The sequence below is a fragment of the Pseudomonas sp. GV071 genome (genome assembly GCF_003050835.1).
Lineage (GTDB): Bacteria > Pseudomonadota > Gammaproteobacteria > Pseudomonadales > Pseudomonadaceae > Aquipseudomonas.
In genome coordinates this window covers 226,932-282,427 of sequence record NZ_QAOJ01000005.1, presented here as the reverse complement: position 1 = coordinate 282,427, position 55,496 = coordinate 226,932, and the positions used below count along the sequence as shown (strand labels likewise).

The 55,496-nt window shown below is 61.8% G+C and carries 52 protein-coding genes, 2 tRNA genes and 1 pseudogene (2 of these 55 cut by a window edge); 25 read left to right on the top strand and 30 right to left on the bottom strand.

Features of this window, described 5'->3' with window-relative positions:
- Positions 1 to 1,037 carry the 5' portion of a hypothetical protein gene (locus tag C8K61_RS11795; protein ID WP_108096452.1) on the bottom strand. Its footprint begins 10 nt before the window's first position, so 1,037 of the gene's 1,047 nt are visible here — the first part of the coding sequence; it begins with the start codon at positions 1,035 to 1,037; its stop codon lies off the left edge, out of view.
- A gap of 176 nt (positions 1,038 to 1,213) precedes the next feature.
- On the opposite strand from C8K61_RS11795, the gene C8K61_RS11790 reads away from it, so the two are divergent.
- Positions 1,214 to 2,200 (top strand): AraC family transcriptional regulator, encoded by a 987-nt coding sequence (locus C8K61_RS11790; RefSeq protein WP_108096451.1) that lies wholly within the window; start codon positions 1,214 to 1,216, stop codon positions 2,198 to 2,200.
- Between the two features lie 98 nt (positions 2,201 to 2,298).
- Positions 2,299 to 2,667, top strand: coding sequence for a hypothetical protein (locus C8K61_RS11785; protein ID WP_108096450.1), 369 nt, complete (start codon positions 2,299 to 2,301; stop codon positions 2,665 to 2,667).
- A 5-nt stretch (positions 2,668 to 2,672) separates the two neighbouring features.
- Here C8K61_RS11785 and C8K61_RS11780 read toward each other — a convergent pair whose 3' ends face one another.
- From C8K61_RS11780 to C8K61_RS11750, 7 genes are all read right to left on the bottom strand, one after another.
- Positions 2,673 to 3,800, bottom strand: coding sequence for a Fic family protein (locus C8K61_RS11780; protein ID WP_108096449.1), 1,128 nt, complete (start codon positions 3,798 to 3,800; stop codon positions 2,673 to 2,675).
- A gap of 141 nt (positions 3,801 to 3,941) precedes the next feature.
- A tRNA-Thr gene (locus C8K61_RS11775) sits at positions 3,942 to 4,017 on the bottom strand.
- A gap of 293 nt (positions 4,018 to 4,310) precedes the next feature.
- Positions 4,311 to 5,528, bottom strand: a complete 1,218-nt coding sequence (locus C8K61_RS11770) for a methyltransferase (RefSeq protein WP_108096559.1) — start codon at positions 5,526 to 5,528, stop codon at positions 4,311 to 4,313.
- Positions 5,529 to 5,585: 57 nt separating this feature from the next.
- The gene (locus tag C8K61_RS11765; protein WP_108096448.1) at positions 5,586 to 6,275 is read right to left on the bottom strand and encodes an ABC transporter permease; all 690 of its coding nucleotides are present in this window, start codon (positions 6,273 to 6,275) and stop codon (positions 5,586 to 5,588) included.
- Positions 6,275 to 6,967, bottom strand: a complete 693-nt coding sequence (locus C8K61_RS11760) for an ABC transporter permease (RefSeq protein ID WP_108096558.1) — start codon at positions 6,965 to 6,967, stop codon at positions 6,275 to 6,277. The genes C8K61_RS11765 and C8K61_RS11760 overlap by 1 nt, the downstream gene beginning before the upstream one ends.
- Positions 6,968 to 7,143: 176 nt before the next feature.
- Positions 7,144 to 7,896 carry an ABC transporter substrate-binding protein gene (locus C8K61_RS11755; RefSeq protein WP_108096447.1) on the bottom strand — a complete coding sequence of 251 codons (753 nt, stop codon included), beginning with the start codon at positions 7,894 to 7,896 and terminating at the stop codon, positions 7,144 to 7,146.
- 16 nt (positions 7,897 to 7,912) lie between these two features.
- Positions 7,913 to 8,686, bottom strand: a complete 774-nt coding sequence (locus tag C8K61_RS11750; RefSeq protein WP_108096446.1) for an ABC transporter ATP-binding protein — start codon at positions 8,684 to 8,686, stop codon at positions 7,913 to 7,915.
- 620 nt (positions 8,687 to 9,306) lie between these two features.
- On the opposite strand from C8K61_RS11750, the gene C8K61_RS11740 reads away from it, so the two are divergent.
- Complete coding sequence (locus C8K61_RS11740) at positions 9,307 to 10,176, top strand: YafY family protein (protein ID WP_108096445.1); 870 nt, start codon at positions 9,307 to 9,309, stop codon at positions 10,174 to 10,176.
- A 358-nt stretch (positions 10,177 to 10,534) separates the two neighbouring features.
- Here the strand turns inward: C8K61_RS11740 and C8K61_RS11735 are convergent, their stop codons facing one another.
- The 8 genes from C8K61_RS11735 to C8K61_RS11700 all read right to left on the bottom strand — a co-directional run bounded on the left by C8K61_RS11735 (position 10,535) and on the right by C8K61_RS11700 (position 19,862).
- Entirely contained in the window at positions 10,535 to 12,268 is a 1,734-nt protein-coding gene (locus tag C8K61_RS11735) for an ABC transporter ATP-binding protein (RefSeq protein WP_108096444.1), read from the bottom strand.
- Positions 12,265 to 13,212 (bottom strand): acetamidase/formamidase family protein, encoded by a 948-nt coding sequence (locus tag C8K61_RS11730; RefSeq protein WP_108096443.1) that lies wholly within the window; start codon positions 13,210 to 13,212, stop codon positions 12,265 to 12,267. The genes C8K61_RS11735 and C8K61_RS11730 overlap by 4 nt, the downstream gene beginning before the upstream one ends.
- 58 nt (positions 13,213 to 13,270) lie before the next feature.
- Positions 13,271 to 14,893: an ABC transporter substrate-binding protein gene (locus C8K61_RS11725; protein WP_108096442.1), complete on the bottom strand. Its 1,623-nt coding sequence runs from the start codon at positions 14,891 to 14,893 to the stop codon at positions 13,271 to 13,273.
- 39 nt (positions 14,894 to 14,932) lie between these two features.
- On the bottom strand, positions 14,933 to 15,859 hold the full coding sequence (locus tag C8K61_RS11720) for an ABC transporter permease (RefSeq protein ID WP_108096441.1): 927 nt from the start codon (positions 15,857 to 15,859) through the stop codon (positions 14,933 to 14,935).
- Entirely contained in the window at positions 15,860 to 16,708 is an 849-nt protein-coding gene (locus tag C8K61_RS11715; protein WP_108096440.1) for an ABC transporter permease, read from the bottom strand.
- Complete coding sequence (locus tag C8K61_RS11710; protein WP_108096439.1) at positions 16,705 to 17,298, bottom strand: ANTAR domain-containing response regulator; 594 nt, start codon at positions 17,296 to 17,298, stop codon at positions 16,705 to 16,707. The genes C8K61_RS11715 and C8K61_RS11710 overlap by 4 nt, the downstream gene beginning before the upstream one ends.
- A complete protein-coding gene (locus C8K61_RS11705; RefSeq protein WP_108096438.1) occupies positions 17,295 to 18,428 on the bottom strand; it encodes a transporter substrate-binding protein in 1,134 nt (377 codons plus the stop codon). The genes C8K61_RS11710 and C8K61_RS11705 overlap by 4 nt, the downstream gene beginning before the upstream one ends.
- Positions 18,429 to 18,839: 411 nt before the next feature.
- A complete protein-coding gene (locus C8K61_RS11700; protein ID WP_108096437.1) occupies positions 18,840 to 19,862 on the bottom strand; it encodes a Fic family protein in 1,023 nt (340 codons plus the stop codon).
- Positions 19,863 to 20,090: 228 nt separating this feature from the next.
- On the opposite strand from C8K61_RS11700, the gene C8K61_RS11695 reads away from it, so the two are divergent.
- Positions 20,091 to 21,074 carry an HNH endonuclease gene (locus tag C8K61_RS11695; RefSeq protein WP_108096436.1) on the top strand — a complete coding sequence of 328 codons (984 nt, stop codon included), beginning with the start codon at positions 20,091 to 20,093 and terminating at the stop codon, positions 21,072 to 21,074.
- A 145-nt stretch (positions 21,075 to 21,219) separates the two neighbouring features.
- Here the strand turns inward: C8K61_RS11695 and C8K61_RS11690 are convergent.
- The 5 genes from C8K61_RS11690 to C8K61_RS11670 all read right to left on the bottom strand — a co-directional run bounded on the left by C8K61_RS11690 (position 21,220) and on the right by C8K61_RS11670 (position 25,504).
- Positions 21,220 to 21,295 (bottom strand) — tRNA-Phe (locus C8K61_RS11690).
- Positions 21,296 to 21,372: 77 nt separating this feature from the next.
- On the bottom strand, positions 21,373 to 21,660 hold the full coding sequence (locus C8K61_RS11685) for an oxidative damage protection protein (protein ID WP_108096435.1): 288 nt from the start codon (positions 21,658 to 21,660) through the stop codon (positions 21,373 to 21,375).
- Complete coding sequence (gene mutY, locus C8K61_RS11680; RefSeq protein WP_108096434.1) at positions 21,657 to 22,724, bottom strand: A/G-specific adenine glycosylase; 1,068 nt, start codon at positions 22,722 to 22,724, stop codon at positions 21,657 to 21,659. Before mutY ends, C8K61_RS11685 begins: the two co-directional genes overlap by 4 nt.
- Positions 22,721 to 24,949 carry an AsmA family protein gene (locus C8K61_RS11675; RefSeq protein WP_108096433.1) on the bottom strand — a complete coding sequence of 743 codons (2,229 nt, stop codon included), beginning with the start codon at positions 24,947 to 24,949 and terminating at the stop codon, positions 22,721 to 22,723. Before C8K61_RS11675 ends, mutY begins: the two co-directional genes overlap by 4 nt.
- A 156-nt stretch (positions 24,950 to 25,105) precedes the next feature.
- The gene (locus C8K61_RS11670) at positions 25,106 to 25,504 is read right to left on the bottom strand and encodes an acetyl-CoA sensor PanZ family protein (protein WP_108096432.1); all 399 of its coding nucleotides are present in this window, start codon (positions 25,502 to 25,504) and stop codon (positions 25,106 to 25,108) included.
- Between the two features lie 165 nt (positions 25,505 to 25,669).
- Between C8K61_RS11670 and C8K61_RS11665 the strand changes: the two genes are divergently transcribed.
- The 9 genes from C8K61_RS11665 (at position 25,670) to C8K61_RS11625 (ending at position 33,463) form a co-directional block, all read left to right on the top strand.
- A complete protein-coding gene (locus C8K61_RS11665; protein WP_108096431.1) occupies positions 25,670 to 27,328 on the top strand; it encodes an OFA family MFS transporter in 1,659 nt (552 codons plus the stop codon).
- 179 nt (positions 27,329 to 27,507) lie between these two features.
- Positions 27,508 to 28,101, top strand: a complete 594-nt coding sequence (gene hisB, locus C8K61_RS11660) for an imidazoleglycerol-phosphate dehydratase HisB (RefSeq protein WP_108096430.1) — start codon at positions 27,508 to 27,510, stop codon at positions 28,099 to 28,101.
- Positions 28,101 to 28,739, top strand: a complete 639-nt coding sequence (hisH, locus tag C8K61_RS11655; protein ID WP_108096429.1) for an imidazole glycerol phosphate synthase subunit HisH — start codon at positions 28,101 to 28,103, stop codon at positions 28,737 to 28,739. Before hisB ends, hisH begins: the two co-directional genes overlap by 1 nt.
- The gene (locus C8K61_RS11650) at positions 28,739 to 28,999 is read left to right on the top strand and encodes a DUF2164 domain-containing protein (protein WP_108096428.1); all 261 of its coding nucleotides are present in this window, start codon (positions 28,739 to 28,741) and stop codon (positions 28,997 to 28,999) included. The genes hisH and C8K61_RS11650 overlap by 1 nt, the downstream gene beginning before the upstream one ends.
- A gap of 39 nt (positions 29,000 to 29,038) precedes the next feature.
- Entirely contained in the window at positions 29,039 to 29,776 is a 738-nt protein-coding gene (gene hisA / locus C8K61_RS11645) for a 1-(5-phosphoribosyl)-5-[(5-phosphoribosylamino)methylideneamino]imidazole-4-carboxamide isomerase (RefSeq protein WP_108096427.1), read from the top strand.
- Between the two features lie 10 nt (positions 29,777 to 29,786).
- The gene (gene hisF, locus C8K61_RS11640; protein WP_108096426.1) at positions 29,787 to 30,557 is read left to right on the top strand and encodes an imidazole glycerol phosphate synthase subunit HisF; all 771 of its coding nucleotides are present in this window, start codon (positions 29,787 to 29,789) and stop codon (positions 30,555 to 30,557) included.
- A gap of 181 nt (positions 30,558 to 30,738) precedes the next feature.
- Positions 30,739 to 31,494: an ABC transporter substrate-binding protein gene (locus C8K61_RS11635; RefSeq protein ID WP_108096425.1), complete on the top strand. Its 756-nt coding sequence runs from the start codon at positions 30,739 to 30,741 to the stop codon at positions 31,492 to 31,494.
- A gap of 211 nt (positions 31,495 to 31,705) precedes the next feature.
- Positions 31,706 to 32,464, top strand: coding sequence for an ABC transporter substrate-binding protein (locus tag C8K61_RS11630; protein WP_108096424.1), 759 nt, complete (start codon positions 31,706 to 31,708; stop codon positions 32,462 to 32,464).
- Between the two features lie 243 nt (positions 32,465 to 32,707).
- A complete protein-coding gene (locus C8K61_RS11625; RefSeq protein WP_108096423.1) occupies positions 32,708 to 33,463 on the top strand; it encodes an ABC transporter substrate-binding protein in 756 nt (251 codons plus the stop codon).
- Between the two features lie 91 nt (positions 33,464 to 33,554).
- Here the strand turns inward: C8K61_RS11625 and C8K61_RS11620 are convergent, their stop codons facing one another.
- The 3 genes from C8K61_RS11620 to C8K61_RS11610 all read right to left on the bottom strand — a co-directional run bounded on the left by C8K61_RS11620 (position 33,555) and on the right by C8K61_RS11610 (position 37,745).
- Positions 33,555 to 34,883 (bottom strand): S41 family peptidase, encoded by a 1,329-nt coding sequence (locus C8K61_RS11620; RefSeq protein ID WP_108096422.1) that lies wholly within the window; start codon positions 34,881 to 34,883, stop codon positions 33,555 to 33,557.
- Between the two features lie 34 nt (positions 34,884 to 34,917).
- Positions 34,918 to 36,192, bottom strand: coding sequence for a murein hydrolase activator EnvC (locus tag C8K61_RS11615; RefSeq protein WP_108096421.1), 1,275 nt, complete (start codon positions 36,190 to 36,192; stop codon positions 34,918 to 34,920).
- Between the two features lie 188 nt (positions 36,193 to 36,380).
- Entirely contained in the window at positions 36,381 to 37,745 is a 1,365-nt protein-coding gene (locus C8K61_RS11610; protein ID WP_108096420.1) for a formimidoylglutamate deiminase, read from the bottom strand.
- 135 nt (positions 37,746 to 37,880) lie between these two features.
- Between C8K61_RS11610 and hutC the strand changes: the two genes are divergently transcribed.
- On the top strand, positions 37,881 to 38,612 hold the full coding sequence (gene hutC / locus C8K61_RS11605) for a histidine utilization repressor (RefSeq protein ID WP_108096419.1): 732 nt from the start codon (positions 37,881 to 37,883) through the stop codon (positions 38,610 to 38,612).
- Entirely contained in the window at positions 38,609 to 39,163 is a 555-nt protein-coding gene (locus tag C8K61_RS11600; protein WP_108096418.1) for a HutD family protein, read from the top strand. The genes hutC and C8K61_RS11600 overlap by 4 nt, the downstream gene beginning before the upstream one ends.
- 77 nt (positions 39,164 to 39,240) lie before the next feature.
- Here C8K61_RS11600 and hutH read toward each other — a convergent pair whose 3' ends face one another.
- The 4 genes from hutH to C8K61_RS11580 form a co-directional block, all read right to left on the bottom strand.
- Positions 39,241 to 40,770, bottom strand: a complete 1,530-nt coding sequence (hutH, locus tag C8K61_RS11595) for a histidine ammonia-lyase (protein WP_108096417.1) — start codon at positions 40,768 to 40,770, stop codon at positions 39,241 to 39,243.
- A gap of 114 nt (positions 40,771 to 40,884) precedes the next feature.
- Positions 40,885 to 41,337 (bottom strand): DUF2214 family protein, encoded by a 453-nt coding sequence (locus tag C8K61_RS11590; protein WP_108096416.1) that lies wholly within the window; start codon positions 41,335 to 41,337, stop codon positions 40,885 to 40,887.
- Positions 41,338 to 41,398: 61 nt separating this feature from the next.
- Positions 41,399 to 42,460 (bottom strand): sensor domain-containing diguanylate cyclase, encoded by a 1,062-nt coding sequence (locus tag C8K61_RS11585; RefSeq protein ID WP_108096415.1) that lies wholly within the window; start codon positions 42,458 to 42,460, stop codon positions 41,399 to 41,401.
- Positions 42,435 to 43,814: an MATE family efflux transporter gene (locus C8K61_RS11580; protein ID WP_108096414.1), complete on the bottom strand. Its 1,380-nt coding sequence runs from the start codon at positions 43,812 to 43,814 to the stop codon at positions 42,435 to 42,437. The genes C8K61_RS11585 and C8K61_RS11580 overlap by 26 nt, the downstream gene beginning before the upstream one ends.
- Before the next feature lie 122 nt (positions 43,815 to 43,936).
- On the opposite strand from C8K61_RS11580, the gene C8K61_RS11575 reads away from it, so the two are divergent.
- The 4 genes from C8K61_RS11575 to C8K61_RS26830 all read left to right on the top strand — a co-directional run bounded on the left by C8K61_RS11575 (position 43,937) and on the right by C8K61_RS26830 (position 48,222).
- Positions 43,937 to 44,452 (top strand): sigma-70 family RNA polymerase sigma factor, encoded by a 516-nt coding sequence (locus tag C8K61_RS11575; RefSeq protein WP_108096413.1) that lies wholly within the window; start codon positions 43,937 to 43,939, stop codon positions 44,450 to 44,452.
- On the top strand, positions 44,449 to 45,399 hold the full coding sequence (locus C8K61_RS11570; RefSeq protein WP_108096412.1) for a FecR domain-containing protein: 951 nt from the start codon (positions 44,449 to 44,451) through the stop codon (positions 45,397 to 45,399). The genes C8K61_RS11575 and C8K61_RS11570 overlap by 4 nt, the downstream gene beginning before the upstream one ends.
- A gap of 97 nt (positions 45,400 to 45,496) precedes the next feature.
- A complete protein-coding gene (locus tag C8K61_RS11565) occupies positions 45,497 to 47,935 on the top strand; it encodes a TonB-dependent receptor (protein ID WP_108096411.1) in 2,439 nt (812 codons plus the stop codon).
- Between the two features lie 110 nt (positions 47,936 to 48,045).
- Positions 48,046 to 48,222 carry a hypothetical protein gene (locus tag C8K61_RS26830; protein WP_178086448.1) on the top strand — a complete coding sequence of 59 codons (177 nt, stop codon included), beginning with the start codon at positions 48,046 to 48,048 and terminating at the stop codon, positions 48,220 to 48,222.
- A 21-nt stretch (positions 48,223 to 48,243) separates the two neighbouring features.
- On the opposite strand, the gene C8K61_RS11555 is transcribed toward C8K61_RS26830, so the two are convergent.
- Both C8K61_RS11555 and C8K61_RS11550 read right to left on the bottom strand, forming a co-directional pair.
- The gene (locus tag C8K61_RS11555) at positions 48,244 to 49,374 is read right to left on the bottom strand and encodes a M14-type cytosolic carboxypeptidase (RefSeq protein ID WP_108096409.1); all 1,131 of its coding nucleotides are present in this window, start codon (positions 49,372 to 49,374) and stop codon (positions 48,244 to 48,246) included.
- A 117-nt stretch (positions 49,375 to 49,491) separates the two neighbouring features.
- Positions 49,492 to 49,785 carry a hypothetical protein gene (locus tag C8K61_RS11550; protein WP_108096557.1) on the bottom strand — a complete coding sequence of 98 codons (294 nt, stop codon included), beginning with the start codon at positions 49,783 to 49,785 and terminating at the stop codon, positions 49,492 to 49,494.
- 179 nt (positions 49,786 to 49,964) lie between these two features.
- Here C8K61_RS11550 and C8K61_RS11545 point away from each other — a divergent pair, with 179 nt between their 5' ends.
- From C8K61_RS11545 to C8K61_RS27220, 6 genes and pseudogenes are all read left to right on the top strand, one after another.
- Complete coding sequence (locus C8K61_RS11545) at positions 49,965 to 51,095, top strand: ABC transporter permease (RefSeq protein WP_108096408.1); 1,131 nt, start codon at positions 49,965 to 49,967, stop codon at positions 51,093 to 51,095.
- The gene (locus tag C8K61_RS11540; RefSeq protein WP_256589414.1) at positions 51,089 to 51,877 is read left to right on the top strand and encodes an ABC transporter ATP-binding protein; all 789 of its coding nucleotides are present in this window, start codon (positions 51,089 to 51,091) and stop codon (positions 51,875 to 51,877) included. The genes C8K61_RS11545 and C8K61_RS11540 overlap by 7 nt, the downstream gene beginning before the upstream one ends.
- A gap of 1 nt (position 51,878) precedes the next feature.
- Positions 51,879 to 52,817, top strand: a complete 939-nt coding sequence (locus C8K61_RS11535; protein ID WP_108096406.1) for an MlaD family protein — start codon at positions 51,879 to 51,881, stop codon at positions 52,815 to 52,817.
- A complete protein-coding gene (locus C8K61_RS11530) occupies positions 52,814 to 53,437 on the top strand; it encodes an ABC-type transport auxiliary lipoprotein family protein (protein ID WP_108096405.1) in 624 nt (207 codons plus the stop codon). Before C8K61_RS11535 ends, C8K61_RS11530 begins: the two co-directional genes overlap by 4 nt.
- A gap of 170 nt (positions 53,438 to 53,607) precedes the next feature.
- Positions 53,608 to 54,675 (top strand): annotated as a pseudogene (locus C8K61_RS27225) (cache domain-containing protein); the annotation flags it as partial.
- Positions 54,676 to 54,801: 126 nt separating this feature from the next.
- Positions 54,802 to 55,496, top strand: the 5' portion of a protein-coding gene (locus tag C8K61_RS27220) for a methyl-accepting chemotaxis protein (RefSeq protein ID WP_371919990.1). It continues 43 nt past the right edge of the window; only the first 695 of its 738 coding nucleotides appear in the window; it begins with the start codon at positions 54,802 to 54,804; its stop codon lies off the right edge, out of view.

Here is a 55,496-nt window from a genome sequence, read left to right as displayed (position 1 = left end):
TGTTTGAGGTCGTGTTTGACCACCGCGTCGACCACCAGGGTAGTGGCCTTGCCGAGCAGGCCTGTGCCATTCATATGCTCGGCGAGCATCTTCGGAAATGAGGCGATGGCGCCGTCCTCCAGGTGCGTTTGCGCCTGCCACAGCCCGGCCTCCACCAGTTCCGGGCAGTGCTGTAATTGCCACTGCGCGACCTCCAGCACAATCGCCAACGCCGGCACTTTGCCGTTGATGGCCAAGGGGTGCAGATGGTCAGGGTCGGCCGTCAACCAGGCCTGGCCGCTGATCGTCAGCGCGGTGCTGGCGCCGGGAATCAGCAGGGACAGGCTGACCTCGCTGACCGCGAGAATATTCAGCAGGCTGCACGCCACTTTGTTGCCGGGGCGCTCTGGAATCAGCAGGGTGCGCCGGTCTGCGGCGAGGACAAAACCGTCGGGGTCGCCACGGGGCGAGAGTTCGGTGCTGCCGTCTGGGTTGCGGGTCAGCATCAGCAGGTACGAGGCGCGGCGAACAAAATCTAACGCGGCGTCGCTCAACTCAGCCTGGCCACGGGCACCGGGCGCCGCCACCGGGTCCGGGCGCGGCGCCCAGAACTGCGCGCGCACCTTGGCCCGCGAACAGTGCAGAAACAGCGTCTGGGCGGTGAACTGCAGCTGTATGCCGTGCGGCGTGAGTTCGATGACGCAACGACCGTTGGCGCGCAGCGCAAAACCGATGCCCGGCATGATGAAAAACAGGCTGCAGGCATGTGCCTCATCCGTGCTCAGCGCACTCGGCCGTGCCTTGCCAGCGGGCCAGGTCAGCACGATGTCAGTGCCCTGCGCGTTCACCACCGGGTAGTGACGGACGTTCAGGTAGTGAATGCCGATCGACGCCTCGGCAAAGCCCACGGCACACACCGAGGCGAGCTCGATGATGGTTTTGCAGTGTGCATCGATCTGCGTCTGCAGGCGTTTTTTCATCAGCGCCGGCGGCTCGGCAATCAGTTGGCGCAGGCGGGCGGCGGTCTCAATTCGGCAGGCGGTGGAAAGGCTCGGCATTACAGGTTCCTGAGCAACGGGTGTTATGCCGATGCTAAGGCCCTCAGGCCGCCACCGAGAGGGCGTTGGGGATCAACTTCAGGGCGTTTGGTTGCAACCTGAACGCGGTGGTCTGGTCAGGCGTGCTCGGGCTACAGTGGCAGCCCCGATGACGGCACAGGGAGTGTCGGGCCGTGATGAAAGACCGCAGCGTATCGGCGATGGCCGTGCTCGACCTGTATGACCAATTGCTGCACTTAGGGGTGGCCACGCCCGCCCAATTGAACGCCGCCGGCCTGTACCGCGAACGGCTAGTGGACTCCAGCAGCGCGGCGCCACCAGTGCAGGAACAACGGATCGCCGAGACGCGTCTGTTGGCGTTGTGGCAGGTGGCAGTGAGCAGCGCCAGCCTGCCGCATATCGGCCTGCTGCTTGGCCAGCATATCGACCCGGATGCCCGCGGCGTGCTGGCCAGCTGGCTGCTGCAATGCGCGCGGGTGGACGAAGCCTTCGCCATTTTCGTCCAGCACATCGCCCTGATGAATCCGTCGGAGCGCTGGCAGGCCAGCGAAGCCAACGGCCGCCTCGAGCTGCGCTTCTCCTTCGCCCCCGGCAACCGTTATCCACAAGCGGCCAGTGAGCGCAGCATGAGCGCCTTGCTGCACTGGCACCGCGCCGCCACTGGCGTGCAGGTGCTGCCACTAGCGTGTGATTTCACCTTTCCGGAGCCTGCCTATGCCGAACGCTTCGTCGAAGTGTTTGGCCGCAACCTGCGATTTTCCCGAGCAGAAAACTGCCTGCAACTGCCGAACAGTTTTCTCCAGCATCCCATTCAGGGGGCCAACCCTTACCTGAAACGACTGCTGCAAGAGCGGGCGTTGCACACTTACGCGCAACTGCAGCGCGACACGCTGTTGGTAAGCCGGGTGCGCAGCCTTATCCACGCCAACCTGGCCAGCGGCGCGAGCATTCAAGCGGTGTGCGCCGCGCTGCACCTTAGCCGTCCCACCCTGTATCGGCGCCTCAAGCAGGACGGCACCAGCTACAGCGAACTGCTCGAAAACATCCGCAAAGACCTGGCCCGCCAGCACCTGCAACAAGGCCTGGCGCCTGCCGCGATCAGCGAGGCGCTGGGCTTCAAAGACATCAGCACCCTGCATCGGGCATTCAAACGCTGGTTCTGATTAAGTTCGCCGTGAATCCGGTCGCCTTAAGCCAGGGAATGCCGGCGCTTATTCACTCTCACGTGCTGGCACCCCCTGTCCAACCGGGAAGCGCCGTCATGCGATGGGTCTCCGCCTTTATTCTGTTTGCCCTGGTGTGCGCCGTGAGCAGCGGCATCACCGTCTTGGCCATGCGCCAGGATGAACTGCCGAAAACGGCCAACGCCGAAGCCGAAGTGCTGTCGGCGCCGCCGGGCTTTGTCGCCACTCGCACCTCTGGCGGCGGTGGCATTTTCTACCAGCGCCAGGACATCGCCGAGTTGCCCGCTCAGCCTGGCAAAGCCGCTTTCCCCAAAGCCATGACCCTCAGCGAACAAGCCAAGTGCCGGCTGAGCCTGGCGCAGGACCGTTCCAGCCATGACCCGGCGCGGGTGAAGGTGACGGATGAGTACTGCAATCAGTTGTTGGGCGACAACAAGGGCGGCTGAAACCTTCAATGCTCGGTGAGTTGATAGCGGGTGCTGCGCCCACCACCTGCTAGCTGCATCAGCAGACCTTTGGCCACCAGATCGGTCAGGTGCCGGGTCGCAGTGGCCTTGCTCACCCCGGTTACCGCCTGATACTGGGCCGCGCTGATTCCGCCTTCAAAGCCTTTTGCGCCGCCATCCAGTAAACGGTTGATCACCTTCAGTTGCTCCGTCGACAGCGGCACGTTGCGGTGCAACTGCCAGAAGCGGGATTTGCTGAGGATGCTGTCGATGCTGGCCAGCGCCTGATTGATCGAGGCGAGCAAAATACGCAGAAACCAGATCAGCCAGAGGGTGATGTCCAGCCCGCTTTTCTGGGTTTGCTCCAGCAGGCGGTAGTAGTCCTTGCGGTGATCGAGGATGCTCGCCGACAGGGCGTAGAAACGGATGGTCTGGTGTTCGCCTTGTGCCAGCGCCAGGTCGGTCAGGGCTCGGGTCAGTCGGCCGTTACCGTCGTCGAACGGATGCAGGGTGACGAACCACAGATGGGCGATGCCGGCGCGCAGCAACGGATCGATGCCGCGCGAGTCGTCGTTGAACCAGACGACGAACGCCTCCAGCTGCTGCTCAAGGCCCGCTCGTGGCGGCGCTTCGAAGTGCACGAACGGGTAGTCCAAACGACCGGAAACCACCTGCATCGGCTCATCGCCACGCAGCGCGCCTACGCGAATTGCGCTGCCTAGAAGTTGGCCGTCGCCAGCCGGGAACAGGTGAGCATGCCAGTCCATCAGCCGCGACACGCTCAGGGGTTGCCGGTATTGCTGAGTCGCATCCAGCATCAGCTCCGCCAACCCGTCACTGCGCGCCGTGCGGCGGCCACCTTCCGGTTCATCCACCCCCAGCCGACGCGCCAGCGACGAGCGTACCGAGCCGACATTCAGCTCTTCGCCCTCGATCGCCGAGGAGGTGATGATGTTTTGCAGCAAGGTATCGAGCATGCGCCGCTGACTGAGCTCATCGCCCACCGCCCCCAGCTTGCCCAGCAGTTGCCCCTGGCTATGGGTGCATTGCCGCAACAACTCGGCAAGCGGCGCCTCGCGCCAGGTGAAGGCGGGCCAACCCGGTTGCTGCCAAATCCATTGCAGATCGTTCATGGTCACTCCGCGCCTGAGCCGAATAGAAGGCGTATTCGGCTCACAAGATGAGCCGAATACCGAGCTTATTCGGCTCACCACAAATTACAAGCACGCAGAAACAACAAAGCCCCAGCATTTCTGCAGGGGCTTTGTTTTATATGGTGCCGGCACCAGGAATCGAACCCGGGACCTACTGATTACAAGTCAGTTGCTCTACCAGCTGAGCTATACCGGCATTTCAGGGCCGCCATTATATCCATTAGAAGCGTTGAGTAAAGGCCTGATCTGCGGTCGTTTTTTGCTCCCTGACACACTTGCAGGAATAGGCTTATGCACAATTGCGAGGCGCGGTGGCTGGTGCTGGTCAAATTTTGTGCAGTACTTGACAGAAGTCAGTAACTTGCTGGTTTTGTTGAGTTTTTCTTTGTGATTAAAAAATAAACAGAAGTCTGGAAGCCTTGCTGCGCATGCGTTTGCCAAGGTTGCCCAGAAACTATCAACAAAGTTATCCACAGATTGTGTGGGCAACTATTGGCGTTCTGCGAGAAGCATCAGGTTGCGCGGGCTGACATGGCTTACGCAGAAATGGCCAAGGCGTACGGCGTAGCCCTGTTGTTGCAAAAACAGCGCGCGATCCAGCAGCAACCATAGCTCCAAGGGGCGGCGAAACAGGTTGCGCAACAGTTCGAGGTTGCGCACGTGCGCCAAGCGCTGCCAGCCACGCTGCTCCAGTGCATCCCAATCGCGCGGGGTGGGTGTCGGTAGGCCTTTGAGTTGCGCCAGTTCGCGGCAGTAGTCGGCGAAGTCTTTGTGCAGCCAGGCCACCGGCAGCGATGGCGTTGACAGGTATTCATCGCTGCCGCGCAGTTCTCGCTGCAATAAGTCGAAGGCCAGGCGCCGCGCCATCGAGCTGTCACGTTGGCGGCGGATGCGGGCGCCGGCGGTGACAGTTTCGCTCAATGGCAGGCCTAGGTCGTCCACTGACAGGCGCAGATCCGAGGCCTGGGCGGCTGTGGATAACGCTTGATAGTGGCTGGCGGCGATGCGGTTGTAGCAGCACGGCGCCACGGCCAGTTGTCCACAGCCGGCAGCGCTGGCCAGTTGCAGCAGGCGCACGTGCAGGTCGCCACAGGCATGCAGGGCCACCGGTGTGTGTTCGGGGTGAAGTTGCGATGCGGCACTGGCGGCCAACACGTCTTGTTCGATGTGTTGGCTGTGCAGGCCACGGCGGGCGCTCAGTTGTGCGCCGGCGGCGACTAGGGCGGGGTCGTGTTCCAGGCAGGTGAGGGCCTGGCCGTCCTGGGCGAGCAACTGGCCGAGGTGGCCCTTGCCCGAGCACCAGTCGAGCCAGTGCTGCGGGCGTTGGTTGAAGCTCAGGCAGGCGGCGAAGGCTTGGATCTGCTGCCATTTGCGCCCGGGAATATCTACCGCAAAGTTGGCCGGTAGCGGCGCGCGCTCATGGGTCGGCAAGTCGCCTAATGCACTGAGTGCCAGGGACTCTTGCGCCAGCCCAGTAAACGGCTCAGGTGCCAGCAGGAGTTCTGGTTGGTTGTGCGCCGCTTCGGCGTCGGCCAGTGAACGGCTGCGCAGCCACGCGGCCAGCTCGGGATGCTGGGTTTCCCACGGCAATTGCAGATGGGTGAACGGCCGTGGCCGCCACAGGTGCTGATGGCGCAGCAGAAAGCGGTCCAGCGCCTGGAAGCGTGGCAGCAGGGCGGAGCCAGTCAGCACGGTGGGATCGGTCATGGTCAGAAGATTCGGCAAGCTGCCCATGGCCGGTTGGTCCATGGGCGGGTGCCTATTCTAGCGAGCTTGGGTGGCGTCGACGCGCAGCCAACGTTCCAACAGTTTGAAGCCCTTCACCAGGACAAAGGCGATGACCAGATAGAACATGCCGGCGGCGAAGAAAATCTCTACCGGCAAATAGGTGCGGGCGATGATGGTGCGCGCCATGCCGGTGAGTTCCAGCAGGGTGATGGTGCTGGCCAGGGCGCTGGCCTTGAGCATCAGGATCACTTCGTTGCTGTAGGCCGGCAGGCCGATGCGCGCTGCACGCGGCAGGATGATGTGCAACATCGCCTGCGCGCGCGACATGCCCAGTGCCCGTGCCGCCTCCACTTCACCGTTGGGCACGGCCTGAATCGCACCGCGCAGAATCTCGGCGATATAGGCCGCGGTGTGCAGGGTCATGGTCAGCACCGCACACCAGTACGGATCGCGCAGGTACGGCCACAACGGGCCTTGGCGCACCGCGTCGAACTGCGCCGCACCGTAGTACACCAGAAACAGCTGCACCAGCAGCGGCGTGCCACGGAAGAAGAATATGTAGCCATAGGGCAGGGCGCGCACATACCAGTGGCGCGAGGCGCGGGCGACGCCCATTGGCAGCGCCAGGATCAGCCCGGCGATGACCGCAAAAGCCACCAGTTCGAGGGTCAGGATCGCGCCGTCGAACAGACGCGGCAGGTATTTGATAATGACGTCCCAGTTCATCACGCGCTCCTGACGAAGCCGCGGCTGGCGCGTCGTTCAATGAAATACATGCCTGTCATGGCAATCACGGTCAGGCCCAGGTACATAAGTGCGGCCACCAGGTAAAAGGTGAATGGTTCCTTGCTGGCGGTAACCGCGATCTGCGAGCGACGCATCAGCTCTTCCAGGCCGATCACCGACACCAGCGCGGTATCCTTCATCAAAATCATGAACAGGTTGCCCAGGCCCGGCAGGGCGATGCGCCACATCTGCGGCAGGATGATCCGCCAGAACGTGCGGCCCTTCGACAGCCCAAGCGCCTGCCCCGCTTCGCGGTGACCACGGGGAATCGCCAAAATCGCGCCGCGAAATACCTCGGTGGCGTAGGAGCCAAAGCACAAGCCCAGGGCGATGGTGCCGGCGGCGAAGGCATTGAGCTCGAGACCGGGAATGCCAAGGGCTTCGCCGAGGCTGCGCATCAAATTGACCGTGCCGAAGTAGATCAGCAACACCCACAGCAGCTCGGGAATCCCGCGCACCAGGGTCGAATAAGTACCGCCCAGCCATTGCAACGGCTTGTGCGGAGAAGTCTTGGCCAATGCGCCGAGCAGGCCAAGCACCAGACCCAAACACAGCGCGCTAAGCGCCAGCTTGATGGTCATCAAGGTGCCCGCCAATAGAGCGGGGCCGAATCCGTGAAGATCAAAGATCATATGTTCGCCTGCGATCATCTGGTCGTCGGCCATGCGACGTTGAAACTGCGACTCACATGCTCACGTACTACAGTACGCTGCGCTGTTCGCCGCGGTTTCGCCTTGCCTGGCTCTAGCCCAGAAGATCTTGAGTTGCGTATCTGGAACAAGCCGCCCAGAAGGGCGGCTTGTGCAGATCAATAGATGCTAAAGGGGAAGTACTTGTCGTTGATTTTCTTGTACGTGCCGTCGGCGATGATTTCTTTCAACGCCGCATTCAACTTCTCACGCAGCGGATCGTTCTTGCGCACGGCAATGGCGATCTTGTCGTTATCGAACACAGGCTCGCCTTTGAATTCGAAGCCTTTGCCGGTTTCGCTCTTCAGCCATTCCCAGTTCACGAACTTGTCGGCCAGCACGCCATCAACGCGGCCGGAAGCCAGGTCGAGGTAGGCGTTTTCCTGGGTGTCGTACAGCTTGATATCAACGACATCAGCCATGTTGTCTTCCAGCCAGGTGCCGGCGATGGTGGCGCGCTGGGCACCGATGACCTTGCCTTTGAGGCTGGCTTTATCGGTTTTGAAGGCTTTGTCTTTGCCGGCGATGAACTGCAGCTTGTTGGTGTAGTAGGGGTCGGTGAAGTCGACTGCGTTTTTACGCTCTTCGGTGATCGACATCGAGGCGGCCAGGAAGTCGAACTTCTTGGCGTTGAGGGCGGGGATGATGCCGTCCCAGTCGGACGTCACCACGTCGCACTCGGCCTTCATCTTGGCGCACAGGGCCTGGGCGATTTCCACGTCGAAGCCGCCGACCTGGCCGCTGGCGTCGATCAGGTTGAACGGTGGGTAGGCGCCTTCGGTGCCGATCTTCAGTTTGTCAGCGGCGACGGCACCAGTGCCGAAAGCCAGGGTAGCGGCCGCGGCCAGCAGGATCTTCTTGTAGTTCTGCATGGGTTATTGCTCCGTGTTAGCGATTGCTGGACATGAATTGCTTGCAGCGCGCCGAGTTCGGGTTGCTGAACACTTGCTCGGGCGAACCTTGTTCCTCCACCAGGCCCTGGTGCAAAAACACCACTTCACTGGACACCTGGCGGGCGAAATTCATTTCGTGGGTGACCAGCAGCATGGTGCGGCCTTCTTCGGCAAGCGCACGAATCACGTTCAGCACTTCCTGGACCATTTCAGGGTCGAGTGCCGAGGTGGGCTCGTCGAACAGAATCACTTTAGGTTGCATGGCCAGCGTGCGCGCGATGGCTGCACGCTGTTGTTGGCCGCCGGACAGTTGCGCCGGGTACACATGGCGTTTGTCGCCAATGCCGACCTTGGCCAACAGCGCCTCAGCGCGTTCGGTGGCCTCGGCCTTGCTCAAGCCCAGCACCCGGCGTGGCGCCTCGATGATGTTGTCGAGCACGGTCATGTGCGGCCACAGATTGAAGTTCTGGAATACAAAACCGATCTCGCTGCGCAGGCGATTGATCTGTTTGTTGTCGGCCGCCACCAGCTCGCCGTTCTTCGCGGCCTTGAGCTTGAGCTCTTCGCCAGCCACCAGAATCTGGCCCTGATGCGGGTTTTCCAACAGGTTGATGCAACGCAAAAACGTGGATTTGCCAGAACCGGAAGAACCGAGGATCGAAATCACATCGCCGTCGCGGGCAGTGAGCGAGATGCCCTTGAGCACTTCAAGGTCGCCGTAGCGTTTGTGCAAATTGCGAATCTCAAGCGCGGGCGTAGCCTCGGCCATGGGGTGTCCTCTTGTTCTTCGGGTGCGCTGAATGCGGCGACTTTCCTGGCGAGGCTGCAACCTAGCATAGCGTCGGAACAGCAGCCAAGACTGGCCGGAGAGCTATTTAGTCGCAGGCTAATGCGGTGTCGCTTCAGCGCAAGTGGCTGGCGCGAAGATGCAAAAGGGGGGATTTCGAGTGGTTTGTGGGGGAAGAAGGCAACTCAGCCTGCGGGTTTGATGCGCGGCGCAGGTTTTGGGCAAGTCGAACGCAGCCCGTCGATATGCTCCATTAGGCTTTCCGGAATGCTCTGCTACATAGGGCAAGGATGAAATCAATCAGGATTGCTGTAGTCATTCCTTAACTCCAGAAAGCAAAACGCCCAAGGGGTCGGCGCGTCCTGAATAGGTTGGACGGCTTACTGCCATGGGCGGGATGTGCGCAGGTTAGGTTTGGTCTCCAATATGGTCAACTCATACGGAGATGGCTGGCAGGTGCGAAATTTCCAGGCCGGAGGTGTAGCCAAAATGGCTACGATCGTAGCCATTTTGGCTACATGCCTGCAGCGATATGTACATCCACAAGACATATCCACGATAGTTACCCGCATAGGTAAACAATTGCAGCAGGTGGGCCAGGGATGAAACGCAAACAATCCATCGAACACGTGCGCTGGGACCTTGCCTTGCGCTACCGCCTGATCGAAACCGTGGCCTGGTGGGAAGGGCGGCTGACCACGGGACACCTGATGCAGAGTTTTGGCATCAGCCGTCAGCAGGCGTCGAAAGACATCAACAGCTACCTCAGCGAATACGCGCCGAAGAATCTCGATTACGACAAACACCTGAAAGGCTACGTGCCGAGCAAAACCTTCGCCCCGCTGTTTATCGATGACAGTGCCAGCGCCTACCTGCACTTGCTCAACCAGAACCACGAGCGCTCCCCGCACATCGACGGGCTGGCGCTGGCCTATGCCCATACCGAAGTGCTCAAGGTGCCCGACCGCTCGGTGCGCCCGGAAGTGCTGCGCCCGCTGCTGCGCGCCTGCCGTGAAGGGCTGCGGCTGGAGTGCGAGTATGTGTCGCTGGCCAATCCGGTGGCCGAAACGCGCCTGATCGCGCCGCACACGCTGGTTTACACCGGCATGCGCTGGCACGTACGCGCCTATTGCGAAAAGAACCGCGACTACCGCGACTTTGTTCTCAGCCGCCTGCGCGGCGAGCCGGACGTGCTGGACGTCTCCGAGCACGGCATCGACGGTGATGTCGGTTGGGCTACCGAGGTGGACGTGATCATCGTCCCCGACTCACGCCTGAGCGCCGGGCAGCAAGCAATCATTGAAATCGACTACGGCATGCACGCCGGCCAGCTGCGCGTCGCCAGCCGCGGCGCGCTGGTGCAATACGTGCTGCAGCGCTACCAGATCGACGCCAGCAAAGTGCAAAGCAAAGCCAGCGCGCAGCAGATCGTCGTCGCTAACATCGACGCGTTGCAGCCTTGGCTGTATTGAGTCACTCGGCCGGGCCGTAGGCCAGGTGTGCCATCAGCCAGAGGAACGCGGCGATGGCGAACAGGATATGGGCGTTGTTGAGGGTTGCGTTGATCAGCCACATGGCGCAGGTCTCCGTCCGATTGGGGGTGAAGAGACCGTAAGGGCGGCGGAGCGGGGCGTCGATCTGTCTACTTTTCGTGCGTAAGGTTTTGGTACGGGTTGGGCCTCACCTACCTTGAGGTCAAGCGTGTGATTACCTTTTTCAGGAATCGCGGCTGAAGCCCCTCCCACAATGACCTCATCCCCTTGGCCAACCTCATTCTCACAAGAGGCTTCAATTCCTTGTGGGAGGGGCTTTAGCCGCGATGCTTTTGATCTAGGTCGCCGCCACCGCATGTTCTTCGCTGACCTGCACAAACTGCTGCACCGGTGCGACAAACCCCAGCTCCTTGATCGGGCTCGGTGTGCGGAATTCCTGCAGCAGGCTTTTGAAGTCGCGTTTGCGCTCCACGTCCGGCAGCGGCACGGCGCTGAGCAGGCGTTTGGTGTAGGGGTGCTGTGGGTTGTGTAGCACCTGGTCGCGCCGACCGATCTCGACGATCTGCCCGCCAACCATCACCGCCACGCGGTGGCAGATGCGTTCCACCACGGCCATATCGTGGGAGATAAACAGGTAGCTCAAACCCTGTTCTTCGCGCAGTTGTTCCAGCAGCTCCAGCACCTGAGCTTGCACCGACACATCCAGGGCCGAAACCGATTCGTCGGCAATGATCACTTTCGGGTTCAACGCCAGCGCCCGAGCGATGCAAATGCGCTGCCGCTGGCCGCCCGAAAACTGGTGCGGATAACGCGCCATGGCCTCTCCCGGCAAGCCAACCTGCTGAAGCAATTGCGCCACGCGTTCGCGGCGTTGGCCAGTGGGCAAGCGGTCGTGAATCAGCAGCGGCTCACCCACCAATTCGAAAATTGTTTTGCGTGGGTTGAGGGCGGCATAGGGGTCTTGAAACACCATCTGCACGTCACGACGCACACGTTGCAGGGCCTCGCCTTGCAGGCCATTCAACTCCTGGCCAAGCAGCTTCACGCTGCCTTCATAGGCGAGCATGTTCATCAGCGCCTTGCCGGTGGTGGACTTGCCGCAGCCGCTCTCGCCGACCAGCCCCAGGGTTTCGCCGGCACGCAGATCGAAGTTGAGGTTTTCCACGGCGTGCACATTCTTGCCGGCCTCGAACCAGCCGTTGCGCAGCGGGAACCGCACGCTCAGGTTGCGCACTTCAAGCAGCGCCGGTTGCAGGCTCAGGTCTTCGGGAATACCGGCGCTGCCCAGCACCGGCACGGCTGCCAGAAGCTTCTGTGTATAGGCGGCTTGCGGCGCGGCGAACAGTTGACGAACCGGCGCCTGTTCCTCCACGCGGCCCTGGTTCATCACCACCACCTGATCGGCCATTTCCGCCACCACGCCCATGTCGTGGGTGATCAGCAGCAGGCTGGTGCCGTATTGCTGCTGCAACTCGCGCATCAGCTCGAGGATCTGCGCCTGAATGGTCACGTCCAGCGCCGTGGTCGGTTCGTCGGCAATCAGAATCTTGGGCCGACAGAGCATGGCCATGGCGATCATCACTCGCTGACGCATGCCGCCGGAGAGTTCATGGGGATACTGGGTCAGGCGTTTTTCCACCTGCGGCATGCGCACCGCTTCGAGCATTTCCCGACAACGCTGGGCGATCGCCTGGCGTGACAGCGGCTCATGGCGGCGCAAGGTTTCCGCCAACTGCTGGCCGACGGTCATCAGCGGGTTCAGCGAGGTCATCGGCTCCTGAAAAATCATCCCGATATCTTTGCCGCGCAGTTGCTGCCGTTCGCGTTCGCCGAGGCTGAGCAGGTCGCGGTTCTCGAACAGAATCGCGCCGCTGGGTGTGCGTGCAGGTTTCGGCAGCAGGCCCATGATCGCCAGCGAGGTCAGCGATTTACCGCTGCCGGACTCGCCAGCGATGCACAGCGTCTGTTTCGGATACAGGGTAAAGCTCAGGTCATCGACCACCCGCTTGGCGCCGAACTCGATGGACAGCCGCTCCACCGAGAGAATCGCCTGACTGTCGTTCTGGCTCACGCAAACACCACTTTCGGGAAGTAGAACGACACCACCCAGTTCGGCAGGTCGACGATTTCGCTGATGCGCAAATCACCGCACACCGAGCAGAGCATGTAGGCCTGTTCGGCCGGCATTTTGTGCTCGCGGCACAGCCAGTCGATGGTGTTGCTCACGGCCTGGCGCGCCGCTTCCATCAGGTCCGGGCCGATGCCGGTAAAGGCTTCGTAGCCGGCGCTGTCCAGGTGGCGGGTCACGGGGCCGGGGGTGCTGAAGCGCGGGGTGGCCAGTGGCGTGTCTTTGATCAGGTCGACCTGCACCACCACGTCCATGGCGCTTTCGATGGCGGTGCCGCCGACTTCGCCATCGCCTTGCGCGGCGTGGGTGTCGCCAATCGACAGCAGCGCACCGGCCACTTCAACCGGCAGGTACAACGTGGTGCCGGCGGCCAGGTCGCGGATATCCAGGTTGCCGCCCACGCGCCGTGGAGGCACCACCGAGTGCAAGCCGGCTTCGGCCGGAGCCAGCCCGATGGTGCCGGCGAACGGCTTGAGCGGCACCTTGGCGAACTGGCCGAAGGCGGCGGGTGCCAGGCTGGCTTTGTCGTAGTGCCACAGCGCCAGGGCCGGGTCTTTGAACTGGTCGGCGAGCAGGCCGAAACCAGGAATATTTGCCGTCCAGCCAAAGCCGCTGGGCTTGAAGCTGTCGATGGTGATTTTGAGGATGTCGCCGGGCTCGGCGCCCTCGACAAAGATCGGCCCGGTCACCGGGTTGATCTGGTCAAACGACATGGTCGCCACGTCGCCGACCACCGACTGCGGGGTGAAGTAGCCGTTGGAGGAATCCAGGCACTGAAACTCCAGCATCTGCCCCGGCGCCACGCGCAGGACGGGCTCGATGCTGCGGTCCCAACCGAAGTGGTTGTGCACGCTGTGAATGGTTTTAACCAGGCAGTTCTGACACATAAAAACGCTCCCTTCGAACGGCGGCTTTTCAATCTGCCGCCGTTACGCAGTCAGTTAATTACTTCAGCGAGATATGGTCGTAGTTCACCGGAACGTGGACCGGATCTACGTAGAGGTCGTTACCCCCAGCCATCCGTTCGGAGCGCACGGTAAAGCGCTGCTCGTTGAAGATCGGCACCCACGGCGCATCGGCCATCACGTCGGTGAAAATCTTGCTCCACAGCGCAATGCGTTCAGCCGACTGCTCGGGCTTGGCCATGGCATCGGCTTTGGCCGCGTCGGCGTCCAGTTTCTTGTTGCAGTACAGCGACCAGTTCCAGCCGCCATCCACCGCACCGCTGCAACCCAGAATCGGGCCGTAGAAGTTGGACGGATCGGGGAAGTCGGCGATCCAGCCCATGCCGCCAGACCACACCATCGGCGCCTGGTCTTTGGCACTGCCGGCGGCGATCACGTTGGCCTGGGCCAGGGATTTGATCTGCGCGCGAATGCCGACCTTGGCCAGGTCTTGCTGAATGGACTGAGCGATGCGCGGCTGCGGCTCGGTGTTCATCACAAACAGTTCGGTATCAAAACCCTTGGCAAAACCGGCTTCAGCCAACAGCTTCTTCGCGCCTTCCACGTCGTAGGCGTAGCCCTTGTATGCCTTGTCGTAGCCCGGCATCGCCGGCGGCAGCGGCTGGTTGGCCGGGGTGGCGCGGCCGTTGATGATGCGCACGATGCGGTCTTTGCTGATGGCCATGTTCACGGCCTGGCGCACCTTCAGGTTATCGAAGGGCGGCAGGGTGGTTTTCAGGGTCAGGTAGCCGGTGTGCAATTGCTCGCCCACCACCATGCGGTCCTTGAATTTCGGGTCGTTCTTGAACTGCAGGAATTTGGCCGGTGGCACGCCGTCGCCAGCGATATCCACTTCGCCTTTTTCCAGGCGCAGCAGGGCGACCATCGGGTCCTGGCCCACTTCAAAGGTAATGGCATCGAGGTGCGGCAGGCCGGCGCGGAAATAGGCTGGGTTCTTCTTGAACACGATCTGCTGGCCCAGCTTCCATTCACCGAGGCTGTAGGCGCCGGTGCCGACCGGATGCTTGCCGAAGTCGGCGCCCCACTTCTCCACTTCTTCCTTCGGCACCACCGAGGCGAAGTTGATCGCCATGATGTGCAAGAAGGTGGCGTTCGGCGCACTCAGAGTGATTTTTACGTGGTAATCGTCGGTGGCTTCCACGCCGCTGAGGGTTTCGCTTTTGCCGCCGGTGACGTCTTCATAGCCGGCAATCGAACTGAAGAAACCAGCGCCTGGGCTCTGGGTTTTCGGGTTGACGGTGCGCTCCAGCGAGTACTTCACGTCGCTCGCTTTCATCTCGCGGCCGTTGTGGAACTTCACGCCTTTTTTCAGGGTGAAGCTGTACACCAGACCGTCGGCGGAAATGCTGTAGTCCTCGGCCAGATCCTTCACCAATTCGGTGGTGCCGGGTTTGTAGTCCATCAGGCCGTCGAACAGGCTTTTGATCATCGACCAGTTCTGCCAGTCGTAGCCAATGGCCGGGTCCAGGGTGGCGACGTCGTTCTGGTAGGTGACGATAATGCTGCCGCCGTTCTTGGCGTTGGCGTCCACCAGCTCATCGGCCATTAACGGGCCTGTAAACAGCGTGGCGGCGATAACCAGGGATAGTGCTGTGCGCTTCATGCTCCTGCCTCTTTGCTGGGGATTGTTGTGTGTTGGAAGTCAGTGTTTTTTGATGTCGATACGCGGGTCGATCAACGGAATAACCAGGTCGGCAATCAGGTTGCCGAGCACGATGGCCACGGCGCAGATGGTGGTCACACCGACGATCACCGGAATGTCCACTTGCTGGATGGCCTGCCAGGCGAGCTGGCCAATACCCGGCCAGCCAAACACCGACTCGACCACCACCAGCCCGCCCATGAACACGCCGATGTCGATGCCGATCATGGGGATGATCGGCACGATGGCGTTTGGCAGCACATGGCGCAGCACCACACGGGCGCGGCTCAGGCCCTTGGCGCGGGCGGTGCGGATAAAGTCCTGGTGCAGCACCTCGATCATCGACGAGCGCACCATGCGCGAGTACCAGCCGCTGCCGAGCAAACCCAGTGTCAGGGCCGGCAGCATCAGGTGCTTGAGCCCGCCATAGCCGCCCATGGGGAACCACTCCAGCTGCACGGCGAAGAAGTACAAAAACAGCATGGCGGCGATAAATTGCGGGGCTGACACACCGATAAACGACAGCGCCGTCAGCAGCCGATCGGCAATGCCGCCACGACGCAGCGCGGCGATAACGCCCAGGCTGATACCGATCAGCAACTCGAAACCGATACCGGCGGCCATCAATTCCAGCGACGGCTGCAAGCGCGAGCCAAGCAGCTCGGTCACCTGGCTGCGCTGGATATAGGAGCGGCCCAGATCGCCCTGCAACAGGTTGCCCAGGTAGTGGGCGTACTGCTGATAGAAGGGCAGGTCCAGGCCCAGCTGCGCGCGAATACCTGCCACCACTTCCGGCGTGGCGCTACGCCCGGCAATCTGCCGCGCCGGGTCGGCCGGTAGCATGAATAACAGCAGGTAGGTGATCAGGCTGACGCCCAGCAGAATCAGCAGTGAGTAGCCGATACGCCGGCCAATAAAGGTCAGCATTCAGCTTCTCCCTTGCAGCGTAGGGTCGAGCTCGTCGCGCAGCGCGTCGCCCAGCAGATTGAAGGCTAGCGACAGCAGAATGATTGCCGCGCCCGGAATAAACACCAGCCAGGGCGCCGAGGTGAAATAAGTCTGGCTTTCGAAAATGATATTGCCCCAGCTCGGCGTGGGCGGCTGCACGCCAACGCCCAGGTACGACAGGGTGGCCTCCAGCAACACAGTGGTGGAGATGCCCAGGGTGGCCCAGACCAGAATGGTCGGCAGCAAATGCGGCAGCAGGTGCGAGAACAGAATGCGCAGCGAACTGGCGCCAAGGGTGCGCTCCACCGCGACAAAATCGCGGGCGCTCAGGGCGATGGTTTCCGAATAGATCACCCGCGCCACCTGCACCCAGTTGACCATGGCGATCACCAAGGCAACGATCCACACACTCGGCTGAAAAATCGCCGACAGCGCAATCGCCAACAGCAGCGCCGGGAAGGCCATCATCAAGTCGGTAAAGCGCATCAACGCACTGCCCAGCCAGCCGCGTAAAAAGCCCGCCGTTAGGCCCACCAAGGTACCGATCAACACCGCCATGCCATTAGCCACCAGGCCGATAAACAGCGAAGTGCGCGCGCCGTAAATCAGCCGCGAGAGCAGGTCACGGCCGAGCAGGTCGGTGCCCAGCCAATAGGTGTCGCCAGGCGCCAGCGGCGCGCCCTCCATCGACAGCCCTTCGATAAATTGCTCAGACGGATCGAACGGGCTCAGCCACGGCGCGAGCGCCGCCAGTACCACCACCAGCACGATATACAGCAACGACACGGCCACCGTGGGCCGGCGCAACAGGGCCAGCGCCGTACTCATACAAGACCGCCGCGTTGTTGCCCGCGGTCAGCCGCCAGCTCCGCGCACAGCTCATCGATGCTGCGGTTAAGGCGCATCGACAGCTCACGCAGGCGCTCGTAGGCGGCGCTTTCATCCAGCCCGTGCTCCACCATCAGACGCGCCAGGGCCATGGCCAACTGCGGACGATTGGCCAGGCGCTGCTGCAGGTTGTCGATAGTTTGCGCATCGTGGTCCAGGCGCTCACGCAGCCCGATCGCCATCATCAGCGTGGTGTACACCGAGCCCTGGGTGATGGGGCGGTTGAGCATGGCCGTGGCACCCAACTCAATGGCGCGCTGGATCTGCGACAGGGTTTCATGGGGCGTCAGCGCCACCACCGGCACATTGGCCTGGTTGAGTTTGAGCAGCGTCTGCGGACTGGCGAAATGCTCCAGCTCGACGATGGCGGCAAAGCAGCCCTGCAGATTCTGCGGTGCATCGTCGCGCAATGGCTGCGCCTTGATACCGAGACGCTGCAGGCTCTTTTCCAGGCTGTTCAGGGTGCGCTCTTCGCAGTCCACCAGCAGCAAGGTGCCGTTTTCGAAATCGGGGCGGTTGAACGGGCTCATTTGACGATCCTCAAGCGCGGCACAGGCGCACTTAACTGACGAAATTCGGTGAGATCGGTGGCGGTCATATAAGGGTCGGCGGGCACCGCCTGCGGCTCGCTGTGCACAATCACAAAGCGCCCGCTCTGCAGCTCGGCGATATGGCAGGCCAGGCTGCTGTGGTTGTTGCGCGGCGACACCCGTAACTCGCCCAGCACACTCGGTTGCGGATGCTGGTGCAGGTAGGCGCAGATGGCCGCCGAGTCATCGTCCCCGCAGTGCTGCAACGCGCGCGCAAACAAATGCACGGCACTGTAGGACCCGGCATAGAGATGGGAGTAAACATGCGGCCCATGGCGCTCGGTTTGCCGTTGGCAAAACACCGGGTCCGCCGCCTCAAAAAACGGCCCGCAAGCCAGCATGCGCAGATTCTGCAGCGCACCAAGCTCGGTCAGCTCCGCCTCCGCCAGGTTGCTACTCAACACCGGCAACTGCAGCCCGGCGACCTGGCACGCCGCATCCAGCTGATGCAAAAACGCATACGAGGAATCGCCCACCAGGTTGTTCAACACAAACGCCGGCGGCTCACTGACCACCGCCGGCACCAGCTCGGCCACCTGGGTGGCGCCCAGGTGCATGTACTTCTCCTTCAGCACCTCGCCACCGGCCAGGGTGATCACCTCACGGGCGATGCGATTACTCTCCCACCCCCACACGTAATTCGACCCCACCAACAGCGCGCGTTTGCCGAACGTCGCCAAGGCAAAACGCAGCAGCGGGATCAACGTCTGGTTCGGGCAGCCACCGAAATACAGCACGTTCTCGCTGCTCTCATAGCCCTCATACGGGCAGGCATACCACAGCGTGCTGGCGTGCTGCTCAAGGTCGGGAATGATCTCCTTGCGGCTCGCCGAGGTGGTGGTGCCGAAGATATGCCGCACGCCCTTGTCGATGAGCTGAGCTGCCCCCTCGCCATAGCCCTGCAACACGCCTTGCGGATTCACATGGGTGGCGCGCAGGGTGAAGTCGAAAGCCTCGCCGGCATTCACCTCCGCCAACGCATGCTGCGCCCCGAGCAAGCCATTACGGCCCATATGGCGGTAAGTGCCGTCAGTGGAAAACAGAAAGCCGATATCAACCGTGCGGCGCATTTATTCATTCCAAAAAAAAACCTGATCAACCAGCGAACTGGTGGATCAGGCTTCATTACCTGGCGCTAGGCGCGTGTTTGGTGTGCACAAGGCTTAATGGGCGTGGCCCGGCTTGTGGGAGTTGGGGATTAGGTATGGAAGAAGTGTGCCAGGTGGGGAACAGGGCGCTGGTGCGGGGAGTTAGCCAGATGGGGCAAGGTTGGGCTGCACTGTGGTGAGGCGTGAGCCAGATGATGGCCTCGTTTTTGGGCGTGACGGGTGTAACGGTCGTACTCAGATGATGGGGGATTTGGGGCGTTATTCGCGAGAGAAGGCATGGCGAAGAGAAAGTCTCACCACTGGCGCGACAATTTCTAAGTCTGGAAAAGTGGTGTCAGCACTGCTGACACAAATACGCCTGGGCGCTTTGAATTAGTCCCCGCCTAAAACCCTGATAACTGCATTGCCTCGTGCAGTTAGTCGGTACTTTTGTGCTGGATTCTTAGGTGAAGACGGAATGGTCATTTCAATGAGGCCGGCGGCGAGAGCCGGATCCAGATAATTGGCGCGGAACGAGTGCCTGTGGCTCAGGCCCAGATGCGTCCTAAGCTCGACTGGCTTTAAGGGCGAGTGCTTTTCTAGCAACAGTAGCAGCCGTTTTACTGGGTCGCTTACTGGGTCGCTTACTGGGTCGGTGGCTTCGGTCTGAATGAGCGCCCGCTTGATCGCTCCGAGCATGAATTCTACAAATGGAGTCGCCTGCGCCGCGTGGTCTGCGGCCGAGAGTGCGGCGTAGTAAGCATCCTGCTTCTCGCGAATCACAGTCTCGACAGGCAGATATGCCAGCACTGTTCGCCACTGACTGAGTATCAGCGTCTGCCACAGACGCCCCATGCGCCCGTTGCCATCGGCGAAGGGGTGAATAAATTCGAATTCGTAGTGAAAGACACAGCTGGCAATCAGCGGATGCAGATCCGTTTTCGCCAGCCAGGCCAGCAGCTGATCCACCAGTTCGGCAACACGGTTAGCCGGCGGAGCCATATGCAGCAGCCGGTCTTCGCGATAAATACCGACTCCGCCCTGACGCAGATGACCCGAATCGTCGATAAGTCCGTGCATCAAAAGCTCGTGAGCTTTCAGCAGGTCGGCTCGTGATTCCGGCCGCCAGTGAGGCATGGCCTCGTAAGTGGCGAAGGCGTTCCGGACCTCCTGGATTTCACGCGGTAAACCAAGCACACGTTTGCCGTCCAGCACAGCAGTCACTTGTTCAACGCTCAGCGTGTTGTTCTCGATGGCGAGCGAAGCTTGGATGGTGCGAATGCGATTGCCCCGGCGCAGCTGGGGCGTCATCTGCGTTTCATGCACAGCGCTGAGGCGTCCCACTTGCTCACTGATATCCGCAACCAGGTCGAACATGGTTGGGGTTAGGGTGAGTGGTGGGGCGTATTGGCGCATGGGGTGAAGATCCTTGAAGTGCAACTTCCGGCAGCAAACTTACCACTAGAAGCAAGGGGGGCGGCATACCTCAATCATTTCGGGGAGGGGGCTCCGATCATGATCGGGCCAGACCGCGTTTCGGCGCATTTAAGTTGCTTTAGAGTTTGTAGGCAAAATCCTAAGTTAGATGGCCTCTTGATATGATTCGGCGGAAGTATTTCTTCCAATCAGTCAACGGGGACAGGGATGGCGATTGACGGCGACTCTCAATTTCACGCTGCACGCGCGAATGCCAACCAGGCCCAGTATTGGTGGGTCAACCACAAGCAGACATATAAGGCCGAACTCGAAGGTGGGTACATCTGGTCTCCCATGGAGAACCAGGGTGGCGCGCGGAATCAGACTTACCTCAATCTCAAGCTGGTTAGCCCTGGCGACATAATCGTTTCCTATGCCGGAGCGGAGATTCGTGCAATTGGTGTGGCGAAGGTTCTTTATCAAGAGAAACCAAAGCCTGAGGCGTTTGGTCGCAATGGCCAGAACTGGTCTGAGAGTGGATGGCTTGTTCCGGTCGAATGGACCGTTCTTAGTAAGCCCGTCTCTCCAAAGCAAAACCTTGCCGATATCGTGGATTATTTGCCTTCAAAGCATTCGCCGCTTCAGCGAAATGGCAACGGCAATCAAGGGTGTTATCTCGCCAGCATTTCCTCAAAACTTGGCTCTATTGTCCTTGGGCTGGCAGCAGATTCAGATAACGCGGTGGTGGATCGCATCAAAGAGTTGGAGGACCAACTTAAAGACGATTTGACGGAGCATGGGATTCAGGAGAACAAATCACTTTCGTTGACTGAGCGAGAGCAACTGATTCGAGCTCGAGTGGGGCAGGGGGCGTTTCGGCTCCATGTAAAACTCATCGAGCGATCTTGCCGGCTGACTGGCGTATCGGATGACCGATTTCTTGTAGCTAGCCACATCAAACCGTGGAAGGACTGTGAGAATGCTGAGCGGCTAGATGGCAACAATGGCTTGTTGCTTTCTCCTCACGTCGACAAGTTGTTTGATCGCGGGTGGATTTCGTTTTCTGATGAGGGGAAAGTGCTGATAGCCAGAAACTGCCCGAGAGAGCTGATAGCTGCTTGGCGGGTCGACGAAAAATTAAATGTCGGAGAGTTCTCTGCTCAACAACGGGTTTATTTGAGCTATCACCGGGATGTTGTTTTTCAGGGCTAAGTCTCTGAGCTGGTTTGCCCCTAAGGCTGCCCCTAAAAACTTATTTAGGGGATAGGTGTACAAAAAAAAGCCCAATAAAAAACCCGCACTAGGCGGGTTTTTTGTCGTTTCCAATTGCCGGTTACAACGCTTGGAAACTTGAAGATGGTGCCCAGGGACGGAATCGAACCGCCGACACGGGGATTTTCAATCCCCTGCTCTACCGACTGAGCTACCTGGGCCAACGGGGCGCTATTAGACGGATTTGGAGCACCTCTGTCAACACGCTTTTTAAAAAATATTTAATTAATCCGGGCGCTTACGATTTTTTCTCGGAATCACTAGGCGCGACGTAGCCTTCGGCCTGGGCGTATTCCTCGCCGGAGAGGAATTTGTCCATCTCGGCTTGGAGAAATTTGCGGTCTTCGGCGTTCATCATGTTCAGGCGCCGCTCGTTGATGAGCAGGGTCTGGTGTTTTTGCCATTCGTCCCAGGCTTGTTGGGAGACGTTGTTGTAGATGTCTTCGCCTTTGGCGCCGGGGTAGGGCGGGCGAGGCAGACCCGGCAGGTCTTGTTTGTGTTTGCGGCAATGTACGGTGCGGGTCATGTCGGTTCTCCAGCTTTCAATTCGTCGGCGGCGCGTTTCAGCAGTTTTTTCACTGGCGCTGCCAGCCCCAGGCGGGGCGGGGTGGCGAGGTTATACCAGAGCCAGTCGGCCTCGGCCACGCCAGGGGTGTTGCTCTCGACCTGGATCAGCCAGGGTTCGATGGCCAGTTGGAAGTGGCTGAAGGTGTGGGTGATGCCGGCCAGTTCGCGGCGGATGCCGAGGGTCAGCCCGCGTTGGGCGGCGAAGGTTTCCAGGGCGGCGCTTTCACTCAGTTCGGGCAGGCTCCAGAGTCCGCCCCAAAGGCCGGTGGACGGGCGCCTGTACAGCAGGATGTCGCCGTCGCGGTTGGCCAGGATCGGCATCAGGGTGTGTTTCTGCGGGAGGGCTTTGCGCGGCTTGGCGATCGGGTAGCGAATCTCCAGGCCGAGCATGTGCGCCTGGCAGCCGCTCTGTAGCGGGCACAGCAGGCAGCTGGGTTTGCTGCGGGTACAAAGGGTGGCGCCCAGATCCATCATCGCTTGGGTGTAGTTGTTCACCCGCGTATGGGGGGTGAAGCGCTCGGCGACGTCCCATAGCTGTTTCGCCACCTTCGGCTCGCCGGGGTAGCCCTCCTGGGCGACGTAGCGGGCCAGTACCCGTTTGACGTTGCCGTCGAGGATCGGCGCGCGCACGCCCATCGACAGGCTGGCGATGGCGCCGGCGGTGGAGCGGCCGATACCCGGTAGCTCGGTGAGCTGCTCGACGTTGCGGGGGAATTCGCCGCCGTGCTCGGCCATGACGATCTGGGCGGTCTTTTGCAGGTTGCGGGCTCGGGTGTAGTAGCCCAGGCCCGTCCACAGGTGCAGCACTTCGTCTTCGGGGGCTTCGGCCAGCGCCTTGACCGTGGGCAGCGCGGCCATGAAACGGTCGAAGTAGCCCAGTACGGTGCTGACCTGGGTCTGCTGCAGCATGATTTCCGACACCCATACGCGGTACGGGCTGATGTGGTGCTGCCAGGGCAGGTCTTTGCGGCCGTGGCGGTCGTACCAGTCGAGTACCGCGCTACTGAATTGCTCGGGGTTCATCGTTTGAACAGGCCCTTGAGTGCATCTTTGAGTTCCGGGCTGACTTTGTCGCCGAGCTTCTCTTCGAGTTTTTCATTGAGTTTGTCGCCGGCCAGCTTGGCCGCCACTTTGCCCATGCCGTCTTTGTCCAGGCGGCAGGCTTTGGCGCCGAGTTCCAGCGGGCCGCGGCAGCGCAGTGGCCATTCGATGTCGACGTAACGTTTGTTCACTTCGCAGGCCGGGTCCGGCATGTCGCTCTTGTCGCCGTCGATGATGATGCCGACGCGGTAGTCCATGCCCAGCACGCGCAAATCGATATCGCCGTTGCCGTTCACACGCAGGCCGGGGATGCGCACTTTCATGTCGGGGTTGCTGGCCACGCCGTTGCGCACGGTCAGGGTGCCGTCCAGTTGTTCGAACGGGGTGTCTTTGCCGCGTGGCTCGCCGCTCAGGGATTTGCGGTTGAGGGTGGCGATGCCTTTGCACAGTTGCTGTTCGAGGTTGGCGTCAATCAGCGCGCCGTCGCTCAGGGCGAAGCTGGCGGTGCCGTTGAGGCCTTCCACCCAGGCTTTCTGGCTGTTGCCGCTGGTGCTGAGGTCGGCGTTGAGGTCGAGCAGGCCGCGCACTGGCGGTTTTTCCTGTTGGGTGGCGAGGAGTTTTTCTACTGGCACGCGGCTGATGTGTTTCTGCGCTTTGAGCAGAGGCACGGCAGGGCGCACGTCGAGGCTGGCGGTGGCGTTGAAGTTGCCGTTGTAGAGCTCGCCGCGCATGTTTTCCAGGGTCAGCAGGCCGTCTTTGCCGTTGGCTTTGATGCTGGCGTCTTCGATCGGCAGCTTGTCGATGGTTAGCAGGCCCAGGCCGACGTTGAGGTCAACGGTGAGTTTGCGCAGTTGGTCGATCGGCAGTACTGGCTCCTCGCTCCAGGCCTGTTGGCTCGGCGGGTTGGGCAGGTCGCTGTTGCCGTCTTTGCCGGCGCTGGCCAGGGTACCGCTGACTTCGTTCTGGCGGCTGCTGCGCTGGGCCGGGTCGTCCTTGGCTTTGGGCGGCAGGTAGTTGTCGAGGTTGAGTTTGTCGCCTTTGAGCTGAACGCTGAGGGCCTGTTTGGCCACGTCGGTGACGGCCAGGCTGCCGGTGAAGGCGCTGTCGTCGAGTTTCAGTTTCAGCTCGTTGAAGGCCAGGCTGTTGGCGTTGCCTTGCAGGCGGCTGACCAGTTCGACTTTGCTCAGGGCATTGGCGTCGGCCATGGGCGGCAGCGGGCGGCCGATGCCTTCGAGGAATTCGCGCAGGTTGAATTCGGCGATGGACAGGCCGCCGGTGAGCTGCGGTTGTTTGTCCAGGTCACGCACGTTCAGCTCGCCAAGGGCGCGCAGTTGGTTGGCAGAGAACTTCAGGCCGTTCCATTCGGCAATCTGTGCGCCCTGGTCGAGCAGCAGTTGGCCTTGGGCGGCGAAGGTCAGGGTTTTGCCATTCAGCGGCTCGCCGGACGCTTCACCAGACAGTTTCAGGTCTTCGAACTGGTAGCGCTTGAGGGCGCGGTCGAAGCGCAGTTGGCCGGCCAGTTCGGTTTTGGCGCGCAGTACCGGCTGGTTGGTGCCGAGGAAAGCGGTGAGTTTCACCGGAATGTCGGCGCCTTCGCGAATCGCGCCGGTGCTCAGCTCGATGCCTTCGGCGCTGAGTTGCTGGCCGCTCTTGGCGTCTTTGTAGTCGATGCGGGTGTTGGCCAGGGTCAGGCTGTCGATGTCCAGTTTCAGCGGTTGCGACGGTTTGCTGTCTGGTGTGCCTGGGTTGGCTGGCGGCGTGGTGCTGGCGGTCTGGCCGCTATCGGCGGGGGCGGCTGGCTTGGCCGGGCGGCCGATGTCTTGCCAGTTACCGTGGCCTTGCTCGTCGCGGGTCAGGGTCAGGTTGAGGCCGTCGACCTTGATGTCGCTCATCTGCACTTCGCGGCGCAGCAGCGGCAGCACGCGCACCGACAGGCCGATCATGCGCAGGTCGGCAAAGGGGAGCGTCGGGGTGCTGGCGCTGGCCAGGGTGGCGTCGTGCAGTTCCAGGCCGAGCCAGGGGAACAGGCTCCAGCCGATGTCGCCGTTGAGGGTCAACTCGAGGTTGGCCTTGTCGCGGGCCAACTGGCGGATTTCGTCTTTGTAGTCGTTGGGATCGAACAGGTGGGTGAGGGCAAAACCCAGCGCCACGAGGATCAGCAAGACTCCGAGGAAAAACAGACCCAGGATTTTGCCAAACGATTTCATGGACGATTCCTTTTTTTATGAAATGGAAAGCGGAGAGAGGGCTGGAAAAACCGCTGCCGGAGTATAACGCCGACCAGCGGTAAGGGTGGCTGGAGGATTGGATGGGCACACCGGGCGGTGGTTCCGCTGGTATGCCCGGCCGCGGCCGCTGCGCTGTTACAGGGTTTCCAGGGGCAAGCCGGTTCTGGCCGCGAGGGCTTGGCTTTCCAGGTGGGCCGCAGGTGCGGCCAGGTGCAGCGGTTTGCCGGCGGCGTTGGCCAGGCGCTGGGCTTCGGCCAGCAGGCGGCGGGCGACGCCGCGTTTGCGGGTGACGGCGCGCACGCACAGGTGTGACAGGCGCCAGTGTTGCTCGCCTTTGTCGAGGAGGGCGGCGCCGAGCAAACGATCATTGAAGCGCCCGGCCAGCAAGCGATGCTCGGCAATGGCGGTATGGATCAACTCTTCACGGCTGGTGAAGGGCGCCAGCAACCACTCGGGGGCGTCCTGAAAGACCTTTTGCAGGTCGATAAAATCCTGACTTGAGGGTTCAGATATTTCTTCTACAAGTACCGGCATGCCTGAGCTAGGGCCTCTCGCGGGGTGTTGATGTGGGTCAATTGTGCGTTATGCAGCAAATGGTACGCGCAAACCTAGTCGTCGTACGTCCGTAGACGATATCCTTTCCCAGTTCATCAGCTTCACCTGTCTGCCAATACTAAAAAACTAAAGAGAGATCCTCTTATGAGTGACGCCCTTGCAGTGGACGGCGGCGCAGCGAAATCTGCGTTTTTGTCCAAGGAGCGCATCATCGCCGCTCCTGGTTTCAATCGTTGGCTGGTGCCGCCTGCGGCCCTGGCAATTCACCTGTGTATCGGTATGGCCTACGGTTTTTCCGTGTTCTGGCTGCCGTTGTCCAAAGCCATCGGCATTACCGCGCCTGTAGCGTGCGGTGCTGACCTGGGCTTCTTCCAGCAAGTTTTCGCCAGCGATTGCGACTGGCCGATCTCCATGCTGGGCTGGCTGTACACCCTGTTCTTCGTATTCCTCGGTTGCTCGGCTGCCATCTTCGGTGGTTGGTTGGAACATGCCGGCCCGCGTAAAGCTGGCGTGGTTTCCGCGGTGTTCTGGTGCGGTGGTCTGCTGATCTCCGCGCTGGGCGTTTACACCCACCAAATCTGGCTGATGTGGCTGGGCTCCGGGGTTATCGGTGGTATCGGCCTGGGATTGGGCTATATCTCGCCGGTATCGACCCTGGTCAAGTGGTTCCCGGACAAGCGTGGTATGGCGACCGGTATGGCCATCATGGGTTTCGGTGGTGGCGCGATGGTTGGCGCTCCGCTGGCAGCGCAAATGATGAGCCACTTCGCAGGCCCGGACGGCGTTGGCGTGTGGCAGACCTTCGTGGTCATGGCTGTTGTCTACTTCATCTTCATGATGGGTGGCGCGCTGGCGTACCGCGTACCGCCGACCGGCTGGAAGCCTGAGGGCTGGACGCCGCCGGTGAAGAAAGCCAACGACGAGATGATCACCAAGGGTCACGTACACGTCAGCAAAGCCTGGAAAACTCCACAGTTCTGGCTGGTCTGGGCGGTACTGTGCCTGAACGTGTCGGCCGGTATCGGCATCATCGGCATGGCTTCGCCGCTGCTGCAGGAAGTGTTTGGTGGGCGTCTGATCGGTACGCACCAGAGCTTCGGTGAACTGAGCCCTGAGCAACTGGCGCAGATCGCGATCATCGCCGCTGGCTTCACCGGTTTGCTGAGCCTGTTCAACATCGCTGGGCGTTTCTTCTGGTCGTCGTTCTCCGACCTGATCGGCCGCAAAACCACCTACTTCGTGTTTTTCGCCTTGGGCTTTTTGCTCTATGCGATGGTGCCGTGGACCGGTCACCTGGGTAGCGTGGCGTTCTTCGTGTTCAGCATCTGCCTGATCCTGTCGATGTACGGCGGCGGTTTCGCCACTGTGCCGGCCTACCTGGCTGACCTGTTCGGTACGCAGATGGTGGGTGCGATCCACGGTCGTCTGCTGACCGCCTGGGCATTCGCCGGCATCCTCGGCCCGGTACTGGTGAACTACATTCGCGAGTACCAACTGAGCATCGGCGTGGCCAAGGCTGACGCTTATGACATCACCCTGTACATCCTCGCCGGCTTGCTGGTGGTGGGTTTCATCTGCAACGCCCTGGTGCGTCCGGTGAACTCCAAGCACTTCATGACCGACGCCGAGCTGGCGGCCGAGCGTGCCATTGGCCACGACACCGTGGTCAGCGCCGCCGATCTGGAGTGGAGCGCTGATCCGAAGAGCAAGCCGCTAGTTATCGCGGCCTGGTTGGCGGTAGGTATCCCGCTCGCTTGGGGCATTTGGGTGACGCTGCTCAAGACTGTCGTCTTGTTCAGCTAACCGGCTTCCGGGCCTTAGTCCCGAAAGCCTCGACCGAGTATTAACAAAGCCGACCTTGCGTCGGCTTTGTTGCGTCTATCAGAGCCATAAAAACGCCGGTTCAGCCTTATGGCTTCTAGGTTGCACGCTTGTCGGCCTATAATGCCGACCCTTTTGCATATGATTTCGTGGAGCAGGTGATGGCCGAACGTACGGCGACCGTCGAACGCAACACTCTGGAAACCCAGATCAAGGCGTCTATCAATCTGGATGGCACCGGCAAAGCACGTTTTGCCATTGGCGTGCCTTTTCTTGAGCACATGCTCGACCAGATCGCCCGCCACGGGCTGATCGACCTGGATATCGAAGCCGAAGGCGACCTGCATATCGACGACCACCACATGGTGGAAGACGTCGGGATCACCCTCGGTCAGGCCTTTGCCAAAGCCATCGGCGACAAGAAAGGCATCGTTCGTTACGGCCATTCCTATGTGCCGTTGGATGAAGCGCTGTCCCGTGTGGTGATCGATTTCTCCGGTCGTCCTGGCCTGCAGATGCATGTGCCGTACACCCGCGCCACCGTTGGCGGCTTCGATGTCGACCTGTTCCAGGAGTTCTTCCAGGGCTTCGTCAACCACGCCCTGGTCAGCCTGCACATCGACAACCTGCGTGGCTACAACACCCACCACCAGATCGAAACCGTGTTCAAGGCGTTCGGCCGCGCGCTGCGCATGGCTGTGACCCTGGATGAGCGCATGGCTGGGCAGATGCCGTCGACCAAGGGTTGCCTGTAATGCAAACGGTTGCAGTCATTGACTACGGCATGGGCAACCTGCACTCGGTGGCCAAGGCCCTTGAGCACGTAGGTGCCGGCCGGGTGCAGATCACCAGCGACGCCAATGTGATTCGCGAAGCCGATCGCGTGGTGTTCCCGGGCGTCGGCGCGATTCGCGATTGCATGGCCGAGATTCGTCGCCTGGGCTTTGACAGCCTGGTGCGCGAAGTCAGCCAGGACCGTCCGTTCCTCGGCATCTGCGTCGGCATGCAAGCATTGCTCGACCACAGTGAAGAGAACGGTGGCGTCGATTGCATCGGCCAATTCCCCGGTGCCGTGCGCTTCTTCGGCAAAGACCTGGTGGAAGATGGCGAAGCCCTGAAAGTCCCGCACATGGGCTGGAACGAAGTGGCGCAAACCCTCGACCACCCGCTGTGGCACAGCATTCCGGATCTGGCGCGCTTCTACTTTGTGCACAGCTTCTATATCGATGCCGGTAACGCCCGGCAGATCGCCGGGCGCGGCCACTACGGTGTCGACTTCGCCGCCGCGCTGGCCGATGGTCCGCGCTTCGCCGTGCAGTTCCACCCGGAAAAGAGCCACACCCACGGCCTGCAGTTGCTGCAGAACTTCGCCGCCTGGGATGGTCGCTGGTAATGAGCCGCGGCAAACAAAAGGCGCCTAGCCTGAGCCTCGAGCCCGCGCAGGAAACTGCCGCAGTGGCCGTGCTCAAGCGTTTTCTAGAAGACCGTTTCGAGCTGGAACTGGGCTCCTTCGAAGCCCAGGAAGTGCTCGAGGTGTTCACCCGCGAAGTGGCGCCACTGTTTTACAACAAGGCGATTGCCGATGTGCAGGCGCACCTGGCTGACAGGTTCATGAGCATCGAAAGCGACTTGTGGGCACTCGAAAAGAGCTGACCCTTTCCCCGAATTCCAAGACTTGAGCAGGTTCGACTGATGCTGATTATCCCCGCTATCGATCTTAAAGACGGTGCCTGCGTGCGCTTGCGCCAGGGCCGGATGGAAGATTCCACGGTGTTCTCCGATGACCCGGTGAGCATGGCCGCGAAATGGGTTGAGGGCGGCTGCCGCCGTCTGCATCTGGTCGACCTCAATGGCGCCTTCGAAGGCCAGCCGGTCAACGGCGACGTGGTTACCGCCATCGCCAAACGTTACCCCAACCTGCCGATCCAGATCGGCGGCGGCATCCGCTCGCTGGAAACCATCGAGCACTACGTCAAGGCGGGCGTCAGCTACGTGATCATCGGCACCAAGGCGGTCAAGCAGCCGGAGTTCGTCGCCGAAGCGTGCAAGGCGTTCCCGGGCAAAGTGATTGTCGGCCTGGATGCCAAAGACGGCTTCGTGGCTACCGACGGCTGGGCTGAAGTCAGCACCGTGCAGGTGATCGACCTAGCCAAGCGTTTCGAAGCCGACGGCGTGTCTGCCATCGTTTATACCGACATCGCCAAAGACGGCATGATGCAGGGCTGCAACGTGCCCTTCACCGCCGCGTTGGCTGCTGCCACCAAGATTCCGGTGATCGCCTCCGGCGGTATCCACAACCTGGGCGACATCAAGGCGCTGCTGGACGCCAAGGCGCCCGGCATCATCGGTGCCATCACCGGCCGGGCGATTTACGAAGGTACTTTGGATGTTGCTGAAGCTCAGGCTTACTGCGACGCCTACAACGGCTGAGGACTGACCCATGGCGCTGGCCAAACGCATCATCCCTTGCCTCGACGTCGACAATGGCCGCGTGGTCAAAGGCGTCAAATTCGAGAACATCCGTGATGCCGGCGACCCGGTGGAAATTGCCCGTCGCTACGACGAGCAGGGTGCCGATGAAATTACCTTTCTCGACATCACCGCCAGCGTCGATGGCCGCGACACCACGCTGCATACCGTCGAGCGCATGGCCAGCCAGGTGTTCATTCCGCTGACCGTGGGCGGTGGCGTGCGCACCGTGCAGGACATCCGCAACCTGCTGAATGCCGGTGCCGACAAGGTGTCGATCAATACCGCTGCGGTGTTCAACCCGGAGTTCGTGGGCGAAGCCGCCTCGCGTTTTGGCGCGCAGTGCATCGTGGTTGCTATCGACGCCAAGAAGGTTTCGCTACCGGGCGAAACCCCGCGCTGGGAGATCTTCACCCATGGCGGGCGCAAACCTACCGGGCTCGACGCCGTGCTGTGGGCGAAGAAGATGGAAGACCTTGGCGCCGGTGAAATCCTCCTGACCAGCATGGACCAGGACGGCATGAAAAACGGTTTCGACCTTGGCGTTACCCGCGCCATCAGCGAAACCGTGGGCATACCGGTTATCGCCTCCGGCGGCGTTGGCAATCTGCAGCACCTGGCCGACGGCATTATCGAAGGCAAGGCGTCGGCGGTATTGGCGGCGAGTATTTTCCACTTTGGTGAGTACACCGTGCCTGAGGCGAAAGCCTATATGGCCAGCCGCGGCATCGTGGTGCGCTAACAAAACTACTGCGCTCGGCTAGGCGGCGTTTTGTGGCTTTATTTTAGTGCACCACTTTTCAGCATTTCCCTGCGCCGGCCTGATCTGGCTGCTAAGTTGCATAGTGCTTCACAGGGGCGTGGCCTAAAGCCACCAGGCTGCGTGCCACGCCTTCCAGACCTTTAATACCAAGAGAATCGTCATGTACAAACGCCTGCTGCTTGCGCTGGCCAGCACCTTATTGGTGCTTGCTGGCAGTGCTCGTGCCGAAGTAGACCCTGATTACAGCGTCGTGCTGCTGACCGAAAACTTCCCGCCCTACAACATGGCCATCAACGGCAAGAACTTCGCTCAGGAAGACAACATCGACGGCATCGCTGTGGACGTGGTCAAAGAGATGTTCAAGCGCGCTGGCATCAAATACAGCCTGACCCTGCGTTTCCCTTGGGACCGTATCTACAAGCTGGCGCTGGAAAAGCCTGGCTATGGCGTGTTCGTCACCGCCCGCCTGCCCGAGCGTGAAGCCTCGTTCAAATGGGTCGGCCCGATTGGTCCGGACGACTGGATCATGTTGGCCAAGGCCGACAGCACCATCACCCTCAACAACCTCGACGATGCGCGTAAGTACAGCGTGGGTGCGTACAAAGGTGACGCCATTGCCGAGTACCTGACCGAGCACAAGCTCGAGCCTGTTACCGCCCTACGCGATCAGGAAAACGCGCAAAAACTGCGCGATGGTCAGATCGATCTGTGGGCTACCGGCGACCCTGCCGGCCGCTACCTGGCCAAGCAGGAAGGCGTAACCGGTCTTAAAACTGTGCTGCGTTTCAACAAAGCCCAGCTTTACCTTGCCCTCAACAAGGAAACCCCCGACGAGGTGGTACAGAAGCTGCAGGGTGCATTGGACAAGATGCGCAGTGAGGGCTTCGTCGACGAAATCCTCAACAGCTATCTGTAGGGTCAAGCCCGAACTTCTGTTGCGGCGGCGCCCTGGCATTCCAAGAAGAAGAGCACTGCAAGACGGGCCACAAGCCTGTCTTGCGCCGACCTATTTTCTCGATCCGTGCCGCACGACCAACAGCAGTCTTGCCCGTCGCCATGGCGGGCGAGTGAGGGTGTAGCTATTGCGTCTTGGGGCTGGGTCGACAGATCGCAGACAGGACAGAATCATGCTGAAAGTGTTCACCCGCTCCTTGTTGTTGGGCCTGGCACTCGCCGCCAGCAGCGTCGCTCACGCCGAGCTGCCGTATGGCTACAAGGTGGTGTTGCTGACCGAAAACTTCCCGCCCTTCAACATGGCCATCGACGACAAGAACTTCGCCCGTGACGATGGTATCGACGGCATCAGCGCCGAAATCGTCCGTGAGATGTTCAAGCGGGCCGGCATCGAATACTCCCTGAGCCTGCGTTTTCCCTGGGACCGCCTGTACAAGTTGACCCTGGATAAACCCAACTACGGCCTGTTCTCCACCACCTACACCGAAGAGCGCAAGCCGCTGTTCAAATGGGTCGGCCCGCTGGCGAAAACCGGTTGGGTACTGCTGGCCAAACCAGGCAGCACACTCAAGCTCAACAACCTTAAAGAGGCTAGCAAGTACACCGTTGGCGCCTACAAGAACGACGCCGTCAGCCAGCACCTGGAAAGCCAGGGCATGGCCCCGGTGAACGCCCTGCGTGACCAGGAAAACGTCAGCAAGCTGATGGAAGGCAAGATCGACCTGTGGGCCACCACCGACCCGGTGGGCCGCTACCTGGCCAAGCAGGAAGGCGTCAGTGGCCTGTCCACCGCCCTGCGCTTCAACGACGCGCAGCTTTACCTGGCACTCAACCTCGACACCCCGGACGAAGTGGTCCAGCGCCTGCAAAAGGCCCTGGATGAAATGCGCACCGATGGGTTTGTCGACGACGTGACCAATAACTACCTGTAACCCCCAAGAGCATCGCGGCTAAAGCCCCTCCCACAGGAAATCGTGAATCCTATGGGAGGGGCTTTAGCCGCGACTCCTGCAAACGAAGACTTCTTGTCCCAATCCGTCGCTATCTGCCCCTCTACGCTCGCTCCGCTCTGAGCGCTGCGTCACAAATTTATACGGAACTCTCTGTACGATTGCGCGCTTGCTGCGCCGGCATCCGGCTGCCCGAAAAATTCGTCGATAGGACATCACCCCATCATGTTGAAACTGCTCTCCCGTTCGTTGTTGCTGGGCCTGGCCCTGGTTGCCAGCGCCGCCCGTGCCGAGTTGCCGGAAGGTTACGAAGTGGTCCTGCTGACCGAAAACTTCCCGCCGTTCAACATGGCAGTGGGCGACAAGAATTTCGCCCGTGATGAGGGCATCGACGGCATCAGCGCCGAGCTGGTGCGGGAAATGTTCAAGCGCGCTGACATCAAGTACAACCTGACCCTGCGCTTCCCTTGGGACCGTCTGTACAAGTTGACCCAGGACAACGCCAACTACGGCCTGTTCTCCACCACCCGCACCGAAGCGCGCCAGGCACTGTTCAAATGGGTTGGCCCGCTGGCCAACACCAGTGCGGTAATTCTGGCCAAGCCGGGCAGCACGCTGAAGCTCAACAGCCTGGAAGAAGCCAACCAATACAAACTCGGTGCCTACAAAAACGCCTCGGTCAGCCAGTACCTGGAAGGCAAGGGCATGACCCCGGTGAACGCCCTGCGTGACCAGGAAAACGTCAGCAAATTGATGGAAGGCAAGATCGACCTGTGGGCCACCACCGATCCGGTGGGCCGCTACCTGGCCAAGCAGGAAGGGGTCAATGGCCTGGTGACCGTGCTGCGCTTCAACGACAACCAGCTGTTCCTGGCACTCAACCTGAACACCCCGGACGAAGTGGTGCAACGCCTGCAGAAAGCACTGGACGCGATGCGTGCCGATGGCACCGTGGACAAGATTTCCAGCAGCTATCTGTAAGCAAAAACAGCGTTCCACAAAAAAGCCGAACCCAATGGGGTTCGGCTTTTTGCTTTTGTAGGGTGTGCTGTGCGCACCCTACGGAACCGCGTTACTCGCTGCGGGTAACATTCAGGCCCTTGAGCAAACTCAACGCCTGGCTCAGCTGGAAGTCCTGGTCCTGCAGGTTGGCTTTGCCGCTCTGAGCTTTCAGTTCGCTGCTGGTTTTGTCCTTGCCGCCGTTGCCGTTACCCAGGTGACCGGCGAGGTCGGCTTCTTTGTAGCTTTCGCCGTCGTCTTCGCGGGTGATCTTGGCGCGGGCCACTTCGATGTCCGGAACAATGCCCTGGGCCTGGATCGAGCGGCCATTCGGCGTGAAGTACAGCGCAGTGGTGATCTTCAGGGCGCGGTCGTTGCTCAGGGGCAGCACGGTTTGCACCGAGCCTTTGCCGAAGCTGTTGGTGCCCATGAGGATCCCGCGTTTCTGGTCTTGCAGAGCGCCGGCGACGATTTCCGAGGCCGAGGCGCTGCCGCCGTTGATCAGCACCACCAATGGCACACCTTCGCTGGCATCGGCCGGGTCGGCGGAGAAGCGCAGTTCGGAGTTGGCGATGCGGCCTTTGGTGTACACGATCAGGCCTTTGGTGAGGAAGTGGTCAGCCACTTCCACGGCCGCCTGCAGCACGCCGCCGGGGTTGTTGCGCAGATCCAGCACCAGGCCGCGCAGCTTCTTGCCGTCGTTGTCTTTCTTCAGCTTGGCCAGCGCCTTGCCGACTTCGTCGCCGCTGTTGACCTGGAACTGGGTGATGCGCAGGTAGCCGTAACCGGGCTCCAGGGTCTGGCTCTTGACGCTCTTGACCTTGATCACTGCGCGGGTCAGTTGCACGTCGAACGGATCACCGCCATCGCGCACCAGGGTCAGATTGATTTTCTCGCCGGCCTTGCCGCGCATCTTGTCCACGGCTTCCATCATCGACAGGCCCTTGGTGGGCTCGCCGTTGATTTTGACGATCAGGTCGCCCGGCTGGATGCCAGCTTTCGAGGCAGGGGTGTCGTCGATTGGCGACACCACTTTGACGAAGCCGTCTTCCAGGCCAACTTCGATGCCCAGGCCACCGAACTCGCCGCTGGTGCTTTCCTGCAGCTCAGCGAAGTCTTCCGGGCCCAGGTAGGCGGAGTGTGGGTCGAGGTTGCTGAGCATGCCCTTGATGGCGTTTTCCAGCAGGGTCTTGTCGTCCACCGGTTCCACATAGGCAGCCTTGATGCGGTCCAGCACCTCGGCGAAGGTGCGCAACTCGTCCAATGGCAGCGGCGCCTTTGCGGTCACCGGCGAGGCGGCCGGCGCTTTGCTTTCGACGTCGGTGGCGGCGTGCAGGAGCGGGGCGCCGAGCGCCAGCGCGATAGCCAGGGCCAGGGAATTAAGGCGAGACAAATGCGGCATATCGAACGAGCTCCACTATTAAGAGGTACTGGGCCTATCCCTGCGCCCGACACCATTGCGCAGGGTCGCTGGGGCGGCCCTGCTGACGAATCGCAAAATACAGCGCCGGGGTGTCCTGGCCGCCGCTGGTGCCAACCGTCGCAATCGGTTCGCCAGCTTTGACCACGTCCCCTGCGTCTTTCAATAAGCTTTGGTTGTGTCCGTACAGGCTCAGGTAACCGTTGCCATGGTCGAGGATCACCAGCAGCCCGGAACCACGCAACCAGTCGGCGAACACCACGCGTCCACCACTCACGGCACGCACCTGGCTACCCGCGGAGGCGCCGATCAACACGCCGTCCCATGTTGTACGAGCGTCATCGCCGCGTTGGGTTCCATATCGCGCCACGATGCGGCCGTTCACCGGCCAGGGCAACTTGCCGCGAGCACTGGCAAATGCGCCGCCAAATGTGGCGCCATCGCTGGAAACCAGCGGGCCGGTGGCGACGCTGGCCGGCTTCTGGCCGGGACCAACGCGGCGGTTGGCCATGGCCAGTTGCTGTTCCTGCTCGGCGCGCTTGCGTGCCTCTTCCGCGGCCTTGGCTTCGCGGGCCTGGCGCGCCAGGGTTTCTTCGATGGTTTTCAGCACATTGCCCAGCGCGGCTTGTTCCTGCTGGCGGGCTTTGAGCTTCTGGTCGCTGCTTTTCGATTCGTTGTTGAGCTTGGCCAGCGCTAGCTGGCGCTCTTTGCGCACTTGAGCCAGCTGGTCGCGACGCTGATCGAGGGCGCCTTTGCGCTGATCGAGCTGGGCCTTTTCTTCGGTGCTTTCGCGCTCGACGTTGGCCAGTTGGCGCAGGGTTTCGTTGAAGGTGTTGAGTTGTTCGAGGCGGGCTTGGCTGACGTAGTCGTAGTAGGTGAGGGTGCGGGCGAATTTTTCCGGGTTTTGCTGGTTGAGCAGGAGTTTCAGGTACTCCTGCCTACCACTCTGGTAGGCCGCTCGCGCCTGGATGCCGATCAGCCGTTGCTGTTCGAGACGCGCACCTTCAAGTTTTTTTTTCTCACCATCGAGACGCTGGATCTCGGATTCACTGTCCTTGAGTTGTTCCTCAAGGGTTTTGACCTGTTTCTCCAGGTCGCCCATTTCGGTCTCGGTACCGCGCAGTTGCTTCTGGATGCCGGACTTGTCGGCCTCGATTTTCTGCAGCAGTTTTTTCAGCTCGGCCACGTCCTGTTGGGCAGCGTCGAGCTGCTTTTGGGTGTCTGCGCGCTCGTCAGCGAAGGCCGGGCACAGCAGGCAAGCAAGAACAATGGCGGTCAGGGTGCGAAGCATGGGGGCGGGCGATACCGGATGGAGACGGCCTAGTATGCCCGCGGTGCGCGGCAAAAAAAACGTCTGAACAGCGCCACGGGAACAAATGCGCGCGGGCTTGCAGAAGGCTTTGGTGGGAGGGGCTTTAGCCGCGATGCTTTTGATCTTTAAAAGCTCGCGGCTGAAGCCCCTCCCACAAGGATTTATGCTCAGCCCAGCAGCGTCTTCAGCACAGCAGTGAAGGCTTGCGCGCTGGCCTGCTCGTCCTTGTGCCGCCCATCGCGCACCAACCACTGGCCACCGACCATCACATCGCGCACCTGCCGATCACCACCGGCAAACAGCCAGCGGTTGAGGATGGCGTCGCCTTCGGCGCAGGCAATGTACGGGTCGCTGCCATCGAGCACGACGAAGTCGGCGCGTTTTCCCACCGTCAGCTCACCAATCGGTTGCCCCAGGGCTTGCGCGCCACCGGCCAGGGCGGCGTCGTACAGGGTGCGGCCGATCATCGGTTGGTCGCTGCGGTACAGGCGGTTGCGTTTTTGGTCGCGCAGGCGTTGGCCGTATTCCAGCCAGCGCAGTTCTTCGGCCACGCTTACCGATACGTGGCTGTCCGAACCAATACCCAGGCGCCCGCCCTGGGCGAGGTAGTCGACGGCGGGAAAAATGCCGTCGCCGAGGTTGGCTTCGGTGGTCAGGCACAGCCCGGCCACGGCCTGGCTGGCCGCCATCTGCCGCACCTCGTCGGGGTTGGCGTGGGTGGCGTGCACCAGGCACCAGCGCGCGTCCACCGGGGCGTGGTCGAACAGCCATTGCAGTGGGCGCTGGTTGCTCCAGGCCAGGCAGTCATCGACTTCCTTTTGCTGCTCGGCGATATGGATATGCACCGGGCTGTCGCCGCTGCTCGCGGCCAGCACCTGCTCGATTTGTGTGGGGGTTACCGCCCGCAGTGAGTGAAAGCAAAGGCCCAGGCGTTGGCTGGGATTGTTGGCGAGGGCGCGCTGCAGGGTGTGCTGCAGCTCGAGGTAACTGTCGCTGCTGTGGATAAACCGGCGCTGGCCTTCGCTCGGCGCCTGGCCGCCGAAGCCAGCGTGGGAATACAGCACCGGCAGCAGGGTCAGGCCGATGCCGCTGGCGCTCGCTGCCTGGCTGATGCGCAGGGCCAGTTCGGCCGGGTTGGCGTAAGGCTGGCCGGCGCTGTCGTGGTGCACGTAGTGGAACTCGGCGACGCTGGTGTAGCCGGCCTTAAGCATCTCGATATACAGCTGCCGGGCGATGATCTGGATCTGCTCGGGGGTGAGCTGTGCCACCAGGCGGTACATCAGCTCGCGCCAGGTCCAGAAGCTGTCGTCGGGGTTGCCGGCCACTTCCGCCAGCCCGGCCATCAGGCGTTGGAAGGCATGCGAGTGGAGGTTGGGCATGCCCGGTAGCAGCGGGCCGTGCAGACGCTCGGCGCCCTCGTCACTGGCATTGCTGTGCACTTCCTGCAGCAGGCCTTCGGCCCCCACCAGCAGGCGCACGTTGCGTGCCCAACCACTCGCCAGCAAGGCGCGCTCAGCAAAAAAAACAGGCATGTTCCGGGCGCTCCAGGGCGGTATCAGGTTGTATATACATATACAGAGGCAAAGGGGAAACGTAAACTCTCGCCACCGTCGCGCTGGCAGCGCTGACTAGCCAAGGAGATACCTGTGTCTGCTCCACAGTCCGAGATGGCCACCCTGGCCGCGCAACTGGGCGAAGTGCCTGCTCCCTTGTATGCGCGGGTGAAACAGATGATCAGCGCGCAGATTCAAACCGGCGTGTGGCCGCCGCACCACCGGGTGCCGTCGGAAAGCGAATTGGTCGCGCAGCTGGGTTTCAGCCGCATGACCATCAACCGCGCCCTGCGCGAGTTGACCGCCGAAGGTCTGCTGGTGCGCATGCAGGGCGTCGGTACTTTTGTTGCCGAACCCAAGGGCCAGTCCGCACTGTTCGAAGTGCACAACATTGCCGATGAAATCGCCGCCCGTGGCCATCGTCACCACTGTGTGGTGGTGCGCCTGGTCGAAGAAAAAGCCGGCGCTGAGCGCGCCGTGCTGCTGGACGTCCGTGAAGGCGAGCGGGTGTTCCATTCGGTGATCGTGCACTTTGAGAACGACATCCCGGTGCAGATCGAAGACCGCTACGTGAACGCCAGTGTCGCGCCGGATTACCTCAAGCAGGATTTCACCGTCGCCACCCCCTACGCCTACCTGATGCAGATTGCGCCGATGAGTGAAGGCGAGCACGTAGTTGAGGCGATTCTGGCTGAGCCCGGCGAGTGCAAACTGCTGCAGATCGAGCGCGGCGAACCCTGCCTGCTGATCCGTCGCCGCACCTGGTCAGGGCGCCGCACCGTCACCGTTGCGCGTCTGCTGTACCCGGGTTCGCGCCATCGCCTGGAAGGACGTTTCGCTTCATGACCTGGCAGGTGCTGCGCGCGGCTGACTACCCGCGTATGCCGTGGAAAAACGGCGGCGGCAGCACCCTGGAAATTCTCCGCGATGGCGACGGGCTGGACGCGTTCAGCTGGCGCCTGTCGATTGCCGATGTCGCGCAAGCGGGGCCGTTTTCCGCGTTCAATGGATACCAGCGGATCATCACCGTGCTGGAAGGTGAGGGCATGCAGTTGGAGGTCGACGGGCAGGCAAGTCGACCGCTGCGGGCGCTGGATGCTTTTGCGTTTTCCGGAGACAGTCAGGTGCATTGCACCCTGTTGGGGGGCGCTATTCGAGACTTCAATCTGATTTATGCGCCCGAGCGTTGTGAGGCGCGGTTGCAGTGGATGGCGGCGGGGGAGAGCGAGCTGATCAGCTCGGCGAGTACGGTATTGCTGTTTAGTGCGGGGGAAGGCTTGCGGGTAAGCCTGGGGGACGAAGCGGCAGTGCTGGGCAAATACGACTGCCTGCATAGCTCCAGCACCGCGCTACGGTGTCAGGCCAACCACCCTTATTGCCTGATCGAGCTGGCTTAGATTCAAAGGCATCGCGGCTAAAGCCCCTCCCATAGGAAAATGCGATTCCATGTGGGAGGGGCTTCAGCCGCGAGCTTTTAGTACAAACGCTCGTAGGCCAACCAACGCCCAAACGCGCCATTCTCCACCCAGGCCCGCGCTGCCGCGATGTCCGGCGCGAAGTAGCGGTCTTCGTCGTAATGCGCCACTTCGCTGCGCACCATCTCGATCACTTCCAGCAGCAGCGGCGAGGTTTTCAGCGGCGCATGCAGCTCCACACCCTGTGCCGCGCCGAGCAGTTCGATAGCCACCACCGCGCTGCTGTTGCCGGCCATGTCGAGCAGGCGGCGGGCGGCGAAGGTGGCCATGGACACGTGGTCTTCCTGGTTGGCGGACGTTGGCAGGCTGTCGATGGAGGCCGGGTGGCCGAGGGTTTTGTTCTCCGAGGCCAGGGCCGCCGCCGTAACCTGGGCGATCATGAAACCGGAGTTCAAGCCGCCTTCGCGTACCAGGAAAGCCGGTAGGCCGGACAGCGCCGGGTCGACCAGTTGCGCAATGCGCCGCTCCGACAACGCGCCGATTTCGGCAATCGCCAGGGCCAGCACGTCGGAGGCCATGGCCACTGGTTCGGCGTGGAAGTTGCCGCCCGACAGCACGTCACCATCGGCGCTGAACACCAGCGGGTTATCGGAAACGGCGTTGGCTTCACGGAGGAAAATCTGCGCGGCAAAACGCATGTGGTCGAGGCAGGCGCCCATCACCTGCGGCTGGCAGCGCAGGGAGTAGGGGTCTTGTACGCGGGTGCAGTCGGCGTGGGATTCGCGGATCTCACTGGTGCTGCCCAGCAGCTCGCGGTAGAAGGCTGCCACATCAATCTGCCCGGCCTGGCCGCGCACCGCCTGGATGCGTGGGTCGAATGGCACGGCCGAACCTTTCAGCGCTTCAACGCTGAGGCTGCCGGCGACCACGGCGGCGCTGAACAGTTTTTCCGTGGCAAACAGGCCGCGCAGGGCGAGAGCGGTGGACACCTGGGTGCCGTTGATCAATGCCAGGCCTTCTTTCGGCCCCAGCACCATCGGTTGCAGACCGGCAATTGCCAGGCCTTCGACGGCATCCATTTCGCGGCCTAAATGACGCACGCGGCCAATGCCGATCAGCACGGCAGACATATGCGCCAACGGCGCCAGGTCGCCGGATGCACCGACCGAACCTTGCGAGGGAATGCACGGATACACCTTAGCGTTGTACAGCGCCGTCAGGGCCTGGATTACGTCCCAGCGAATGCCGGAAAAACCGCGGGCCAGGGAGCCGACTTTCAGCGCCATGATCAGCCCGACACTGGCGTCATCCAGCAGCGGCCCGGTGCCGGTGCAGTGCGACAGCAGCAGGTTGCGCTGCAGCTTGGCCAGTGACTCGGTGGGGATCGAGGTGCGCGCCAGCAGGCCGAAACCGGTGTTGATGCCGTACACCGTGCGTTTGTTGTCGATGATCTCCAACACCGTGCGGTTGCTGGTGTCGACCACTGCCTTGGCCGCCGGATCGAGTTCGATAGGGCATTGCTGCTGATAGATCGCGCGCAAGTGATCGAGGGTGAGCTGGCCGGGCTGAAGAAGCAGTGAGTGCGACATGGAGAAGGTCCTGGAGATTTGCCGGTAGAGGAAAACGAGCACATATATACGCTTGTATATACAGGTTAGGCAAATCGCGCGTAAAAGTCTTCCCTTCTCGCCCTTGATGGCGCTTCAGAACGAGCCGTAGCCGCGCGCCATCAGCGCTGCCAGCAGCGGCAATACCAGCAAGCCCAGCAGCTCCAGACGAATCACCATCGTCACCAGCATCGCCTGCTTGGCGCTGACCTGCGGCACCTCGCCGTTTTTCAGCGCCAGGCGCCAGCGCAGGATCACCACGGTGGGAATGGCAGACAGCAGGCCAACCACAATGAACAGGCCGAACTTGGCGTGGAACACGCTGTTGTGCAGGTAGTAGTCCAGGCCTTTGCCGAACCACATCACCCGCGCGGCGCCGGTGGCCAACACCAGGCCGGCGGCAATGCCGTAGGCCATATCGATGCGCACCAGGCTGCGCGCCCGGGCCAGGTCCAGCGGCAGTTTGAACAGCTGGTGTTCCAGGGTCAGCAGGGCGAATAGCAAAAAGATCGACAGGTAGTGCAGGTACGCGGCAATGGCAGCGGCCATGGTGGGTCCTCAGGGCTACGGTATTGGACGCCGGGGAGTCTGGGCTCCCCTGGCGCGGGGTTCAGATAATCGAGTTGGGCGCGGCCTTGGCTTCGAAGGCGGCGAACTCCACCCGGTTACGGCCATTGCCTTTGGCGTGGTACAGGGCTTTGTCCGCGCGTTTCAGCGCCTGCTCGGGGTTTTCCTGGGGCTGGGTCACGGCGCTGCCGATGCTGATGGTCAGTTGCAGCTCCACCTCGCCGGCGTCGATGGGTTCGCGCGCCACGGCCGCGCGGATGCGCTCACCGATCAGGCGCAGTTCCTGTTCGTCGTGAACATGGGTGAGCACCACGAACTCCTCGCCGCCGCTACGGGTTACCACATCTTGCGGACGCACCGCCGCAGCGATACGCCGCGCGCTTTCCCACAACACCTTGTCGCCGGCGTCGTGGCCGTGGGCGTCGTTGACCCGCTTGAAATAGTCGAGGTCACAAAACAGCAGCCCCAGCTTCATGTCGCGCTCTTCAGCGCGGGTCTGCTCGCGGGGTAGAAAGTGTTCGAGGCCGGCGCGGTTCCATACCTGGGTCAGGGTATCGAGCATGGTTTTACGCTGCTCACGGCTCAGGGCCGCGCGCAACTGCTGGGTCTGCTCGCTCATATGACGCAGCTTCAGGTAACCCTCGGCGAGGGTGGCCATGTCTTTGAAACGCAGTTTCTGCCGCTTGTTGAGGTGCTTGGGCGCCGGGTGCAACAGGCACAGGGTGCCGATGGCGTGGCCGTCCTGGGCATACAGCGGTTGGCCGGCGTAAAAGCGCAAAAAGGGCGGGTTGGTGACCACCGGGTTGTCGGCGAAGCGCGGGTCCTGGTGGGTATCTTCGACCAGGAACAGGTCATCCTGAAGAATCGCGTGGCCACAGAACGACACACTGCGTGGCGTTTCGGGGATCTCCAGGCCGCGGCGGGCTTTGAACCATTGGCGGTCGCGGTCAATCAGGCTGATCAACACGGTTTTCACCTCGAACATCTCCCCCACCACTTTCACCAGTACATCCAGGTACGGGTCGGCAGGGGTGTCCAGGAGCTCCTGGTTATCCAGCACTTCCTGGCGAATAAGCTCGTTAGCGGGGATTGCCGGGCTGAGCATGCTCTGATCCTTCAATGCTTGACGAAGAAAACCACAGGTCGTGGCGGGTCAGGTGGTAAGCATAGACACCCAAACACAAGCTTCGTAGCAACATGAAAGCCAGAAATGCCAACCACAGGCCGTGGTTGGCAAAGTCGCGCAGCCACCAGGCCAATGGCAAGGCCAGGGCCACGCTGAGCAGCATCGCATCGCGCATTTCCCGTGCGCGGGTGGCGCCGATGAACAGGCCATCGAGCAGGTAACTCCACACCGCCACCAATGGCAGCGCGGCGAGGTAGGGCAGGTAGTGATCGGCCGTGCTGCGCACCGACGCAATATCGGTTTGCACGGCAATAAACAGATGGCCGCCGAGCGCAAACAGCAGGGCAAACACCAGGCTGGCAATCAACGACCAACCGCCGGCGACCACCAGGCTGCGCGTCAGGCCCTGGCGGTCACGGCCGCCCAGGGCATGGCCACACAAGGCTTCGACGGCATGGGCAAAGCCGTCCAGGGCATAGGCGGTGAGCAGCAGGCCATTGAGCAGCAAGGCGTTGGCGGCGACGGTGTCATCGCCCAGGCGCGCGCCCTGCACGGTAAGGAGAAAAAACACCCCTTGCAGGGCCAGCGAGCGGATAAAAATGTCGCGGTTCACCGCCAAAAGCGGGCGCCAATTGTGCCAGCGCTTCATCGCCGTCCAGGGCGTGCGCCCAGGGTAACGGCGCAGAGCGCCACCGGTGAGCGCCAGGCCGAGCAGGGCGCCGCCCCATTCGCTGAGCACCGCGGCCCGCGCCGCGCCGACCACGCCCCAGTCCAGACCGAGGACGAACCATAGCGACAGGGCGATATTCAGCAAGTTGGTGCCAAGCAGAATCGCCAGCGGCGCGCGGGCATTCTGGGTGCCGAGAAACCAGCCGATCAGGGCGAAGTTGGCCAGCGCCGCCGGCAGGCCGAACAGGCGAGTGTGGAAGAAGGCGCGGGTCTGTTCGTCGAGTTCGGCGGAGGGGTTCATCAGGTCCAGCGCCAGGTCGCCGAAAGGCAAGGCCAGCAAACCCAGTGCCAGCGCCAGCAAGGCTGCCAGCAGCAGGCCCTGAATCAACACTTGGCGCAGCGCGCCGCCATCAGCCCGGCCGCTGGCCTGGGCGCTGAAGCCGGTGGTGCCCATGCGCAGAAAACCGAGAATGCCGACGATCATCACGTACAGCGTGCTGCCAACCGCCACCGCGCCCAACTGATGGGCGTGGGGCAGATGGCCGACCACGGTGCTGTCCACCAGTGCCACCAGCGGCACGGAAATATTCGACAGAATCATTGGCGCGGCCAACGCCCAGACTTTCTGGTGGGTGGGGGTGTGGCTCCAGGCTTCGCGCAGCATCGGTAACTCCCTGTGGACGGCGCAGTATAAGGGCGCTTGCGGCGCCTTAGGCGGACGGTTGCAAAACCGTGTGGGCTTCTCTGATAATGAAATGAATTCTCATTTGATAGGCGTTCCGCATCATGCCCGCCGACGATCCGCTCCTGCGCTCCGCCGTGCACAGCCTGTACTGCGACCACCATGGTTGGTTGCAAGGCTGGCTGCGCAAGCGTCTGGGTAATTCGTTCGATGCCGCGGACCTGGCGCAGGACACCTTCGTGCGGGTGCTCAAAGCCCGCTCGGCCAGCGAAATCCGCGAACCTCGGCATTACCTGTCGACCATCGCCAAAGGCTTGCTGGTTGACCTGTTCCGCCGCCGCTCGCTGGAGCAGTCCTACCTCGACGCCCTGGCCTGCGTGCCGGAGGCCGAGCAGCCGTCGCTCGAAGAGCAGGCGATTCTGCTCGAGGCGCTGCTGGAGATCGACCGCATGCTCGATGGCTTGGGGGCGAAGGTGAAGCAAACCTTCATCCTTTCGCAGTTCGAAGGCATGCCCTATCCCGACATCGCCCAGCGCCTGGGTATCTCCCTGCGCTCAGTGAATAACTACATGGCCAAGGCCATGGCGCACTGCTGTCTGCTGCAAGGGCGCTTGTTATGAGCGAGGTGACGCCCGCCGAAATGGCCGCCATCCGCGCGGCGGCCAATTGGTACGCGCGGCTGTCATCCGGCGCCCACAGCGAAGCCGATCAACGCGCCTGGGATCACTGGGTTACCGCCGACCCGCTGCACCAACTGGCCTGGCAGCGCATTGAGGCGGTCAGCGCGCAATTGGCGCGGGTGCCTGGGCGTATCGCCGCGCCAGCCTTGCAGGGCGTGGTGCAATCGCGCCGGCAAGTGGTGCGCAATCTGGTGGTATTGGCTTCCGTCGGTACGCTCGGCGTTGCCGCCTGGCGCAGCGATCCGGCAATGGCCTGGCGCGCCGATCTGCACACGGCGGTTGGTGAACGGAAAAAACTTACTCTGGCCGATGGCAGCCTGCTGCTGCTCAACACCGACAGCGCCGTGGATGTGCGCTTCGACAAGCAGCAGCGCCTGCTGACCCTGCGCAGCGGTGAAATTCTCGTCAGCACTGGCGCCGACCCGCTCGGCCGGCCGTTCCAGGTCGACACGCCACATGGCCGCGTGCTGGCGCTGGGTACCCGTTTCACCGTACGTACCTCTGGCCAGGGCAGCGATGTCGCGGTGCTGGAAAAGGCGGTGGAAGTCAGCCCCTTGGGTGCGGTGCGCCCGCAACGTCTGGAGGCCGGGCAGCAGGTGCATTTCGACGCCTCGGGCTATGACGCGGTGCGCGCCAACGACGCTGATGTTGGCGCCTGGCAGCAGGGCAGCGTAATTGCCATCGACAAACCTTTGGTCGAGCTACTGGCCGAGCTCTCGCGCTACCGCCATGGCGTGCTGCGCTGTGACCCGGCAGTGGCGCAGATGAAAATCTCCGGCGCCTTTCCCATCGACAATACCGACCTGGCGCTGGCCGCCCTGGAAAGCAGCTTCAACCTGCAGGTGGTCAGTCGCACGCGCTTCTGGGTCACTGTGGTGCCGCGCTGAAAAAAATAGTTGCGAACGCTTTGCACTTTTTCCGCAGCTGTTTCGGCTCCCTCTGCATTACCGGCCCACTTGGCCACTGCAATCGGGGGAACTCACAGTGAAGAAGGGAAACTACGGACGCCGTCCACTGGCCTTGGCCATCCACGTGGTGCTGCTGTCGACCAGTGCCGCGCTGCTACCGGCCCAGGCCGCCGACTCGGCCAGTGCCACCTACGACAACCAGGCCCAGCGCCCATTCGATATCGCCGCCGGGCCTCTGGCGGAAACCCTCAGCCGCTTTGCCAGCAGCGCCGGGGTGGCGCTGTCGTTTGACGCAGCGCTGCTCAAAGGACGCCAGTCGCCTGGCCTGCAAGGGCGCTACACGGTGGCCGGCGGTTTTGCCGCGCTGTTGGTCGGCAGCGGCCTGCAAGCCAAGCAGCAAAGCAACGGCAGCTACGCCCTGGTGCCCGCACCCGCTGCTGGTGCGCTGGAGCTGGACGCCACCAATGTCACCTCGCAGCTGGGCAGCGCCACCACCGAGGGCAGCCACTCCTACACCTCGAATGTGGTGACGATGGGCAAAGGCGAGCACGCCTTGAAGGACATTCCGCAGTCGGTCAGCGTGATCACCCGCCAGCGCATGGATGACCAGAACCTCAACACCCTCGATGAGGTGCTTGAGCAAAGCACCGGGGTGACCACCTTCCAGAGCCCGTCCGGCGGCAAGTACGTGTATTCGCGCGGCTTCGAAGTGGACACCTACCAATACGATGGCGTGGCCATGAACCGCCGCTTCTACACCCGCGGCAACAGCTTTGTCGCCGACACCCTGATCTACGACCGGGTCGAATTGCTGCGTGGCGCCAATGGCCTGCTGCAGGGTTCCGGTGGCCCGGGCGCGGCGATCAACCTGGTGCGCAAACGGCCGAAAGCAGAGCCTGCGGTAGCGCTGACCGCCAGCGCCGGCTCCTGGGACACCTACCGGCAGAGTATCGACGCCAGCTCGCCGCTGACCGCTGATGGCGCCCTGCGTGCCCGGGTGGTTGCCGGTCACGAAGACCGCGACTACTTCTACGACACTGCTGAAAGCCGCAAGAACGTGCTCTACGGCATCCTCGAATACGAGTTCACCCCGGCCACTGTGCTGGCGGTGGGCGCCAGCGTCGAAGACCTGAAGTCCACGCCGTTCTTCGGCGGTCTACCGCGCAACCAGGACGGCAGTGGCACCAGCGCCAGCCGCTCGACCTTCTACGGCGCCGACTGGAACAAGTGGAACAACAAGCAAGTCACCTACTTCAGCGACCTGACCCACGACTTCAACGCCGACTGGCGCCTGAAAGTGGCCGGCAGCTATGTGCGTGAAACCAACGACATGCTCTACGCCTTCAGCCGAGGCGCGGTGAATGAAACCACCGGCAACGGCCTCAATGCCCGCTCCTACCTGTATGACTTCGAGAACACCAACAAAGCCATCGACATCAACCTCACCGGCAAGTGGCGCGCCTTCGAGCGTGAGCATGAGGTGATAGTCGGCGCCAGCGCCAACGACCTGAAAAACGATGACCTGATGGCGGGCAACTACACCATTCCGCTGTTTGTGCCGAATATCTACCACCCGGTGTCGCCGCCAGAACCGAGCGAAAATACCCTGCTGAACCTGCCATATTCGGCTTATACCGATGGCCGTATCCGCCAGAACGGCGTGTATGGCGTGGTCCGCTACAAACTCGCCGACCCGCTGACCGCCGTGCTCGGTGGTCGGGTCAGCCACTACACCTCGACCTTCGATTCCACCAGCGTGCTGACCGGTGAAACCACTCCGTCCAAGGTCAAGGAAACCGGCGTGGTAACGCCCTATGCCGGGTTGATCTACGCCCTCAACGAGCAGTGGTCGGCCTATGTCAGCTATGCGGATATCTTCCAGCCGCAGACTGACCTCACTGAAGACAAGCAAACGATCAAACCCATCGTCGGCAGCAACTACGAGCTGGGCCTTAAGGGTGAGTTGCTCGATGGCCGGGTCAACACCAGCTTCGCGATCTTCCGCATCGACCAGGAGAACCGCGCCCAGTACGACGAAAATGACTTCGCCACGGCGGGCGGTGAAGTGCGCGCCGAAGGCTTCGAGGCGGAAATCAGCGGAGAGGTGCTGAGCGATTTGCAGCTGTTCGCCGGCTACACCTACACCAGTACCACCTACCTCAAGGACAACGCCGAAGAGGGCAGCACCTTCAACAGCTACACCCCACGGCACATGCTGCGCCTGTGGGCGGATTACCAATTGCCGGGGGACTGGCGTGCGGTGAGTGTGGGGGCGGGTGGCTCGATCCAGAGCGAAAACTGGAACAGCAACTTCGGTGCCGGTGACATCGTTCAGCCGGGTTACGCGATCTGGAATGCGCGGGTCGGTTACCGCTTCAACGAGCACTTCAGCGCCTTCGTCAACGGCAACAACCTGTTCGACAAACGCTACTACTCCACCGTCGGCCACTTGGCCTCGGAGAGCCACTTTGGCGAGCCGCGTAACTACACGCTGACACTCAAGGCAGACTTCTAAGCAGGGCGCCATAGCGGCTTATACAGCTGCTGAATATGGCTCAACGGTCGATCAGGTTGGCGCTCAGTGGCCTACGCTCAAGGAACGGTATGTTCCGCGAGGATGTAGCCATGACCATAAAAACAAGAAAGTACCTGATCGCCTTTGGCCTGCTGATGGTCTGCGCGCTTTACGCGGCAGCGGCCATCCGGGTGGAGCTGGCGCGCCAGGGGGAGCCCGTGGCGTCGATCACCTGCAAGGGTGATCAGTGTGTGCCGCACAGTGGCTGGTTGAGCTCGATGCGTTAAGCCCGCTCTTACAGGCAACGCTCAGCGCAACTCATCCACCATGCTGGCCGTCACGCTCAGCACATCTTTGGCCAATTGCTTCGAGCGTTTGCCATCCCAGCCGGTCTGCGGGTTGGGGCTGTCGTCGTGGTCTTTGAACGGCATTTCGATGGTGAACGCCAGGCAGTCGAACTCTTCTCCCACCGCATTGCAGGCCAGGGTCATGTTGGCCTTGCCGGGTTCGCTGCGCGGGTAGCCGTAGCGGGTCTGGAATTCCGCGCCGTTCGCCACCAGGCGTTGGCGGAAGTGGTTTTCCAAGGTAGCGATGCGCGGCGTGTAGCCGGGGTTGCCTTCGCAGGCGGCGGTGAACACATGGGGGATTTCTTCGTCGCCATGGATATCCAGAAACAGGTCGACGCCGACTTTGCGCATCTGCTGCTGAATGAAAAACACCTCGGGCGATTCTGCTTCATTGGCTGACTGCCAGGCGCGGTTCAGGTCCTTGCCGGCGGCGTTGGTGCGCAGGTGGCCGCGGTACGCGCCATCGGGGTTGGCGTTTGGCACCAGATACAGATCGGCCTTGCTCAGCAAGGCATCCAGCTCGGCGTCATCGCGCAGTTTCAGGCGCTCGATCAAGCCTTCCATAAACCACTCGGCCATGTGCTCGCCGGGGTGCTGCTGGGCGATGATCCACACCTTGCTTTGGGCGTGCGGGTTACGGCTGATGCGCAGCAACTGGATGTCACGACCCTCGATGCTTTTGCCACAGGCAAACAGTTCGGCGTCAGCCTTGAACAGCGCCTGGTCGATCAGCCAGTCGTGGCGCTCGCGGCTGTAGGGTTCGAAGTACGCAAACCAGATCTGCGCCTGCTCCACCTCCAGGCCAAAACTCAGGGTGCCGTCGGCATAGGTGCTGGGCACCCGGAACCAGGTTTTCTGGTCGTAGGAGGCGGCCGCGTTGTAGCCGCTCCAGGCCCAGTGGTAGGCCGAGCCGCCGGCATTGGTGATGCTGAAGTCGTAGCGCTGGCCGGGCGTGAGGTCTTCGGCCTTGAAGTGGAACCACTGATAGTGCGGGCTGTTGAGGTCCTTGCGCATGGCCAGCAACGGGTGCTGCGGGTTGCTGAGGTCATGGACTTCGATATTGCCGCTGTCGAAGTGGGAGCTGATGTGCATGCTGGGCCCTCTACATCTGTTCATTGCCCGGGAACGCCGGGCTCATGGTGCGTAGCTTCGCAGTTGAGTGCTGGCTTGCAAATGCAGAAGGCGACACAAACGTGCAAGTGTTGCGGCTTAACCGATCAATAGACTGATCAGCCACAAACCCAGCAGCAGCCAGATGATCCCCAGCACCACCGAGCGGCGCATAAATGCGCGCACGGCGCTATAGAGAAACAGCAAGCCAATCACCAACGCGACGATGCTCAGCAACGACGGGGTAATGCCCAGCGCGCTGGACAGGCCGTGCAGGAACTGCCGCCCGGCGTTGCCGATCAGGTGCAACAAGCCACTCAGGCCATCGACGATAAAGCGGATTACCGTGCCCAGCGCATGGCCGAGCCAATCGAAGAATCCTTCTACCTGCATGCTTTGTCCTCGGGTGATGTTCTGATTGGGCAAGCGCAGCGGCCGGCGGTTCCATAAAGCATTGTGCATGGCGAACATCGCGGCTGAAGCTCTAAACAGCAAGAAACACCTGAAGATGCAGGTGATGTAACCTGCCCTTGCTACGCTACCGGCCACCCAGGATGAGTAAGCCGTTTTTTATGACTTCAGCCGCCTTACGTTTGGACACCGCCGTAACGCCCGCGCAGTTGCTCGTCAGCGGTGACTGGACCTTAGCTCACTACAGCCAACTGACCCGTGACGTCGCCCGCATGCGCCCGCAGCTGGACGGCACCACCCGCGTGCAACTGGCCGAGTTGCAGGGCCTGGACACCTCCGGCGCCGCCTTGCTCGCCGACCTGCTCGGCGCCGAGCGCCTGATCGACCTGGCCGCCAGCGAGCCCAGCCTGACCCCTGCGCGCCAAGCTTTGCTCAATTCAGTGGGCAGCGCCCTGCGTGAATACTGCCAGCCAGAAAAACCCAAAGCGCGCACCGGCCTCGCCGATGTGCTGGCGCATATCGGTGATTTTGTCGCCAGCCTGTGGGCGCGGGTGGCGGCGCTGCTGGGCTTTATCGGCCTGGTGCTGGAAACCCTCATCGGCGGCCTGTTCCGCCCGCGCCGCTGGCGGGTCACCTCGCTGGTGGCAAACATCGAACAGACCGGCCTCGACGCCGTGCCCATCGTGGTGCTGCTGACCTTTATGGTCGGCGCCGTGGTGGCGTTTCTCGGGGCCACGGTGCTGGCCAACTTCGGCGCCACCATCTACACGGTCAACCTGGTGGCCTTCGCCTTTCTGCGCGAGTTCGGCGTGCTGCTCACCGCCATCCTCATGGCCGGCCGCACCGCCAGTGCCTTTACCGCGCAGATCGGTTCGATGAAGGCCAATGAAGAGGTCGATGCGATTCGCACCCTGGGCCTCAACCCCATCGAGTTGCTGGTGCTGCCGCGGGTGTTGGCGCTGCTGGTGTCGCTGCCGATCCTGACCTTTCTGGCGATGCTCTCCGGCATTCTCGGTGGCGCCGTGGTGTGCCTGCTGGTGCTGAATATTTCGCCGACCATGTACCTCACCATCCTGCAGACCATCGAGGTCAAACACCTGCTGGTGGGCCTGTGCAAGGCGCCGCTGTTTGCCTTTCTGATTGCCGTGATCGGTTGCCTGGAAGGCTTCAAGGTCAGCGGCAGCGCGCAGTCGGTGGGTGAACACACCACTTCGGCGGTGGTGCAGTCGATCTTCGTGGTGATTCTGCTGGATGCCCTGGCGGCGATGTTCTTTATGGAGATGGGCTGGTGAGTGACGCGATCATCGAGGTCCGTGACCTCACCAACGCCTTCGGCACGCAGGTGGTGCACCAGCATCTGGACCTGGACGTCATGCGCGGCGAAATTCTCGGCATTGTCGGCGGCTCGGGCACCGGCAAGTCGGTGCTGCTGCGCTCCATCGTCGGCCTGCAGCGGCCCACCGCCGGCAGCGTGAAAGTGTTCGGCGAAAACCTGCTGAGCCTGTCGGCGGACAAACGCTCGCGGGTGGAGCGCCGGTTCGGTGTGCTGTTCCAGTCCGGCGCGTTGTTTTCCTCGCTCACCGTGCTGGAAAACATCGCCCTGCCGTTGGTGGAACACGCCGGCCTCAGCCGCGAAGAAGCCGAAGGCCTGGCGGTGGTAAAACTGGCCCTGGCCGGCCTGCCGGAAACCGCGGCCTACAAATACCCCGACTCGTTGTCCGGCGGCATGATCAAGCGCGCGGCCCTGGCACGAGCCTTGGCCCTGGACCCGGAGATCGTGTTTCTCGATGAGCCCACCGCCGGCCTCGACCCGATCAGCGCGGCGGCCTTCGATCAACTGATTCTGACCCTGCGCGATGCCCTCGGCCTCACTGTGTTTCTGGTCACCCACGACCTCGACACGCTCTACACCATCTGCGACCGGGTGGCGGTGCTGTCGCAAAAGCGCGTGCTGGTGGCCGGTGATCTGAACACGGTGGCGGCGACTAAAGACGCCTGGGTTCACGACTATTTTCATGGCCCCCGTGGCCGTGCCGCGCTGCAAGCCAGCGCCCGTCTGACGGAGAACAACTGATATGGAAACCCGCGCCCATCACGTGCTGATCGGCCTGTTCACGGTGCTGGCGGTGGCCGCTGCGCTGCTGTTCGGGCTGTGGCTGGCCAAGTCCACGGCCGACCGCGAATTCGCCCTCTACGACATCGTCTTTTACGAGGCGGTGAACGGTCTGTCGCCGGGCAGTACGGTGCAGTACAGCGGCATCAAGGTCGGCGAGGTGATCGCCCTCAAGCTCGACCCCAAAGACCCGCGCAAAGTGCGCGCGCGCATTCGCGTGGCGGCCGACACCCCGGTGAAGCAGGACACCCACGCCAAGCTGTCCCTGGTGGGTATCACTGGCGGCTCGTTTATCCAGATGCACAGCGGCTCGCCGGAAAGCCCGCTGTTGGTGAGCAAGACCGGCAAGGTGCCGGTGATCGTCGCCGACAAATCGCCGATCACCGCGCTGCTGACCAGCGGTGAAGACCTGCTGACCAATATCAACAAGCTGGCCGCCAGCGCGAATGCGTTGGTGTCGCCGGAAAACGTCGCGCGCATCAGCCGCACCCTGGACCACTTCGACCAGGTGACCGGCACCGTGGCTGAAGAGCGCGAAGACATGCGCACCATCGTCAAGCAACTGGCCGCCGCCTCGCGCCAGGCCAGCGAGACCCTGGCGCAAAGCAGCAAGGTCATGGCCAGCGCCAACAACCTGCTCGACCAGCAAGGCAAAGACGCCCTCAACAGTGCCCGCGACGCCATGGCCGCGCTGGACCGCGCCAGCCAGAGCATCGAGCGCCTGCTCAATGAAAACCGCGACTCGCTGAATGCCGGCGCCCAGGGCCTGAGTGCCATTGGCCCGGCGGTAGGCGAGTTGCGTGAAACCCTCAGCAGCCTGCGCGCCATCACCCGCCGCCTGCAGGAAGACCCGGCCGGCTACCTGCTCGGCGGTGAGAAGAACAAGGAGTTCCAACCATGATCAAGCATGCCCATCGTCCCCTGCTGACCCTGGGTCTGCTGAGCCTGCTGAGCGCCTGTTCGATTCTGCCCAAGGGCGAGCCGAGCAACGTCTACCTGCTGCCGTCGGCACCAGCGACTGCCGCCAGCAATGCCACGTCAGTGAGCTGGTCGCTGCGGGTAGCCAAACCGCAGGCGATCATGGCCCTCGATAGCCCGCGCATCGCTGTGGTGCCGGAAGGCAGCGTGATCAGTAACTACAAAGGCGCGCGCTGGAGCGACAACGGTCCGGTGCTGCTGCGCAACCGTTTGCTCGATGGCTTTCAGGCGGACGGCCGCATCCATGCCCTGAGCAGCGACGATGCGCAACTGCAGGCCGATCTGGTGCTGGTTAGCGACTTGCGTGCGTTCCAGGGCGAGTACCTGAACGGCCAGGTGCAGGTGGTGGTGCGCCTGGACGTGCAGCTGGTGGACAGCGCCAGCCGCAAAATCCTCGCCGCGCGGCGCTTCGATGTGCAGCAGGCCGCCAGCAGCGAACAGGTCGCCGACGTGGTGCGCGCCTTCGGTCAGGCCAGCAACAGCCTGAGCGCTCAGCTGGTGCCGTGGGTGCTGGAGCAGGGGCAGCGCAGCCAGCGTCCCTGACGAGCGGTTGGCGGGAGCGTGGAATAACGGCTAAAGCTAGATATGTCGTTGGTCGATAAGAACAGAACCTGTCGTCATGACCGGGTAATTTTCTGATCGGATTGTCGGACGATCTGTATACAATCTGCTGCCGTTTCTCCCACCCCCCCAAGCTCATACAGGTACTTCCCATGCGCCTCTGGCAACGCAGTATTCAGTGGCAGTTGATCCTCAGCATGGGCGCCGCCCTGCTGGCCAGCATTCTGATTGTTGTCGGCATCTATGCCGCCGTGGTCAATCGCCTTGCGGAGAAGGCGTTGGTCGAACAGGCCTTGCCGGCCAGCGTCTCCGCCATTGGCAATGACCTTGAACGGATTCTCACCGAACCCCTGACCGCCGCCCGCGGTATCGCCGAGAACAGCATGGTTCAGGAATGGCTTTCCACGGGTGAGGAGGCCAGTCAGCAGGCCGCCTTCGTGCGTTATCTGAAGGGCGTGCAAACCCAGCAAAAAGCCCTGACCACGTTTATTGTCGCTGCCGGTAGCGGAAACTATTTCACCGAAAAAGGCCTGGACCGCACGCTCACTCGCGGCCCGGCGGAAAACGGCTGGTTCTACAATTTTGTCGACGGCAGCGACACCCGCGCGGTGCAGATCGATACCGACAAATCCACCAACCAGCCGACGCTGTTTATCAATCAGCGCATCACCGCCAACGGCAAAACCATCGGCCTGGCCGGGTTGGGGTTCGGCCTGCAGGCGATGTCCGACCTGGTGCGCAACTTCCACTTCGGCAAGAGCGGGCGGATTTTTCTGGTCAGCGCCGATGGCAAAGTGAAGATTCACCCGCAATCCGAATACAACGACACCCGCCAACTCAGCGACCTGCTGGGCAAGGATGCCGCCGCCAAGCTGCTGGTGGACAACGGCAAGGCCGTGCACTTTCAACGTGACGGCGAAGACTACCTGGCCTTGGCGCAACCGCTGAAAACCCTGGGCTGGCTGCTGGTCAGCGAAGTGCCGGAAGCGGAAATCTACGCCGAGGCCAACCAGGCGCTGATCACCAGCAGCCTGATCGGTTTGCTGGTGGCGTTGTTCTCCCTCGGCCTGGTGGTGTTGCTGGCTCGCGGTCTGGTCAAGCCGATCAAGCAGGTGACCGATGCGCTGGTGGAAATCGGCGGCGGCGGCGGTGACCTGACCCGTCGCCTGGACGAATCGCGCCAGGACGAGCTGGGTGATCTGGCCCGTGGTTTCAACCGCTTTATTGGCAGCCAGCGCGACCTGATCAGTGCCGTGCTGGGCACCAGCGTCAAGCTGCGTACTGCCGTCGGCCAGGTTGCCACGGTGGTGGAAAACACCGCCGGACGTGCCGGGCGCCAGCATGAAATGACCGATATGGTTGCCACCGCCGTGCACGAGATGGGCCTCACCGTGCAAGAAATCGCCCGCAACGCCAGCAGCGCGGCCAGCACCTCGCAGAGCGCTCGCGACGAAGCGGTACAGGCGCGGCAGGTGGTGGGTGGCTCAATCAAGCAGATCGAGAAAATGTCCGACGACATCGGCGAAGCCTCTGGCGCGGTGGGCGAACTGGCCAACGAAGTGGCCTCGATCGACCAGGTGCTGTCGGTGATTCGCGGCATTTCCGAACAGACCAACCTGCTGGCCCTGAACGCCGCCATCGAAGCGGCACGTGCCGGGGAAATGGGCCGTGGTTTTGCCGTGGTGGCGGATGAGGTGCGCACCCTGGCCAGCCGTACCCAGGCGTCCACCGGCGAGATTCAGCAGATGATCCAGCGCTTGAAAACCGGCGCGCAAACAGCGGTCAGCTCGATGCAGGCCGGGCAGGCGGCGACGGGTGATGGTGTGCAGTCGAGCCAGCGCACAGGTGAGTCGTTAGGCTCGATCACCGCGCAGATCGAACGCATCAGCGACATGAACACCCAGGTGGCGGCGGCGACTGAGGAGCAGTCGTCGGTGACCGAAGAGATCAACCGCAACGTGCAAGGCATTGCTGACCTGGCTCACGCCACCTCGGATGAAGTGCAGGCCTGCCGGCAGGACTGCAAAACCTTGCTGGGCCT

What these genes read in the sequence shown, in the direction of transcription:
- C8K61_RS11700 (WP_108096437.1), bottom strand. Translation starts at nt 19,862, where the DNA reads ATGCGCCAATACGCCCCACCACTCACCCTAACCCCAACCATGTTCGAC.
- C8K61_RS11740 (WP_108096445.1), top strand. Translation starts at nt 9,307, where the DNA reads ATGAAACGCAAACAATCCATCGAACACGTGCGCTGGGACCTTGCCTTG.
- C8K61_RS11665 (WP_108096431.1), top strand. Translation starts at nt 25,670, where the DNA reads ATGAGTGACGCCCTTGCAGTGGACGGCGGCGCAGCGAAATCTGCGTTT.
- C8K61_RS11715 (WP_108096440.1), bottom strand. Translation starts at nt 16,708, where the DNA reads ATGAGTACGGCGCTGGCCCTGTTGCGCCGGCCCACGGTGGCCGTGTCG.
- C8K61_RS11545 (WP_108096408.1), top strand. Translation starts at nt 49,965, where the DNA reads ATGACTTCAGCCGCCTTACGTTTGGACACCGCCGTAACGCCCGCGCAG.
- C8K61_RS11625 (WP_108096423.1), top strand. Translation starts at nt 32,708, where the DNA reads ATGTTGAAACTGCTCTCCCGTTCGTTGTTGCTGGGCCTGGCCCTGGTT.
- hutH (WP_108096417.1), bottom strand. Translation starts at nt 40,770, where the DNA reads ATGTCGCACTCACTGCTTCTTCAGCCCGGCCAGCTCACCCTCGATCAC.
- C8K61_RS11630 (WP_108096424.1), top strand. Translation starts at nt 31,706, where the DNA reads ATGCTGAAAGTGTTCACCCGCTCCTTGTTGTTGGGCCTGGCACTCGCC.
- C8K61_RS11620 (WP_108096422.1), bottom strand. Translation starts at nt 34,883, where the DNA reads ATGCCGCATTTGTCTCGCCTTAATTCCCTGGCCCTGGCTATCGCGCTG.
- C8K61_RS11780 (WP_108096449.1), bottom strand. Translation starts at nt 3,800, where the DNA reads ATGAACGATCTGCAATGGATTTGGCAGCAACCGGGTTGGCCCGCCTTC.
- C8K61_RS11550 (WP_108096557.1), bottom strand. Translation starts at nt 49,785, where the DNA reads ATGCAGGTAGAAGGATTCTTCGATTGGCTCGGCCATGCGCTGGGCACG.
- C8K61_RS11610 (WP_108096420.1), bottom strand. Translation starts at nt 37,745, where the DNA reads ATGCCTGTTTTTTTTGCTGAGCGCGCCTTGCTGGCGAGTGGTTGGGCA.
- C8K61_RS11755 (WP_108096447.1), bottom strand. Translation starts at nt 7,896, where the DNA reads ATGCAGAACTACAAGAAGATCCTGCTGGCCGCGGCCGCTACCCTGGCT.
- hisF (WP_108096426.1), top strand. Translation starts at nt 29,787, where the DNA reads ATGGCGCTGGCCAAACGCATCATCCCTTGCCTCGACGTCGACAATGGC.
- C8K61_RS11765 (WP_108096448.1), bottom strand. Translation starts at nt 6,275, where the DNA reads ATGAACTGGGACGTCATTATCAAATACCTGCCGCGTCTGTTCGACGGC.
- C8K61_RS11730 (WP_108096443.1), bottom strand. Translation starts at nt 13,212, where the DNA reads ATGTGTCAGAACTGCCTGGTTAAAACCATTCACAGCGTGCACAACCAC.
- C8K61_RS11575 (WP_108096413.1), top strand. Translation starts at nt 43,937, where the DNA reads ATGCCCGCCGACGATCCGCTCCTGCGCTCCGCCGTGCACAGCCTGTAC.
- C8K61_RS11615 (WP_108096421.1), bottom strand. Translation starts at nt 36,192, where the DNA reads ATGCTTCGCACCCTGACCGCCATTGTTCTTGCTTGCCTGCTGTGCCCG.
- C8K61_RS11705 (WP_108096438.1), bottom strand. Translation starts at nt 18,428, where the DNA reads ATGCGCCGCACGGTTGATATCGGCTTTCTGTTTTCCACTGACGGCACT.
- hisA (WP_108096427.1), top strand. Translation starts at nt 29,039, where the DNA reads ATGCTGATTATCCCCGCTATCGATCTTAAAGACGGTGCCTGCGTGCGC.
- C8K61_RS11695 (WP_108096436.1), top strand. Translation starts at nt 20,091, where the DNA reads ATGGCGATTGACGGCGACTCTCAATTTCACGCTGCACGCGCGAATGCC.
- C8K61_RS11685 (WP_108096435.1), bottom strand. Translation starts at nt 21,660, where the DNA reads ATGACCCGCACCGTACATTGCCGCAAACACAAACAAGACCTGCCGGGT.
- C8K61_RS11530 (WP_108096405.1), top strand. Translation starts at nt 52,814, where the DNA reads ATGATCAAGCATGCCCATCGTCCCCTGCTGACCCTGGGTCTGCTGAGC.
- C8K61_RS11670 (WP_108096432.1), bottom strand. Translation starts at nt 25,504, where the DNA reads ATGCCGGTACTTGTAGAAGAAATATCTGAACCCTCAAGTCAGGATTTT.
- C8K61_RS11585 (WP_108096415.1), bottom strand. Translation starts at nt 42,460, where the DNA reads ATGCTCAGCCCGGCAATCCCCGCTAACGAGCTTATTCGCCAGGAAGTG.
- hisB (WP_108096430.1), top strand. Translation starts at nt 27,508, where the DNA reads ATGGCCGAACGTACGGCGACCGTCGAACGCAACACTCTGGAAACCCAG.
- C8K61_RS11555 (WP_108096409.1), bottom strand. Translation starts at nt 49,374, where the DNA reads ATGCACATCAGCTCCCACTTCGACAGCGGCAATATCGAAGTCCATGAC.
- C8K61_RS11580 (WP_108096414.1), bottom strand. Translation starts at nt 43,814, where the DNA reads ATGCTGCGCGAAGCCTGGAGCCACACCCCCACCCACCAGAAAGTCTGG.
- C8K61_RS11790 (WP_108096451.1), top strand. Translation starts at nt 1,214, where the DNA reads ATGAAAGACCGCAGCGTATCGGCGATGGCCGTGCTCGACCTGTATGAC.
- C8K61_RS11675 (WP_108096433.1), bottom strand. Translation starts at nt 24,949, where the DNA reads ATGAAATCGTTTGGCAAAATCCTGGGTCTGTTTTTCCTCGGAGTCTTG.
- C8K61_RS11600 (WP_108096418.1), top strand. Translation starts at nt 38,609, where the DNA reads ATGACCTGGCAGGTGCTGCGCGCGGCTGACTACCCGCGTATGCCGTGG.
- C8K61_RS11570 (WP_108096412.1), top strand. Translation starts at nt 44,449, where the DNA reads ATGAGCGAGGTGACGCCCGCCGAAATGGCCGCCATCCGCGCGGCGGCC.
- C8K61_RS11770 (WP_108096559.1), bottom strand. Translation starts at nt 5,528, where the DNA reads ATGACCGATCCCACCGTGCTGACTGGCTCCGCCCTGCTGCCACGCTTC.
- C8K61_RS11750 (WP_108096446.1), bottom strand. Translation starts at nt 8,686, where the DNA reads ATGGCCGAGGCTACGCCCGCGCTTGAGATTCGCAATTTGCACAAACGC.
- C8K61_RS11785 (WP_108096450.1), top strand. Translation starts at nt 2,299, where the DNA reads ATGCGATGGGTCTCCGCCTTTATTCTGTTTGCCCTGGTGTGCGCCGTG.
- C8K61_RS11710 (WP_108096439.1), bottom strand. Translation starts at nt 17,298, where the DNA reads ATGAGCCCGTTCAACCGCCCCGATTTCGAAAACGGCACCTTGCTGCTG.
- C8K61_RS11590 (WP_108096416.1), bottom strand. Translation starts at nt 41,337, where the DNA reads ATGGCCGCTGCCATTGCCGCGTACCTGCACTACCTGTCGATCTTTTTG.
- C8K61_RS11760 (WP_108096558.1), bottom strand. Translation starts at nt 6,967, where the DNA reads ATGATCTTTGATCTTCACGGATTCGGCCCCGCTCTATTGGCGGGCACC.
- mutY (WP_108096434.1), bottom strand. Translation starts at nt 22,724, where the DNA reads ATGAACCCCGAGCAATTCAGTAGCGCGGTACTCGACTGGTACGACCGC.
- C8K61_RS26830 (WP_178086448.1), top strand. Translation starts at nt 48,046, where the DNA reads ATGACCATAAAAACAAGAAAGTACCTGATCGCCTTTGGCCTGCTGATG.
- hutC (WP_108096419.1), top strand. Translation starts at nt 37,881, where the DNA reads ATGGCCACCCTGGCCGCGCAACTGGGCGAAGTGCCTGCTCCCTTGTAT.
- hisH (WP_108096429.1), top strand. Translation starts at nt 28,101, where the DNA reads ATGCAAACGGTTGCAGTCATTGACTACGGCATGGGCAACCTGCACTCG.
- C8K61_RS11535 (WP_108096406.1), top strand. Translation starts at nt 51,879, where the DNA reads ATGGAAACCCGCGCCCATCACGTGCTGATCGGCCTGTTCACGGTGCTG.
- C8K61_RS11650 (WP_108096428.1), top strand. Translation starts at nt 28,739, where the DNA reads ATGAGCCGCGGCAAACAAAAGGCGCCTAGCCTGAGCCTCGAGCCCGCG.
- C8K61_RS11635 (WP_108096425.1), top strand. Translation starts at nt 30,739, where the DNA reads ATGTACAAACGCCTGCTGCTTGCGCTGGCCAGCACCTTATTGGTGCTT.
- C8K61_RS11720 (WP_108096441.1), bottom strand. Translation starts at nt 15,859, where the DNA reads ATGCTGACCTTTATTGGCCGGCGTATCGGCTACTCACTGCTGATTCTG.
- C8K61_RS11725 (WP_108096442.1), bottom strand. Translation starts at nt 14,893, where the DNA reads ATGAAGCGCACAGCACTATCCCTGGTTATCGCCGCCACGCTGTTTACA.